The sequence below is a fragment of the Ruegeria intermedia genome, assembly GCF_900129345.1.
Lineage (GTDB): Bacteria > Pseudomonadota > Alphaproteobacteria > Rhodobacterales > Rhodobacteraceae > Ruegeria > Ruegeria intermedia.
On record NZ_FQVK01000003.1, the window covers coordinates 109,906 to 164,696 of the forward strand.

At 63.4% G+C, this 54,791-nt stretch carries 57 protein-coding genes and 3 tRNA genes (2 of these 60 only partly in view); 34 read left to right on the plus strand and 26 right to left on the minus strand.

Annotation, left to right across the window (positions count from 1 at the left end):
* On the plus strand, positions 1-53 hold the 3' end of the coding sequence (locus F3H26_RS03440; protein ID WP_149774678.1) for an acetyl-CoA carboxylase biotin carboxylase subunit. 1,993 nt of this gene lie to the left of the window's left edge; 53 of the gene's 2,046 nt are visible here — the last part of the coding sequence; its start codon lies off the left edge, out of view; it ends in the stop codon at positions 51-53.
* Between the two features lie 109 nt (positions 54-162).
* Here the strand turns inward: F3H26_RS03440 and F3H26_RS03445 are convergent, their stop codons facing one another.
* Positions 163-609 (minus strand): DUF4174 domain-containing protein, encoded by a 447-nt coding sequence (locus F3H26_RS03445; RefSeq protein WP_149774679.1) that lies wholly within the window; start codon positions 607-609, stop codon positions 163-165.
* A gap of 159 nt (positions 610-768) precedes the next feature.
* Between F3H26_RS03445 and F3H26_RS03450 the strand changes: the two genes are divergently transcribed.
* The 7 genes from F3H26_RS03450 to F3H26_RS03480 all read left to right on the plus strand — a co-directional run bounded on the left by F3H26_RS03450 (position 769) and on the right by F3H26_RS03480 (position 7,117).
* A complete protein-coding gene (locus F3H26_RS03450) occupies positions 769-1,584 on the plus strand; it encodes a hypothetical protein (protein WP_149774680.1) in 816 nt (271 codons plus the stop codon).
* On the plus strand, positions 1,581-3,707 hold the full coding sequence (gene scpA / locus F3H26_RS03455; protein ID WP_149774681.1) for a methylmalonyl-CoA mutase: 2,127 nt from the start codon (positions 1,581-1,583) through the stop codon (positions 3,705-3,707). The genes F3H26_RS03450 and scpA overlap by 4 nt, the downstream gene beginning before the upstream one ends.
* Before the next feature lie 156 nt (positions 3,708-3,863).
* The gene (locus tag F3H26_RS03460) at positions 3,864-4,466 is read left to right on the plus strand and encodes a VOC family protein (protein ID WP_149774682.1); all 603 of its coding nucleotides are present in this window, start codon (positions 3,864-3,866) and stop codon (positions 4,464-4,466) included.
* Positions 4,463-4,951, plus strand: a complete 489-nt coding sequence (locus F3H26_RS03465) for a GNAT family N-acetyltransferase (protein ID WP_149774683.1) — start codon at positions 4,463-4,465, stop codon at positions 4,949-4,951. Before F3H26_RS03460 ends, F3H26_RS03465 begins: the two co-directional genes overlap by 4 nt.
* Before the next feature lie 45 nt (positions 4,952-4,996).
* Positions 4,997-5,677 carry a molecular chaperone DjiA gene (locus F3H26_RS03470; protein WP_149774684.1) on the plus strand — a complete coding sequence of 227 codons (681 nt, stop codon included), beginning with the start codon at positions 4,997-4,999 and terminating at the stop codon, positions 5,675-5,677.
* Positions 5,678-5,681: 4 nt separating this feature from the next.
* Positions 5,682-6,695 carry an endonuclease/exonuclease/phosphatase family protein gene (locus F3H26_RS03475; protein ID WP_149774685.1) on the plus strand — a complete coding sequence of 338 codons (1,014 nt, stop codon included), beginning with the start codon at positions 5,682-5,684 and terminating at the stop codon, positions 6,693-6,695.
* Positions 6,696-6,733: 38 nt separating this feature from the next.
* Positions 6,734-7,117: a hypothetical protein gene (locus F3H26_RS03480; RefSeq protein WP_149774686.1), complete on the plus strand. Its 384-nt coding sequence runs from the start codon at positions 6,734-6,736 to the stop codon at positions 7,115-7,117.
* 9 nt (positions 7,118-7,126) lie between these two features.
* On the opposite strand, the gene F3H26_RS03485 is transcribed toward F3H26_RS03480, so the two are convergent.
* Genes F3H26_RS03485 through F3H26_RS03495 form a run of 3 tightly spaced genes read right to left on the minus strand, consistent with a single transcriptional unit; the run spans position 7,127 to position 10,483 of the window.
* The gene (locus tag F3H26_RS03485; protein WP_149774687.1) at positions 7,127-8,668 is read right to left on the minus strand and encodes a Ppx/GppA family phosphatase; all 1,542 of its coding nucleotides are present in this window, start codon (positions 8,666-8,668) and stop codon (positions 7,127-7,129) included.
* A 51-nt stretch (positions 8,669-8,719) separates the two neighbouring features.
* Positions 8,720-9,409 (minus strand): HdaA/DnaA family protein, encoded by a 690-nt coding sequence (locus F3H26_RS03490; protein ID WP_149774688.1) that lies wholly within the window; start codon positions 9,407-9,409, stop codon positions 8,720-8,722.
* Entirely contained in the window at positions 9,410-10,483 is a 1,074-nt protein-coding gene (locus F3H26_RS03495) for an AI-2E family transporter (RefSeq protein WP_149774689.1), read from the minus strand.
* Between the two features lie 236 nt (positions 10,484-10,719).
* On the opposite strand from F3H26_RS03495, the gene proS reads away from it, so the two are divergent.
* Both proS and F3H26_RS03505 read left to right on the plus strand, forming a co-directional pair.
* Positions 10,720-12,060, plus strand: coding sequence for a proline--tRNA ligase (gene proS / locus F3H26_RS03500; protein ID WP_149774690.1), 1,341 nt, complete (start codon positions 10,720-10,722; stop codon positions 12,058-12,060).
* A complete protein-coding gene (locus F3H26_RS03505) occupies positions 12,044-12,937 on the plus strand; it encodes a glycosyltransferase family 2 protein (protein ID WP_149774691.1) in 894 nt (297 codons plus the stop codon). Before proS ends, F3H26_RS03505 begins: the two co-directional genes overlap by 17 nt.
* Here F3H26_RS03505 and F3H26_RS03510 read toward each other — a convergent pair.
* Positions 12,934-13,395 carry a hypothetical protein gene (locus F3H26_RS03510; RefSeq protein WP_223162419.1) on the minus strand — a complete coding sequence of 154 codons (462 nt, stop codon included), beginning with the start codon at positions 13,393-13,395 and terminating at the stop codon, positions 12,934-12,936. The genes F3H26_RS03505 and F3H26_RS03510 overlap by 4 nt on opposite strands.
* Positions 13,396-13,642: 247 nt before the next feature.
* Here F3H26_RS03510 and F3H26_RS03515 point away from each other — a divergent pair, with 247 nt between their 5' ends.
* From F3H26_RS03515 to F3H26_RS03525, 3 genes are all read left to right on the plus strand, one after another.
* On the plus strand, positions 13,643-14,608 hold the full coding sequence (locus tag F3H26_RS03515; protein WP_188127678.1) for a DUF6492 family protein: 966 nt from the start codon (positions 13,643-13,645) through the stop codon (positions 14,606-14,608).
* Between the two features lie 80 nt (positions 14,609-14,688).
* A complete protein-coding gene (locus F3H26_RS03520; protein ID WP_149774693.1) occupies positions 14,689-15,975 on the plus strand; it encodes a lipoprotein-releasing ABC transporter permease subunit in 1,287 nt (428 codons plus the stop codon).
* Positions 15,968-16,654 carry an ABC transporter ATP-binding protein gene (locus F3H26_RS03525; RefSeq protein WP_149774694.1) on the plus strand — a complete coding sequence of 229 codons (687 nt, stop codon included), beginning with the start codon at positions 15,968-15,970 and terminating at the stop codon, positions 16,652-16,654. Before F3H26_RS03520 ends, F3H26_RS03525 begins: the two co-directional genes overlap by 8 nt.
* Here the strand turns inward: F3H26_RS03525 and F3H26_RS03530 are convergent.
* The gene (locus F3H26_RS03530; protein WP_149774695.1) at positions 16,638-17,075 is read right to left on the minus strand and encodes a DMT family transporter; all 438 of its coding nucleotides are present in this window, start codon (positions 17,073-17,075) and stop codon (positions 16,638-16,640) included. The genes F3H26_RS03525 and F3H26_RS03530 overlap by 17 nt on opposite strands.
* 96 nt (positions 17,076-17,171) lie before the next feature.
* Between F3H26_RS03530 and F3H26_RS03535 the strand changes: the two genes are divergently transcribed.
* Positions 17,172-17,567: a c-type cytochrome gene (locus tag F3H26_RS03535; RefSeq protein WP_149774696.1), complete on the plus strand. Its 396-nt coding sequence runs from the start codon at positions 17,172-17,174 to the stop codon at positions 17,565-17,567.
* 3 nt (positions 17,568-17,570) lie between these two features.
* Here F3H26_RS03535 and F3H26_RS03540 read toward each other — a convergent pair whose 3' ends face one another.
* From F3H26_RS03540 to F3H26_RS19355, 3 genes are read right to left on the minus strand one after another with little or no spacing between them, the layout of a single operon-like run.
* Complete coding sequence (locus tag F3H26_RS03540; RefSeq protein WP_149774697.1) at positions 17,571-18,257, minus strand: hypothetical protein; 687 nt, start codon at positions 18,255-18,257, stop codon at positions 17,571-17,573.
* Between the two features lie 41 nt (positions 18,258-18,298).
* Complete coding sequence (locus F3H26_RS03545; RefSeq protein WP_149774698.1) at positions 18,299-18,961, minus strand: DNA-3-methyladenine glycosylase I; 663 nt, start codon at positions 18,959-18,961, stop codon at positions 18,299-18,301.
* Positions 18,907-19,299 (minus strand): hypothetical protein, encoded by a 393-nt coding sequence (locus F3H26_RS19355; protein WP_188127679.1) that lies wholly within the window; start codon positions 19,297-19,299, stop codon positions 18,907-18,909. The genes F3H26_RS03545 and F3H26_RS19355 overlap by 55 nt, the downstream gene beginning before the upstream one ends.
* Before the next feature lie 60 nt (positions 19,300-19,359).
* On the opposite strand from F3H26_RS19355, the gene F3H26_RS03550 reads away from it, so the two are divergent.
* The 7 genes from F3H26_RS03550 (at position 19,360) to F3H26_RS03580 (ending at position 27,255) form a co-directional block, all read left to right on the plus strand.
* Positions 19,360-20,310: an ABC transporter substrate-binding protein gene (locus F3H26_RS03550; protein WP_149774699.1), complete on the plus strand. Its 951-nt coding sequence runs from the start codon at positions 19,360-19,362 to the stop codon at positions 20,308-20,310.
* Positions 20,311-20,319: 9 nt separating this feature from the next.
* Positions 20,320-21,372, plus strand: coding sequence for a quaternary amine ABC transporter ATP-binding protein (locus tag F3H26_RS03555; RefSeq protein ID WP_149774700.1), 1,053 nt, complete (start codon positions 20,320-20,322; stop codon positions 21,370-21,372).
* Positions 21,369-23,435: an ABC transporter permease gene (locus F3H26_RS03560; RefSeq protein ID WP_149774701.1), complete on the plus strand. Its 2,067-nt coding sequence runs from the start codon at positions 21,369-21,371 to the stop codon at positions 23,433-23,435. The genes F3H26_RS03555 and F3H26_RS03560 overlap by 4 nt, the downstream gene beginning before the upstream one ends.
* Before the next feature lie 105 nt (positions 23,436-23,540).
* Positions 23,541-24,206 carry an NnrU family protein gene (locus tag F3H26_RS03565; protein WP_149774702.1) on the plus strand — a complete coding sequence of 222 codons (666 nt, stop codon included), beginning with the start codon at positions 23,541-23,543 and terminating at the stop codon, positions 24,204-24,206.
* A 71-nt stretch (positions 24,207-24,277) separates the two neighbouring features.
* Positions 24,278-24,799 carry a DUF2478 domain-containing protein gene (locus F3H26_RS03570; RefSeq protein WP_149774776.1) on the plus strand — a complete coding sequence of 174 codons (522 nt, stop codon included), beginning with the start codon at positions 24,278-24,280 and terminating at the stop codon, positions 24,797-24,799.
* Positions 24,800-24,889: 90 nt separating this feature from the next.
* Positions 24,890-26,137, plus strand: coding sequence for a D-arabinono-1,4-lactone oxidase (locus tag F3H26_RS03575; protein WP_149774703.1), 1,248 nt, complete (start codon positions 24,890-24,892; stop codon positions 26,135-26,137).
* Complete coding sequence (locus tag F3H26_RS03580) at positions 26,134-27,255, plus strand: alanine racemase (RefSeq protein WP_149774704.1); 1,122 nt, start codon at positions 26,134-26,136, stop codon at positions 27,253-27,255. The genes F3H26_RS03575 and F3H26_RS03580 overlap by 4 nt, the downstream gene beginning before the upstream one ends.
* Before the next feature lie 6 nt (positions 27,256-27,261).
* Here F3H26_RS03580 and F3H26_RS03585 read toward each other — a convergent pair whose 3' ends face one another.
* The 6 genes from F3H26_RS03585 to F3H26_RS03610 form a co-directional block, all read right to left on the minus strand.
* Positions 27,262-28,017 carry an ABC transporter ATP-binding protein gene (locus F3H26_RS03585; RefSeq protein ID WP_149774705.1) on the minus strand — a complete coding sequence of 252 codons (756 nt, stop codon included), beginning with the start codon at positions 28,015-28,017 and terminating at the stop codon, positions 27,262-27,264.
* Positions 28,018-28,026: 9 nt separating this feature from the next.
* Entirely contained in the window at positions 28,027-28,782 is a 756-nt protein-coding gene (locus F3H26_RS03590) for an ABC transporter ATP-binding protein (RefSeq protein ID WP_093964812.1), read from the minus strand.
* Positions 28,783-28,794: 12 nt separating this feature from the next.
* On the minus strand, positions 28,795-30,000 hold the full coding sequence (locus F3H26_RS03595; RefSeq protein WP_149774706.1) for a branched-chain amino acid ABC transporter permease: 1,206 nt from the start codon (positions 29,998-30,000) through the stop codon (positions 28,795-28,797).
* Between the two features lie 3 nt (positions 30,001-30,003).
* Positions 30,004-31,035: a branched-chain amino acid ABC transporter permease gene (locus F3H26_RS03600; RefSeq protein WP_149774707.1), complete on the minus strand. Its 1,032-nt coding sequence runs from the start codon at positions 31,033-31,035 to the stop codon at positions 30,004-30,006.
* Between the two features lie 104 nt (positions 31,036-31,139).
* Positions 31,140-32,486, minus strand: a complete 1,347-nt coding sequence (locus F3H26_RS03605) for a substrate-binding protein (RefSeq protein ID WP_149774708.1) — start codon at positions 32,484-32,486, stop codon at positions 31,140-31,142.
* Between the two features lie 406 nt (positions 32,487-32,892).
* A tRNA-Tyr gene (locus tag F3H26_RS03610) sits at positions 32,893-32,976 on the minus strand.
* A gap of 116 nt (positions 32,977-33,092) precedes the next feature.
* Here F3H26_RS03610 and rlmB point away from each other — a divergent pair.
* The 4 genes from rlmB to F3H26_RS03630 all read left to right on the plus strand — a co-directional run bounded on the left by rlmB (position 33,093) and on the right by F3H26_RS03630 (position 35,389).
* Complete coding sequence (rlmB, locus tag F3H26_RS03615; protein WP_149774709.1) at positions 33,093-33,866, plus strand: 23S rRNA (guanosine(2251)-2'-O)-methyltransferase RlmB; 774 nt, start codon at positions 33,093-33,095, stop codon at positions 33,864-33,866.
* A 66-nt stretch (positions 33,867-33,932) separates the two neighbouring features.
* Complete coding sequence (locus F3H26_RS03620; protein WP_223162420.1) at positions 33,933-34,169, plus strand: hypothetical protein; 237 nt, start codon at positions 33,933-33,935, stop codon at positions 34,167-34,169.
* Positions 34,170-34,262: 93 nt separating this feature from the next.
* Positions 34,263-34,721 carry a YHS domain-containing (seleno)protein gene (locus tag F3H26_RS03625; RefSeq protein ID WP_149774711.1) on the plus strand — a complete coding sequence of 153 codons (459 nt, stop codon included), beginning with the start codon at positions 34,263-34,265 and terminating at the stop codon, positions 34,719-34,721.
* 197 nt (positions 34,722-34,918) lie between these two features.
* Positions 34,919-35,389, plus strand: coding sequence for a CoA-binding protein (locus F3H26_RS03630; protein WP_149774712.1), 471 nt, complete (start codon positions 34,919-34,921; stop codon positions 35,387-35,389).
* A gap of 4 nt (positions 35,390-35,393) precedes the next feature.
* Here F3H26_RS03630 and F3H26_RS03635 read toward each other — a convergent pair whose 3' ends face one another.
* The 4 genes from F3H26_RS03635 to hisA form a co-directional block, all read right to left on the minus strand.
* Positions 35,394-35,969, minus strand: a complete 576-nt coding sequence (locus F3H26_RS03635; RefSeq protein WP_149774713.1) for a hypothetical protein — start codon at positions 35,967-35,969, stop codon at positions 35,394-35,396.
* An 85-nt stretch (positions 35,970-36,054) separates the two neighbouring features.
* Positions 36,055-36,372, minus strand: coding sequence for a phosphoribosyl-ATP diphosphatase (locus F3H26_RS03640; RefSeq protein ID WP_149774714.1), 318 nt, complete (start codon positions 36,370-36,372; stop codon positions 36,055-36,057).
* Complete coding sequence (gene hisF / locus F3H26_RS03645) at positions 36,369-37,130, minus strand: imidazole glycerol phosphate synthase subunit HisF (protein WP_149774715.1); 762 nt, start codon at positions 37,128-37,130, stop codon at positions 36,369-36,371. The genes F3H26_RS03640 and hisF overlap by 4 nt, the downstream gene beginning before the upstream one ends.
* 123 nt (positions 37,131-37,253) lie before the next feature.
* On the minus strand, positions 37,254-37,976 hold the full coding sequence (gene hisA / locus F3H26_RS03650) for a 1-(5-phosphoribosyl)-5-[(5-phosphoribosylamino)methylideneamino]imidazole-4-carboxamide isomerase (protein WP_149774716.1): 723 nt from the start codon (positions 37,974-37,976) through the stop codon (positions 37,254-37,256).
* A 135-nt stretch (positions 37,977-38,111) separates the two neighbouring features.
* Between hisA and F3H26_RS03655 the strand changes: the two genes are divergently transcribed.
* On the plus strand, positions 38,112-38,519 hold the full coding sequence (locus F3H26_RS03655) for a DUF2147 domain-containing protein (RefSeq protein WP_149774717.1): 408 nt from the start codon (positions 38,112-38,114) through the stop codon (positions 38,517-38,519).
* Between the two features lie 4 nt (positions 38,520-38,523).
* Here the strand turns inward: F3H26_RS03655 and hisH are convergent, their stop codons facing one another.
* Positions 38,524-39,162 carry an imidazole glycerol phosphate synthase subunit HisH gene (gene hisH, locus F3H26_RS03660; protein ID WP_149774718.1) on the minus strand — a complete coding sequence of 213 codons (639 nt, stop codon included), beginning with the start codon at positions 39,160-39,162 and terminating at the stop codon, positions 38,524-38,526.
* Entirely contained in the window at positions 39,163-39,750 is a 588-nt protein-coding gene (gene hisB, locus F3H26_RS03665; protein WP_149774719.1) for an imidazoleglycerol-phosphate dehydratase HisB, read from the minus strand.
* A gap of 155 nt (positions 39,751-39,905) precedes the next feature.
* Between hisB and F3H26_RS03670 the strand changes: the two genes are divergently transcribed.
* On the plus strand, positions 39,906-40,145 hold the full coding sequence (locus F3H26_RS03670) for an Lrp/AsnC ligand binding domain-containing protein (RefSeq protein WP_149774720.1): 240 nt from the start codon (positions 39,906-39,908) through the stop codon (positions 40,143-40,145).
* 70 nt (positions 40,146-40,215) lie between these two features.
* Here the strand turns inward: F3H26_RS03670 and F3H26_RS03675 are convergent.
* Positions 40,216-40,290: transfer RNA gene (locus F3H26_RS03675), tRNA-Gly, on the minus strand.
* 34 nt (positions 40,291-40,324) lie between these two features.
* Positions 40,325-40,399: transfer RNA gene (locus F3H26_RS03680), tRNA-Gly, on the minus strand.
* A gap of 307 nt (positions 40,400-40,706) precedes the next feature.
* Here F3H26_RS03680 and F3H26_RS03685 point away from each other — a divergent pair.
* Complete coding sequence (locus F3H26_RS03685; protein ID WP_223162421.1) at positions 40,707-41,783, plus strand: hypothetical protein; 1,077 nt, start codon at positions 40,707-40,709, stop codon at positions 41,781-41,783.
* Between the two features lie 61 nt (positions 41,784-41,844).
* Here F3H26_RS03685 and F3H26_RS03690 read toward each other — a convergent pair whose 3' ends face one another.
* Together F3H26_RS03690 and F3H26_RS03695 are read right to left on the minus strand one after the other, a co-directional pair.
* Positions 41,845-45,282: a pyruvate carboxylase gene (locus tag F3H26_RS03690; RefSeq protein WP_149774722.1), complete on the minus strand. Its 3,438-nt coding sequence runs from the start codon at positions 45,280-45,282 to the stop codon at positions 41,845-41,847.
* Between the two features lie 120 nt (positions 45,283-45,402).
* Positions 45,403-46,563: an alpha-hydroxy acid oxidase gene (locus tag F3H26_RS03695; RefSeq protein WP_149774723.1), complete on the minus strand. Its 1,161-nt coding sequence runs from the start codon at positions 46,561-46,563 to the stop codon at positions 45,403-45,405.
* 161 nt (positions 46,564-46,724) lie between these two features.
* Between F3H26_RS03695 and F3H26_RS03700 the strand changes: the two genes are divergently transcribed.
* The gene (locus F3H26_RS03700; RefSeq protein ID WP_149774724.1) at positions 46,725-49,127 is read left to right on the plus strand and encodes an ATP-dependent helicase; all 2,403 of its coding nucleotides are present in this window, start codon (positions 46,725-46,727) and stop codon (positions 49,125-49,127) included.
* A 518-nt stretch (positions 49,128-49,645) separates the two neighbouring features.
* On the opposite strand, the gene F3H26_RS03705 is transcribed toward F3H26_RS03700, so the two are convergent.
* The gene (locus F3H26_RS03705) at positions 49,646-49,870 is read right to left on the minus strand and encodes a DUF1127 domain-containing protein (protein WP_149774725.1); all 225 of its coding nucleotides are present in this window, start codon (positions 49,868-49,870) and stop codon (positions 49,646-49,648) included.
* Between the two features lie 950 nt (positions 49,871-50,820).
* On the opposite strand from F3H26_RS03705, the gene mraZ reads away from it, so the two are divergent.
* The 5 genes in view from mraZ to F3H26_RS03730 are tightly spaced (at most 21 nt apart) and all read left to right on the plus strand, a layout consistent with a single transcriptional unit that may run on beyond the window.
* Complete coding sequence (mraZ, locus tag F3H26_RS03710; protein WP_040634211.1) at positions 50,821-51,288, plus strand: division/cell wall cluster transcriptional repressor MraZ; 468 nt, start codon at positions 50,821-50,823, stop codon at positions 51,286-51,288.
* 4 nt (positions 51,289-51,292) lie between these two features.
* Positions 51,293-52,288: a 16S rRNA (cytosine(1402)-N(4))-methyltransferase RsmH gene (gene rsmH / locus F3H26_RS03715; protein ID WP_149774726.1), complete on the plus strand. Its 996-nt coding sequence runs from the start codon at positions 51,293-51,295 to the stop codon at positions 52,286-52,288.
* Positions 52,285-52,653, plus strand: coding sequence for a cell division protein FtsL (ftsL, locus tag F3H26_RS03720; protein ID WP_005977416.1), 369 nt, complete (start codon positions 52,285-52,287; stop codon positions 52,651-52,653). Before rsmH ends, ftsL begins: the two co-directional genes overlap by 4 nt.
* A complete protein-coding gene (locus F3H26_RS03725) occupies positions 52,650-54,437 on the plus strand; it encodes a peptidoglycan D,D-transpeptidase FtsI family protein (protein WP_149774727.1) in 1,788 nt (595 codons plus the stop codon). The genes ftsL and F3H26_RS03725 overlap by 4 nt, the downstream gene beginning before the upstream one ends.
* A gap of 21 nt (positions 54,438-54,458) precedes the next feature.
* Positions 54,459-54,791 carry the 5' portion of a UDP-N-acetylmuramoyl-L-alanyl-D-glutamate--2,6-diaminopimelate ligase gene (locus F3H26_RS03730; protein ID WP_149774728.1) on the plus strand. It continues 1,149 nt past the right edge of the window, so 333 of the gene's 1,482 nt are visible here — the first part of the coding sequence; the start codon lies at positions 54,459-54,461; the stop codon falls past the right edge of the window.

The window sequence follows — 54,791 nt, forward strand, 5'->3', positions numbered from 1 at the left end:
CCGGCCCGGGCGACAGCCTGGCCGTCGATGACGTGATCATGGAGTTCGAATAGAGCCCATGTGTGCCCGCCCGCGAAATAGCTGTTCCGTCACGCTGCCCGGCATCTGTGCTACGCGCGCGGATGCCGTGGCCGAGGGCGGCGAGCGGGCGGTGATTCCGCGTCAGTGCTTCTCGCGCCGTTCTCGGACTTCGCGCTCGCGCAGGGGGGTCTTGTCGATGGACCGGCTGATCTCGCGCACGCTCCATGGCGTGGGTTTGCGCAGCTTCACCACTCCGTCCTTGTCAACGAAGACCATCGCGAACCCGCGCGGGCGCAGTTGCGTCCGGATCGGGGATCGCGCTGAAGGGTCGGTGTCGGTCAGAACGATGACGTCACGCTCTCGCATCATGTCTTCGCCCTCCTTCAACATCTCGATCTGCTGCTGGAAGCGCGGATCGGCCGGGGTGTCGGCAAACACCACGATGGGCCGGTGGGTCCAGAGAAACTCGCTCAGCTCGCTGTCGCCGGCGGGGCGGATGAAGGCGTCTTCTTCCGTGGCAGCACCATCGGCCGCGAACGCGGCCAACGGCACAAGTGCGGAAAAAACCAAGGTAATCAAGCGTGTCATTGCGTCTCCCGTCACGTTGAATATAGCCTTTGTCCCGGCGAATGCGACCGACGAAATGACTTTGGGCTTCAAAAAAGCATGCCCGGCAGCGCAACGTTCGCGTGATCGTGGCAGGCACCAGTCCAACCGGATGGAGTTGCTCGGCGGCAGGGTGTTGGGATGGAACTGATTCTGCACTGCGGTGCGCATCGATGCGCCACGACGAGTTTCCAGGGGTTCATGGCTGCAAATGCCCAGGCACTGGAGAGCCAGGGGCTTGTGTACTGGGGGCCTGAGCGCACGCAGTCCAATGGTCTCAACAGTCTCGACAAACTGACGCCAAAGATCCGCGCGGGTTTGCACCAGGAACTGGATGCGTACATGCGCCAGGGCGTTCGGCAGGTGCTGATCAGTCAAGAGAACTTTGTCGGTTCCATGGTTCGGAACTTCGCCTACGCATCGCTGTACTCAAATGTACAGGAGCGGGGGCAGCTTCTGGCCCGGGCCTTTGGCGGACGGGTTTCGAAGATTGCGCTGAACATCAGGTCGCTGGACATGTACTGGGCGTCGGCGGCGGACTATTTGCGCACCCGCAAGAACGAATCGACAGAACCCGAACGCTGGCAGCGCATCGCAAACGGCAAGCGGAGTTGGCGCAATGTCATCACGGATCTGGGCCGGGCGTTCCCGGGCATTCCTTTTCTGGTTTTGCCCTTCGAAGAGTTCTGCGGGCAACAGCGCGCCCAGCTTGAGGTTCTGACCGGTCTGACCGTGCCGGACAAGGGCCGGCGCTTTGCGCTCAACGGCACATCCCGGCCGGCCGGGCATGGGCTGAACGCCCAGCAAGCCATGAAGCTGTGCATCGACTATGCCGACGATCTCGACTGGCTGGCCGCGGGCGCCGACGGCCTTGCCGAATTGATAACCCACACGGGGACACATGATCGCGGGACCGCGCCCGCGCAAACAGAATTGGAAAAGAGGATATCGACATGACCGATATGAAGGACTGGCGCGCGCTGGCCGAAAAGGAACTGCGAGGGCGCCCCGTCGAGGATCTGACCAAGACAACGCTGGAAGGGATTGCGGTCAAGCCGCTGTACACGCAGGACGACACCGCCGACCTGCCGCACATGCATTCCCTGCCGGGGTTCGCGCCCTTCACCCGAGGGGTGCGGGCCACGATGTATGCAGGCCGTCCGTGGACCATCCGCCAGTATGCGGGGTTTTCCACGGCCGAGGAATCGAACGCCTTCTACCGCCGCAACCTCGCGGCCGGTCAGCAGGGCGTTTCGGTTGCCTTCGACCTGGCCACGCACCGCGGCTATGACAGCGACCACCCGCGCGTGGTGGGCGATGTGGGCAAGGCCGGGGTGGCCATCGACAGCGTCGAGGACATGAAGATCCTGTTTGACGGCATCCCGCTGGATCAGGTTTCGGTCTCGATGACGATGAACGGCGCGGTGATCCCGATTCTGGCCAATTTCATCGTCACCGGCGAAGAGCAGGGCCACGACAAATCGGTTCTGGCGGGCACCATTCAGAACGACATTCTGAAGGAATTCATGGTGCGCAACACCTATATCTATCCGCCCGAGCCTTCGATGCGGATCATCTCGGACATCATCGAATACACCTCGAACGAGATGCCCAAGTTCAACTCGATCTCGATCTCGGGTTACCACATGCAAGAGGCTGGCGCGAACCTGGTGCAGGAACTGGCCTATACCCTGGCCGACGGGCGCGAATACGTCCGCGCGGCCATCGACGCGGGCATGGACGTGGACAAATTCGCGGGGCGCCTGTCGTTCTTTTTTGCCATCGGCATGGATTTCTTCATGGAGATCGCCAAGCTGCGCGCCGCGCGCACCCTATGGCACCGGGTGATGACCGAGTTCGGGGCCAAGTCGGAGCGCTCGAAAATGCTGCGCACCCATTGCCAGACCTCGGGCGTGTCGCTGCAGGAGCAGGATCCTTACAACAACGTGATCCGCACGGCCTATGAGGCGCTGAGCGCGGTTCTGGGCGGCACCCAGTCGCTGCACACCAACGCGCTGGACGAGGCGATCGCGCTGCCCACCGATTTCTCGGCCCGGATCGCGCGCAACACCCAGCTGATCCTGCAGGAAGAGACAGGCATCACCAACGTGGTCGATCCGCTGGCGGGCTCCTACTACGTTGAAAGCCTGACCAACGAGTTGATCGAAAAGGCCTGGGCCCTGATGGAAGAGGTCGAGGAGATGGGCGGCATGACCAAGGCCGTGGCAAGCGGCATGCCCAAGCTGAGGATCGAGGAAAGCGCCGCGCGCCGCCAGGCCATGATCGACCGAGGCGAAGAGGTGATCGTCGGCGTCAACAAGTACCGCAAGGAAAAGGAAGACCCGATCGAGATCCTCGAGGTCGACAACCAGGCCGTCCGCGAGGCGCAGATCGCCCGGCTGGAACGCATCCGCGCGACCCGGGACGAGGCCGCCTGTCAGGCCGCGCTGGACGAACTGACCCGGCGCGCGAAAGAGGGCGGCAACCTGCTGGAAGCCGCGGTCGAGGCCGCGCGTGCCCGCGCAACCGTAGGAGAGATCAGCATGGCAATGGAAAAGGAATTCGGCCGTCATCGGGCCGAAGTGAAAACGCTGGCTGGTGTCTATGGCGCAGCGTACGAAGGTGATGAGGGCTTTGCCGCCATCCAGAAATCGATCGAGGAATTTGCCGAGGAAGAGGGCCGCCGCCCGCGTCTTCTGGTGGTCAAGATGGGCCAGGACGGTCACGACCGCGGGGCCAAGGTGATCGCCACCGCGTTCGCCGATATCGGTTTCGACGTGGACGTCGGTCCGCTGTTCCAGACCCCGGCCGAGGCCGCGCAGGACGCGATCGACAACGACGTGCATGTGGTCGGTATTTCCAGCCAGGCGGCGGGTCACAAGACACTGGCGCCGCAATTGGTGGAAGAGCTGAAGAAGGCTGGTGCCGAGGACATCATCGTTATCTGCGGTGGTGTCATCCCCCAGCAGGATTATCAGTTCCTGTATGATCATGGGGTCAAGGCGATATTCGGGCCGGGGACCAACATTCCCGAGGCGGCGCAGGACATTCTGCGCCTGATCCGCGAGGCGCGCCGCTGAACTGGGACTTGGGGGGCTGTCTGCCCCCTCTGCACGAAGCCTGCGGCTTCGTGCATTCACCCCCGAGGATATTTGGGGCCAGATGAAGTGTCGGGGTCTGGCGGTTCGTGGTATCGAGTGGGGATGAGGTCAGGGCTGGAAGGTGGAGGCTCGGTCATGGAACTGGATCATCTTGCGGTGGCCGCCGCGACGCTGGAAGAGGCCGTGGCCCATGTGGAGCAAGCGCTGGGCGTGAAGATGGCGCCGGGCGGCAAGCACGCGGCGTTCGGTACGCACAACTATCTGCTTGGATTGGACGAAGGCCTTTATCTTGAGGCGATTGCGACAGACCCGCAAGCCCCCGATCCCGGGCGGCCGCGTTGGTTTGATCTGGATCGGTTCGCAGGGCCGCCCAAGCTGAGCAACTGGATCTGTCGGGTTTCCGATTTGTTGGCCGATCTGGATGCGTTTCCGGTTGATGTGGGGCAGGTCCATGACCTTGAACGGGGCGCCTTGCGGTGGAAGATGGCCGTTCCAGAATCGGGCCGGTTGCCTTTTGACAATCTGTTTCCGGCGCTGATCCAGTGGCAGGGCGATCTGCATCCGGCGGGGATGCTGCAAGCCAGCGGGTGCCGTCTTCGACGGTTGGTCGTCTTTCACCCCGACGCGCTGACGATGGCGCGGTTGCTGGGCCAGATGGATCGGGTTGTTTTCGACACGGGGCCGGCTGCGTTGCGGGCCGAGTTCGATACGCCCCATGGTGTGCGGGTTCTGGAATGATCATCCGACCGGCGCGGACCCGTGACGCGGTGGAAATCGCGGGGATCTTCAATCGGGTGGTTCGGGATACCTTGGTGACCTTTACGACCCAAGAGCGCAGCCCCGCCAGTATTGCCGAGGACATCGCCGCGCGAGGGCCCGCGTTCCAGGTTGCCGAATGGCAGAACCGGGTGGTCGGGTTTGCCACTTATGGTCAGTTTCGCACCGGTCCCGGCTATGACGCCACGCGCGAACATACGATCATGTTGGACCCGCAGGCGCAGGGGCAGGGGGGCGGCCGAAGATTGATGGAGGCCTTGGAACAGGTCGCGCGGGCGGACGGGGCTCATGTTCTGGTTGCCGGGATCTCGGCCGAGAATCCCGCGGCGGTTTCCTTTCATTCGGCTTTGGGGTTCACGCAGGTCGGGCGTATGCCCGAGGTGGGGTACAAATGGGGCCGATGGCTGGATCTTGTTCTTATGCAGAAAATTCTTGGTCCGGAATGATTGGTCGCACCTGACAGTCCGGTTCGGGCGCGCTAGGGTGCGCCCATGTCGATCTGGTCCCGCATCTCCGAGGCGCTGAGCGCGCTGGCCAAGGGCGAAAGCCTGGCAACGGTTTTCGAAAGGCTGCGCACGCCGCTCGAAAAGTCCGTGGCCTTCGCCATCGCGGTGATCGCGCTGGGGGCGAAGATGGCCAAGGCCGACGGGCAAGTGACCCGCGACGAAGTCGCGGCCTTTCGCGAGGTATTCCGCATTCCGCCCGAAGAGGAGGCAGGCGCCGCCCGCGTCTTCAACCTGGCCCGTCAGGACGTGGCCGGTTATCAGGAATATGCCCGCAAGATCGCGCGGATGTTCTCCGAGGACAGCACGACCCTGTGCGACCTGATGGAAGGGTTGTTCCATATCGCCATGGCCGACGGGTTCTATCACCCCAACGAAAACCGGTTTCTCGAGGATGTGGCCCGGATCTTCGGTCAGTCCGAGGCGCAGTTCAAGGCACTGCGCGCCCGGTTCGTGCCCGATGCGCCCAAGGATCCCTATACGATTCTGGGGGTCACCCCGGACACGCCCTTGCCCGAGATCCGCAAGGTCTGGCGCAAGCTGGTGCGGGACACCCATCCCGACGCCATGATGGCGCGCGGGGTGCCCGAAGAAGCGATTCGTCTGGCCGAAAAGAAGATGATCGACATCAACCGCGCCTGGGACGAAATCAACGGCGCGCGGGCCTGAGGCAATGCGGCTGGCGACCTACAACATCGAATGGTTCGCCAAACTGTTCGACCGCGACGACAAGCTGGTCGTCGATGACAGCTGGTCGGGGCGGCGCAACGTCACCAAGGCACAGCAGGTCGAGGCCATCGCGACGGTTTTGACGGCGATCGACGCGGATGCCATGCTGATCGTCGAGGCGCCCAATACCGGCAGCAGCCAGAACACCGTGCGCGCCCTGCAGGAATTTGCCGAGGTGTTCGACCTGCGCATCTCGCGGGCGGTGATGGGTTTCCCGAATGACACCCATCAGGAACTGGCCCTGATGTACGATCCAGACAAGCTGAGCGCCCGCCACGACCCGATCGGAGACCGCGAGACCGACGGGTTTGCCGGCGACGCGCCTCGGTTCGACGGTGAATTCCGCATCGACCTGGACATCGACGCGACCGAGGACATCGTCCGGTTTTCGAAACCGCCGGTGGAACTGGCTGTCAAGACGGCGGGCGGGTTCGAGTTTCGGATGATCGGCGCGCATCTGAAATCCAAGGCGCCGCATGGGGCGGACACGGCTGAGCAGGCGATGCGGATTTCGATTGCCAATCGTCGCAAGCAGTTGGCCCAGGCGGTGTGGCTGTCGCATCGCGTCCGGGCGCATCTGGCCGCGCATGAACCGGTAATTCTGCTGGGTGATCTGAATGATGGGCCCGGGCTGGACGAGTTCGAAAACCTGTTCGGGCGATCCTCGGTCGAGATTCTGTTGCAGACCGGTCTGTACGACCCCCACGCGGCCCAGGCCTGCCGGCGCCGGCCGGGGTGGATTCCGTCGACCGCCCGCTTTCCGCGGCCCGAAGAGGGCCAATATCTTGAGGCGCTGCTGGACTACATCATGGTCAGCCCCGATCTGAAGGCACGCGGTCCGGTCTGGCGCATCTGGCATCCGATGCGGGACGAGCATTGCTGGAGCGTTCCCGAATTGCGCGACGCCCTGGTCACCGCGTCCGACCATCTTCCGGTCACTCTGGATATCGACCTCTAGCCCTTTCAACCTGATCGTCCGCCCCTTATCTTTGACGCATGAAGCATCTTGTTCTGACCGTTTCGCTTGCGCTGGCTGCCCTGCCTGCCGCCGCGCAGGAGCCGCAAGGCAAATCCCTGATGGAGCAGGGGGCCGAATTGTTTTTTGAGGGGTTGCGCCAGGAACTGGAGCCGGCGCTGGAGGATCTGCGCGACCTGGCCGACCAGTTCGGCCCGGCGATGCAGTCCTTCCTGCAGGAAATGGGCCCGGCGCTGGCCGAACTGGCGGCACAGGTTCAGGATTGGAGCGCCTATGAAGCGCCCGAGATGCTGCCCAATGGCGACATCATCATCCGCAAGAAGCCCCAGCCGTCTGTGCCGGACAGTCCCGCACCCAAGGCCGAGGAAGACCGACCCGAGGGCGAAGACGTCACGGATATCTGACCGCCCGGGTCATTTCTGGATGATGACGCGCGGTTCGGATTTCAACGCATCGGCCAGCGAGTTGAACCGCGCCTCGGCGACCTCGTTGAACAGCGGGCTGAGCGAACCGGGCAGATACAGTTCAAGCTCGCGTTTCTTTGGGTAGAACCGCAGCTTGCCGATGGCCGCGTCATTCTGCATCCACAGCATTGCCCCGAACCGCATGGCCTTGCCCAGGATTTCGGCCTGTTTCTGGTCTTTCTCGTCCAGCAGGTCATAGAGAGGTGCGAACCGGTTGCCGTGGCGTTTGTTGCGGTATCTGTGCTGCAAGGCCAGGCCGATGAACACACGTTCCGAATGTTTCAGCCCGCCAAGATTGGCGCGGGTCACGTTGTCAAAGCAGACCTCGGCCCGATAATCGGGGTGCGCGCGCCAACTGACGTCATGCAGCAGACAGGCGGCTTTGACCAACCGGATCCGGGATTCCGGCGCCGAACGAAACAGCGGCATCACGAAATCGAACAGGTGGCGGCCGAACCCCGGGAGTCGGGCGTCCTTCTGTTCGGAAAACCGGCAGGCCTCGATCAGCGGGTCCCGGTCGCGCAGGATCTGGGGCATCTGTTCATACAGCAGCCCTTCGCGGATGCCATAGCTGGATATGGCGATATCCTTGGGTTTGAAGGTGCGGATCAGGCGCGACAGCACATCCATCGCATAGGGAACCAGCGCCATGCGCGAGGCCGACACCCCGGCCCGCGACCGCAGCTTTTCGGCATCGTTTCTTTCGATGAACTTGATCGTCTCGCGGACCTGCTTGGTGGTCATGCGGTATTCGTGCAGCACGTTCAGCGGATAGCCGCGGCGCAGCATGTCCAGTCGCGCAAAGGCCCGCCAACTGCCCCCCACCAGGAACAGCCGGTCGCGCTGCGGCCCCAGCTTGTCGCGCAGTGCTTCCATGGTTTCCTTGATATGTGCCTTGCGTGCCCGCCGCCCGCCCTTGATCTCGCGCAGCTTCAGCGGCCCCAGGGGCGAGGTCACGCAGCGCCCGACCGAGTTGCCGCCGATCTCGGCCAGTTCCATCGAGGCGCCGCCGATGTCGCAGATCAGCCCGTAGGCGCCGGGCCAGCCCAGCAGGACGCCCTGGGCGGACAGCCGGGCCTCTTCCTCGCCGTCGATGACCGACACGTGCAGCCCGGTCTCGGCCCGGACCTGGTCGCAGAATTCGGGGCCGTCCTTTGCCTCGCGCACGGCGGCGGTGGCCACCACATGAAGACCGGGCAGGTTCAGATCGCGCGACAGGTGTTCGAACCGGCGCAGGGCGGCCAGCGCACGTTCGCGCCCGCGCGGGTTCAAACGCCCGGTTTCCGCAAGTCCGGCGCCCAGTTCGCACATCACCTTTTCGTTGTAGAAATAGGCCGGAGAGCGCGCCGCGCCGTCAAAGATCACCATCCGAACCGAGTTCGACCCGACATCGACCACCCCGACCCGCGAAAGGTCGCGAATCCCCGGGTCGTCGAACAATGGTCTTCCGAATGATCCCCAATCCGGAATCGTGGCTGTGATCTGTTCCATGCCCTTCCCCAGGCCCCTTTCTGCGCAGGATGCGAAATCAGACCCAAGCGGTCAATCGCCGGTGACGGTTTCGTCGACGTCCTTGTTCAACACGCGGACGGCTAGCGCCCGTGTGATCTCGCGCTTTTCCATCAGGGCGACGTGATCCAATTGGGCCACGACCTCGGCGGCGGTCTCGAACCGGCGGTCCATGTGCTTGACCAGATAGGCGATCACCTCGGGGCCGGGGTTCAGTTGACGGTCCACGAACAGCTTGGCCAGAACCGCGCACAGCAGTGCATCGTCGGGCGGGTCCAGGGCCACGTGATGCGCGCCCTCGACCCGGCTTTGCAGATCGGCCAGCGGCAGTTCCCAGAACTTGGGCGCCAACCGTCCGGTCATCAGCAGCGCGTGCCCCTCTGCCAGCACGAGGTTGTGCAGGTGAAACAAGGTTTTCTGCTGTTCGATGTCGCCCGCGATCATCGGCACGTCCTCAACCGCGACCGGTGCCTGCGCCAGGGCGGGCACCAAATCGTGGCGCAGGTCTGCCGCTGACACGATCCGCCCACCGGTTTCCGCCGCCCAGACATGGGCCAGATGGGTCTTGCCGGACCCGGCCGGGCCGGACAGGACCAGCTTGTTGCCTGGCCATGAATTGGCCGAGATCATCGCCACCGCCAGCGCATTGGCGGGTGACACAAAGAAATCCTCGCGCCCCAGCGCGGTCTTGGCTGGAAGATCGAAACTCAGTTGTCTGGCCATTTACTCGCTTTCCCGGTCCAGCTCGTCGTGCCCCCGGTAGAGGCGGCCTGCCAGATATTGCGAAGTGGCGAAACGTGCAAGCACGCCCAGCGATGCTGCGACCGGAACCGCGATCAGCATGCCGACGAATCCGAACAGCGAGCCGAAGACCGACAGGGCCAGCAGCAGCCACACCGGATGCAGCCCGACCGAACTTCCCACCAGCTTGGGGGTCAGGAAGTTGCCCTCGACCACCTGGCCGACGGCGAAGATCCCGGCCACCAGCCCGATCGAGGCCCAGTCGCCCCAAAACTGGAACAGCGCCAGGCCGATGGCCAGCGTTCCGCCGATCAGTGCGCCCAGATAGGGGATGAAGGTGACCAGCCCCGCGATGAAGCCCACGATCAGGCCGAACTGCAGGCCGACGATCATCAGTGCCACCGCATAGTAGGTGCCCAGGATCAGGCAGACCGAGCCCATTCCGCGCACGAACGAGGCCAGCACCGCGTCGATGTCCGAGGCCAGACGGCGGATGGTCGGCGCATGGTCACGGGGCAGCAGTTCATTGATGCGGGCAATCATGTGATCCCAGTCCAGCAGCAGATACACCGCCACCACGGGCACGATCACCAACAACAGCACCACGTTTACCGCCGAACCCACCGAGGAGACGACCGTTTCGAGAATGTCGCCGGACTTGGCCTTGAGGGTTTCGCTCAGCGACATCAGGAATTGATGTGTGTTCGATTTACTGTCCAGAAGCGCTGGAAACCGCTGTTCGACGAAGGTGCGCAGTTGCTGGAAAAGGGTGGGCAGGGTTTCGACCAGATCGGCCAGCTGCGTGATCAGCGCCGGAACCACCATCAGGACCATCAGAAGAAAGGTCAGCACTCCGACGATCGTGATCGTCGCGGTCGCCGCGACGCGCGACAGGCCAAGTCGTTCCAGCCGGTCGGCCACGGGGTCGAGGAAATAGGCGATCGCGCCGCCGATGACGAAAGGCAGCAGGACATCTCCCAGCAGCCAAAGCACCAACACGAAAACGGCCGCGGCCACGCCCCAATATTTCAACTGGTCCCGAACGGGCAACGCCATCGTGGTCTCCTGTCTGCAGGCCTGTGGTTGTTCTTGGACGATGCAACCCGGTGATGCAAGCGCTTCATGAGTCTGGATTTTCGCGTGGCGGCCAAGCGTGCCCCGGTTTCCACGTGGTTTGATCAAAGGCACGGCCGCCCGGCCACGAACCGGCGAATGGGTCATTGTCCGATTGCCCCCGGCGGGGCTTTGGCATAATCACGTGTCCGTGGAATTCTCACCTGCAAGGTAAAAACATGCGCCTCAGCCGTTATTTTCTGCCCGTTCTCAAAGAGAACCCTGCCGAAGCCCAGATCGTCAGCCACCGGCTGATGCTGCGCGCCGGGATGATCAAGCAAGCCGCCGCCGGGATCTATTCGTGGTTGCCGCTTGGCTTCAAGGTGCTGCGCAAGCTGGAAAACATCGTGCACGAGGAACAGATCCGCGCAGGGCACATCCCGATCCAGATGCCGATCCTGCAATCGGCCGATCTGTGGCGCGAATCCGGGCGTTATGATGATTACGGTCAAGAAATGCTGCGCATGAAGGACCGCCACGGTCGCGACATGCTGTATACCCCCACCGCCGAGGAACTGGTCACCGACATTTTCCGCGGGCACGTCAGCAGCTACAAGGATCTGCCGCTGACGCTCTACCAGATCCAGTGGAAGTTCCGCGACGAGATCCGCCCGCGTTTCGGCGTGATGCGGGGGCGCGAATTCTACATGAAGGACGGCTACAATTTCGACCTGACCAAAGAGGACGCGTTGCACGCCTACAACCGCCATTTGGTCAGCTATCTGCGCACGTATGAGCGCATGGGCCTGCAGGCGATCCCGATGCGCGCCGACAGCGGCCCGATCGGCGGCGACGACACGCATGAATTCCTTGTGCTGGCCGATACCGGCGAGTCCGAGGTGTTCTATGACAGCGCGGTCACTGATATCCGTCTGGGTCAGCGCGACATCGACTATGACGACAAGGCCCAGTGCCAGGCGATCATGGAGGAGTTCACCTCGCTCTACGCACGCACCGACGAAACCCACGACGAAGCCCTGTTCCAACAGGTGCCCGAGGAACGCCGCCGCAGCGCGCGTGGCATCGAAGTGGGTCAGATCTTCTATTTCGGCACCAAGTATTCCGAGCCGATGGGCGCCACCGTGCAAGGCCCCGACGGCAAGCAGGTTCCGGTGCACATGGGCAGCCACGGCATCGGCGTCAGCCGCCTGATCGGCGCGATTATCGAGGCCAGCCACGACGACAAGGGCATCATCTGGCCCGAGGGTGTGACCCCGTTCCACTGCGGCATCGTCAACCTGAAACAGGGCGATGACGAGGCCGACGCGGCCTGCGAGAAGATCTACGAGGCGCTGACCGCGCTGGGGCTCGAGCCGCTCTATGACGACCGCAACGAGCGGGCAGGGGGCAAATTCGCCACGATGGACCTGATCGGCCTGCCCTGGCGTATCACCGTCGGCCCGCGCGGGTTGAAGAACGGGGTGGTCGAGCTGACCAGCCGCCGCACCGGCGAAAGCGAAGAGCTGAGCCCCGAAGCCGCCGTAACCCGCATTGCCGAGATCTATGAGCGCACCGCCTGAAACCGGTGGCGCGCCACTGATCTCGGTGATCACGGCGACCTGGAACCTGCTGTCGCAGGGGCGTCAGGACACATTTCGCCGCGTCATCGAATGCATGGCGCGGCAGAACTGCGACCGTTCCGAGCACATCATTCAGGACGGAGCATCGACGGACGGGACGGTCGAATTCATTCAGGATTTGATCGCTGACGCGCCGCGCACGCGGCTGATCAGTGAACCGGACCAAGGCCTGTACGACGCGATGAATCGCGGCGTCGAAGCCGCACGCGGCGAATACGTCCTGTTCCTCAATTCCGACGACTCGTTGGCCGCGGACGATGTTCTGAACCGGGCGGCCGAGCGATTGACCGCGACCCGCCCCGACTATCTTTTTGGGTCAACCCTGCACCGGTCCGCTGACGGTGGCGAAAAGATGGAAAAACGGATGTCGGTCAAAGCCATCCTTCAGCGGATGCCGTTTTGCCATAACTCTGTTTTCCTGCGGCGCGACGTTTTTCTGCAGTTGGGTGGCCATGACACCCAGTTTCGCATCGCCGCAGACTACGACCTGATGCTGCGGCTGGTTGCCGGTGGTTATCGCGGCGAAAGGATGGATGATCCTATTTCGCTGTTCTGGGACCGCGGAGAGACCAGCGACCAGCAAGCAACAGGACAGGACTATGCCCGTGTCTGGCAAAAGTACTTTGCTGACTACCGCGTCGCCCGGAACTTCGGCCTCGAAGAATTTGCAGAATTCTACCGCCGTGGCCACATGCCCGTCAGACTACTGATCGAGGTACTGAAACGTCCGGACACGCCGGCGCCGATCCGCAAGGCGGCACGGCACAGTCTGGCAAAATCTCTTCGCCGGTCCGTTCAGTTCTGGCGGCGCTTCTAGGAGCCGTCGGCAGACGGGCGCGCGCGAAGAAGCTCGCCATCGGCGCTGTCCCCTCGAGCGACAACCACCGGACGCCCGAGGCGCCGGACCAAATCCAACAGTTCGATATCCAGAAACCGCAATCCACAAAGTCGCGCACCGGTTGCCAGGTCCATGAGGCACATACGCCCGCTCTGGAATGCCAGGCGATATCCTTTTTCTCGAAGGCTGTCGGCAAGACCTGCCCAGGTGACCGCACTGGCAAACAGCGGGCGGATCACGGCACGCAGCAACGCTGCGGTTTCGCAATCCATGTTCTGAGATGTGACCATCAAGGTTGGCGCGGCAACCTTTTCAATTTCCTTTTCAAAATTCATGAGCGACCCCCGCCCTTCAAATAATGTTCCCCCAATGAAAGCGTGCCAAAATTTCATCAAATAGGCAAAATACGAAACAATATTGCCATGAAAGCGTTGCAATTCTGGATCAGTAGCAAGGCATGGCCTGGTATTGAATTGATATGCGAAACAATGAAGCCCAGTCTGTGACCAGCTTCACAACCAGCGGTTTAGAGTGCCCTTTCAAATCACCCAATGCCGGCCCATAGGGCGTTCGACTGATTCCCCAGCGGCCGAAAAACCCGGTTTGGCGGCGGCCCAAGAAGCTGCTACAGCGCGCCAAACGAACTGAAAGGGCGACCGGACCGTGCTGAACTTTGTCACGATTGTGTATTCCAAAGATTACCCCCTGCTCGAGTTGCAGGCGCGATCCTTCGCGCGTTTTGTGGATCCGGAACAAGTTGCGTCCATTCATGTGGTTCTGAACGACGTGGACGAGGCCGGGTTGCGGGCGCGGCTGGCCCCAATCTTGCCTGCCTACGGAGCGCTTCAGTCCAAGGTTCGGATCGTCGGGGGTGACGAGTTGTTGCTGGGGCCTGACAGGTCCTCACGGCGTTCGTTGGCCGACCGAGTGTTGATAGAAGGGCGTCACCGGATCCCCTTCGTCCGCAAGGGGGGGTGGCGTGGCAACAACGGTTACCGCACCCAGCAGGTGCTGAAACTAGGCGCCGCGCGCATTGCCGAGTCCGAGCAGATGGTCATACTGGACACCAAGAACCTTTTCCTGCGGTCTTTCGACAGGGCCGAGTTCTTTTCCGAGGGCGGCGCGGCCAGACTCCCATTCATACCGGTCCGCAGCGAATATCACCGAAACTGGCTGCTTGAGAGCCTGAACGCCCTGCAGGTCAAGGCTCCCGATCTGGATACACTGAAGACCACGACTTTTTCAACACCCTTCCCGGTGCGCAGGTCATTGGTATTGGGGTTGCTGGACGAGATCAACGAACGCTTCGGTTCGGTGCAGTCACTCTTCGGGTCGCGCCGGAGACCCTCGGAATTCATGCTGCTGAATGCGTTTTGCCTCCGCGCTGATCCGACCCTTCGCCCATGGTTCGAGGACGCACCCAGCACCGCATTGGGGCTGTGGCCGACCTATTCGCAGCAGAAAATGAAGGACCTGATCGCGCGGATCGACGATCCCGAATTGCTGAGCCTCGGCCTGCACAATCGGGCGGTTTCCATGCTGACCGCTGACACCCGAGATCGCTTGTTCAAGGCCATCGCACGGCGAGGGATCAGCGATCGTGCGACCACCCAGTCGGTGTTGGATGCAACTTCGGCTCTGGCTGGTTGAACGGGCGCGCAATTTCGGAACCGGGTTGACCATCCAACCAAATGTCTGAAATGTCCCCCGACAGATTTGCCGGAGCGAAAATGGCCAGAACACCCCCTCCTTTCGCCGCCTTCGAATGGATGATCGCGTGGCGCTATTTGCGTGCCCGTCGTGCCGAGGGCGGCGTGAGCGTGATGACCTGGATCTCGTTGATCGGAATCACGCTGGCCGTGTTCGCCCTGATCGCGACGTTGGCGGTCCGCTCGGGGTTCCGGTCCGAATTCGTGGGGACCATCCTTGGCGCCAATGCGCATGTCACGGTGTATTCCGCCGGCAACATCGACGCGCAGGGCCGGGTGGACCGCACCATCTCCGACTATGACGCCATGGCCGAACGCATCGCGCAGGTGCCGGGCGTTCAACGCGCCGCGCCGCTGGTCAAGGGGCAGGTCCTGATCACAAACCGCGACCGCAGCAGCGGCGCCGAGGTGTTCGGCATCCGCCTCGATGATCTGCTCAGCCTGCCCGGAATTGCTGAAAGCGATCAAGCCTATGGCGATCTGTCCCGGTTCGAGGAAGGAATCGCCATCGGTTCGGGCGTGGCCCGCGCCATTGGCGCCACGGTTGGGGATCGGGTCAAGCTGACCTCGCCCAACGGGGTCAAGACCGCCTTTGGCACATCGCCCCGCGTGAATGCCTATGAGGTCGTCTATGTGTTTTCGGCCGGGCGCTATGATATTGACCGCACCCGCGTCTACATGCCGTTTTCCGAAGCGCAGAGCTTTTTCAACCGCGAAGGCGTCGCCGACGAGATCGAAGTGATGGTCGACCGCCCCGAGGACCTGAACCCGATTCTGATCCCGATCCTCGAGGCGGCGGGCGAGCGGGTACAGATCTGGACTTGGCTGGACGCGTCGGGTGGTTTCCTGCGCGCGCTGGAAGTCGAGGACAACGTGATGTTCATCATCCTGTCGATCCTCGTGCTGATCGCGGCGATGAACATCGTGTCGGGGCTGATCATGCTGGTCAAGAACAAGGGCCGCGACATCGGCATCCTGCGCACCATCGGGCTGAGCGAAGGCTCGGTGCTGCGGGTGTTCTTCATCTGTGGCGCCTTCACCGGGATCATCGGCACCGCGATGGGCGTCATCCTGGGCTGCCTGTTCGCGCTCTATATCGACCCGATCTTCTCCTTCGTGAACTACGTGATGGGCGGCGGTGTCTGGGATCCGGCGATCCGCGGCATCTATGCCCTGCCGGCCGAGCTGCACCTGTCGGACGTGCTCAAGGCGGTTGGGCTGTCGCTGGGCCTGTCCTTCTTCGTCACCTATTTCCCGGCCCGCCGCGCGGCGCGGCTGAACCCTGTCGAGGCGCTGCGCTATGAATGATGTCACCTTGCGTCTGACCGGCCTGACCAAGACCTATCTGAAAGGCACGCCCGCCGAGGTGCAGGTGCTGCGCGGTGCCGATCTGGAACTGCGCGCGGGTGAGGCGGTGGCGCTTGTGGCGCCCTCGGGGGCGGGCAAATCCACGCTGCTGCATATCGCGGGCCTGCTGGATACGCCGGATTCCGGGACGGTCGAAATCGGCGGGCAGGACGCGACCGGCAAGGGCGACCGCACCCGCACCGCGATGCGGCGGCGCGATGTGGGCTTTGTATACCAGTTCCACCACCTGTTGCCGGAATTCACGGCGTTGGAAAACGTCGTGCTTCCGCAATTGGCCAACGGCGTGTCCGACCGAGCAGCCAAGGCCCGCGCAATGGATCTGCTGGGCCGTGTCGGTGTCGCCGAACGAGCCGACCACCGCCCGGCGGCCCTGTCGGGGGGCGAGCAGCAGCGGGTGGCCTTCTGCCGGGCCCTGGCGAATGAACCGCGTGTCCTGCTGGCGGACGAGCCGACGGGAAACCTGGACCCGGAGACCTCGGATCAGGTTTTTGCCGCGCTGATGGATCTGGTGCGCGAGTCCGGCCTGTCGGCGTTGATCGCGACGCACAACCTTGACCTGGCGGCACGGATGGACCGGATGCTGCGGCTGGACGGGGGTGTGCTCAGGCCAGTTGAGTGATCGCCACGCCCACGGCCATCACCGCGATCCCGCCGGCGCGCATCAGGGTCAGCGGGGTGACCTGCGCACCGAACAGGCCAAAGTGGTCGATGGCCGCGGTGCTGATCAACTGGCCCAACAGCACGAAGAACACCGCGTTGCCCACACCGAAATGCGGCGCGACATGGGTGATCGACAGGACATAGAAGGCAATCAGAACCCCGGCCAGCATCAGGTGCTTTGGTGTGTGCGCCAACTTGGCCATGGCCTGCGTGCCCGGCCCCAGCAGCATCACCAGTGCCGAGGCGGCAAAGGCCACGGCAAACAGGATCACCGCCGCCACGGTCGGCGACCCGATCAACTTGCCCAGGGCCGCGTTCAGCGCCGCAAGGATGGGCACGCCGATCCCGGCGGCCAGCATGATGGCTGCGTATTGTGTCATTGCCCGGTCCTTGTCGCCTGTTTCGTTGATCTGGATCATTGCGGCTTGCACCGGTCCGGGCAACCCTGCAAATGCCGGACTGGATGGAGGAACGCGATGAAACTGCTGGTATTTGCAACGCTGGCCCTGCTGGCCGCCCCGGGCGCTTGGGCGCAGGACGCCGAAGCGGGTGAAGAGCTGTACCTGCATCACTGCGCCACCTGTCACGGGCTGGATGCAACCGGCCACGGCCCGATGGCCGGCGTGCTGATCATTCAACCCTCGGATCTGACGGCGCTGAGTGGTGAAGATGGCGTTTTCCCCACCGAACGGGTGGTCAAACGCATCGACGGGCGCGATCCGCTGGTCAGCCATGGCAGTCCGATGCCGGTCTATGGCCCCTATTTCGAAGGGCAGGATACGGCGATCAAGGCGCCGACAGGCCAGCCGATCCTGACCAGCAAGCCCATTGCCGACCTCGTGGCCTATCTGAAGACCCTGCAGGGCGGATGACCCTCAGCGGCAGATGCCCTGAACCTTTGCGCCACTCCAGGGAAGGACCACGTCGCTTTCGCGCCGGCCGCCGGGCAGGGCGGCGAGGTCGAGATACTTGCTCAACATTTCGTGCAGGCGTTTGGTGCGCGGCGCGTCAGGCTCCAGCGCGCGGCAGCAGACATATTCCTCGACGATGGCCCCCTGCTGCTCGAAACCGTAGTCCAGAAAGTCCGCCGAGTTGTCCAGGTCGAACAGGTACGGGTCCTTGCGTCCGCCATGCTCGGCTGCGGCGCGCAGGGGGTGATAGCCCGTCACCGCCCGGTTCTGCCACTGCCAGACATGGGTCAGTTCATGCGCCAGCAGCATCGCGGCCACCAGGTTGATCCGCTCGGGATAGCTGGCCATGTAGTCCCTTAGATACCAGTCCCGCGTGAAATACACCCGGTTGAACAGGGCCACGGCCGCGGGCTTGCCGGTGACGGTCTCGGTCTTGATGGGGGGCAGGATGCGTTCGCGGCAGGCCAGCCGAGGGCGGGCCTTGCGTTCATAGGTGATGGCGGCCACCGGTGCGCCCCGGACCAGCCGCACCCGATCCAGGTCCAGCGTGTCGCCCTGCACCTGTGCGGCAAAGGCCTTTTCCCGCTCGGTCAGCGGACGACCGCAGGACAGGAGCGTCAGCGCGACGAGGATCAGAGCCAGCCGGATCATGGCTCAAGCCTAGCCCGGCAGGACAGGGCCGCAAGCGGTTTTCACAGGCTCATGGCCAGAACCCGGCTGATTTCCGTCAGCGACCGGCCCGATTGATCCATCCAGGTGTTGAACGCCTGCTGTACGGCCGCCATCGCCTTTTTCGAGGTGGCGGGCTTGTCGATCACCCCTTCGGCGATCAGGCGGGCGGTGACGTCGCGCGACAGAATGAAGCTGTCGCGCCCGGCGAACCGCATCGCGTATTGGGCCGAGGCCCCGCCCAGCCGAGACCCGCGCCGGGCCAGCATGTCGAGCAATCCGACATAGTCGGTCGAAGGCCAGCCGCCCAGAACCTTGCCCGCGCCGCCCTCGGCGCGCAGGTCCAGCAGAAAGGCGGCGTTGTCGCGCACCGTGGCGATCTTGGTTCCGTTGCGGACGATTCGCTTGTCCTGCAGCAGAGCGTCGAATTTCTCGTCATCCATGAAGGCGCAGCGCCCCACGTCGAACCCATCGAAGGCGGCTTCGAACCCATCCCACTTGGCCTCGATGACCTTCCAGTTGAACCCGGCCTGAAAGATGCATTTGGTCAGGATCGACAACCAGCGGTCATCGGGCATCCGGGCCAGTTCGTCCGTGGATTTGGGGCGGGTCAGCTTCTGTTCGAGCGCGTCTATCCCGCCGTGCCGATCAGCCGCCAGGCCATAGATTTCGTCGAAATGGTGCATGTGCTGATCCTCCGGCCTGAATGTTGCCTTTTTGTTCCTATTTGTGCAACCCCAGCCCAAAGAGAGCGGATGTTCAAACGGGCAGAATCCCGAAAAAACCGGCAATTTTTCACGTTCGGCGAAAGAAATGCTCGACAAATGACGGGAATCGGGTTTGTGATTGACTGGTCAATCAAAAAACTGCCGCGCCGAAACCGGATGTGTGCGGTCGGGTCTTGGTGTTCGGACCGGAACGAAGGGGAGGCGGGACCGGCAAATGTTTCCAGCCAGTCCAAGTGTTCACTTTTCTTTTCCGGCCAAATTTGTGCATGTTGCGACATGGTCATGTCACCAGGCATGTCTGCCGGCAGGACAATCCTGCCGGGGTGGGCAAAACAAGGAAGACAGGGAGCAAATCCATGAAAAAACTCAGTGTTAGTCTGCTGGCGGTGGTTGCCGCAGGCGCGGTTCACGCGGCCGAGATGGGCGCGGTGGACGAGCCGATCAAGCTGGCCATCAACGAATGGACCGGCCAGCACGTGACCACGCATGTCGCGGGCGAGATGCTCGAGGCCGCCGGTTACAAGGTCGAATACGTGACCGCCGGCATGATGAATCAGTTCCAGGCGCTGGCCGATGGCGACATCGACGCGACGCTGGAAATCTGGTCGTCGAACGTGTCGGACGAATACGCCAAGAAGATCGCTGAGGGCACCGTGGTCGAGATCGGCGACCTGGGCCTGGATGCCAAGGAAGGCATCGCCTATCCGGCGCATGTGGCCGACCTGTGCCCGGGCCTGCCCGCGTGGGAGGCGCTGAAGGACTGTGCGCAGGTCTTCGCCACCGCTGAAACCCTGCCGATGGGTCGTCTGGTCGACTACCCGGCCGACTGGGGCACCCCGGGTGCCGATCGCATGGCCGGTCTGGACCTGCCGTTCAAGGCCGTGCCCGCCGGGTCCGAAGGGGCCTTGATCGCCGAGCTTCGCGCCTCGACCGAGCGCAAGTCGCCGCTGCTGATCACCTTCTGGCAGCCGCATTGGGCGATGTCGGCCTATGACGTGAAATTCGTCGATCTGCCGCCGGGCGAAGAGGCCTGTTTCACCGACCCGGCCTGGGGCCCGAACCCCAATGCCGTCAATGACTGCGACTTTGCGCCCTCGCGCATCTTCAAGGCCGCTTGGAGCGGCATGGCCGACAAATGGCCGGCGGCCTATGAGATCCTGTCGAACTATCAACTGAGCGTCGAGGATCAACAGCCGATGATGGGCGCGATCGATGTTGACGGCGGCAAGGTCGAAGAGGTCGTGGCCGACTGGATGGCCCAGAACGAAGACAAATGGCGTCCGGTCGTGGACGCGGCAACCAAGTGAGCCGCCTAAGTGACTGACGCGAATACGCCAGCCATTGCCTGCCGGAATCTCTGGCAGGTCTTTGGCCAAGGTGCAGAGAAGGCCCTGACCGACGCGCTGGCTCGGTCAGGGGATGACGCCGAAAAGGCCGCCGCCGAGCTGCGCGAACACGGGTTCATTCCCGCCGTGCAGAATGCCAATTTCGACGTTCGCGACGGCGAACTGTTCGTCATCATGGGGCTGTCGGGGTCGGGCAAGTCGACGCTGATCCGCTGCATCTCGCAGCTGTTGCCGGGAACGGGCGGTGAAATCCGCATTGACGGCGACAACGTGCGGGGGGCGCCCAAGAAGAAACTGACCGAGCTGCGCCGCAAGAAGATGGGCATGGTGTTCCAGCATTTCGGCCTGTTCCCGCACATGACGGTGGCCGAAAACGTGGCCTATCCGCTGCGCGTGCAGGGGGTGGGGCGCAAGGAACGTCTGGCCCGCGCGCAAGAGGTCATCTCGCTGGTCGGTCTCGAAGGGCGCGAAGACAGCTTCCCGCGTCAACTGTCGGGCGGTCAGCGTCAGCGCGTGGGCATCGCCCGGTCCCTGGCGGTGAACCCCGACATCTGGTTCCTGGACGAGCCGTTCTCGGCGCTCGACCCGTTGATCCGGCGGCAGTTGCAGGACGAATTCCTGCGCATTCAGGCGACGCTGAAGAAATCGATCGTGTTCATCACCCACGACATTGCCGAGGCGCTGAAGCTGGCCGACCGCATCGCGATCATGCGCGACGGCAAGATCGTGCAGATCGGCACGCCTTCGGACATCGTGCTGCGCCCGGTGGACGATTACGTGCGCGAGTTTTCCAAGGACGTGGCCAAGGGCCAGCATGCCAAGGTTGCCTCGGTCATGCGTCCGGGCGATGCCGAGCGCGGCCCCGACGACCCGGGCCTGACCGTCAACATGACACTGGACGCGGCGTTGGCGCGTTGCATGGCCTTGTACGAGCCGGTGCCGGTGCATGACGAAACCGGTGCGATCGTGGGCACGGTGAACCCGTCGGATCTGGCCGCCGCTTTGCAGGTGGATGACGCATGACCGTTGCAGCTGATGTTCCCACACCCGCGCGGGCGCACCTGACGGCGGGGGCGCAGGCGGCGCTGATCACGCTGATCGTCGGTGCGCTGTGCCTGGCGCTCGAGCCGCATGTGCCCTGGCTGGTCAAGTGGCCCGCGTCATGGGAGGTGCCGGCCACGCAATGGGTGGGCGCCTTCCTCGACTGGTTTCTGAACGCGATCAAACCCGCGGCCCGGCTGTTTTCCGATCTGATGGCCTATCCGATGAACTGGGCCAATTTCGTGCTGGGCAATACGCCTTGGCCGATCCTGATCGGGCTGGTGACGGCGCTTGGCTGGTATCTGGGCGGGTTGCCCATGGCGGCACTGGGCTTTCTGGGCCTCGGCTTCGTGCTGGCCTCGGGTTATTGGGCCGAGAGCATGAACACCTTGGCGCTGGTGGCCGTTTCGGTTCCGGTCGCGCTGATCGTCGGCAGTGCAATTGGCATTCTGGCCAACGAAGTGCCGCGGGTGAAATCGGTGGTTCAGGCGGTGTTGGACATCATGCAGACGGTGCCGACCTTTGCCTATCTGACGCCGTTGCTGTTGTTGTTCGGGTTTGGCCCCGTGGTGGGGCTGATCGCCTCGGCCATCTACGCCGCGCCGCCGATGGCGCGCAACGTGATGTTGGGGTTGGAGCGCGTCGAGCCCGAGATCAAGGAGGCCGCCATCATGTCGGGCGGCACCCGGTTCCAGCAGCTGTTCCAGGTGGAAATCCCGGCGGCGGCGACGCAGATCATGGTGGGTGTGAACCAGTGTCTGATGGCGGCCCTGTCGATGGTGATCATCGCTGCGGTCATCGGTGGATTCAACGACATCGGCTGGGAGGTCCTGCTGACCATGCGCAAGGCGCAGTTCGGTGAATCTCTGCTGGCCGGCATGGTGATCGTTGTCTTTGCCGTGGTGATCGACCGCATGAGCGGCACTTTGGCGACCGAGCGCCAACGCTACGACAACCGCGTCGTCTGGGCGGTTCTCGGCTTTGCGGTGCTGTTCACGCTGCTGTTCTGGGCGCGGCTGCCCAACCCGTCCGAACTGACGCTGCTGGATCCGGTCGCGCAGGCGGTGGACAGCGGCCTGACGGCCTTTACCCAGGACAACGGCCCGTGGCTGGATGCGCTCAAGAACAACTCGATGTTCTACGTGCTGCTGCCGCTGCGGATCGGTCTGGATCAGGCGGTTCTGCCCTTTACCTGGGGGTTCCAGTGGACCCCGGCCATGAGCTTTGGCCTGTTCGCGGTAGGTGCGGCGATCGCCTTGCTGATGGCGTGGCGTGGACACCTGACCGGCGGTCTGGTCACGCTGATCCTGATCGGCATGCTCGAGACCGGCATCGCGAACCTGCCATGGCCGTTCGTGCTGACCGGCGCGGCGGCGCTGGGCTGGGTGGCGGGCGGTTGGCGCCTGGCGGCGTTGTCGGTGGCGCTGCTGAGCACGATCCTGATCTCGGGCCTGTGGGAGAGGGCGCTGCTGTCGCTCTATCTCAGCGGTGCGGCGGTGTTCTTCTGCGCCGTTGTCGGCGGGCTGATCGGCCTCGCCAGCGCGGTCTGGTCGCCGGTCTGGAAGATCGTGCGCCCGATCTGCGACATGCTGCAGACGATCCCGTTGTTCGTGTTCCTGATCCCGGTGCTGATGGTGTTCCAGATCGGCGAGTTCTCGGCCTTTCTGGCGATCTGCGCCTATGCGATCGTGCCGATGATCCGTTACACCCGTCACGGGCTGGTCAACACCCCGGACGAGATGATGGAGGCCGCGATCGCCAGCGGAGCGACCGAGTGGCAGATCATGCGCGACGTGCGTGCGCCCTATGCTGCGCCCACGATCCTGCTGGGGCTGAACCAGACGATCCTCTATGCCTTTGCGATGCTGGTGATCGCGGCGCTGATCGGCACGACCGGTCTGGGCCAGTCGATCTATCTGGCGCTGGGGCAGGCGGATGTGGGCCTGGGCATTTCGGCCGGGGCGGCGATGGCCATTCTGGCACTGATCGCTGACCGCATGGTTCAGGGCTTTGCCGAAGAACGCCGCAAGGCGTTGGGCCTGTAACTCTGGATCGGGGGCGGTGCAGCTGCCCCCGGCCACACTTGATTTCGGACAAGGACCGGGGCCGTTTCCCCCGGTATCTCGGGTGCAAAACAGGCGGAGATGACCATGGCCGGTTGGGGCGCTTTTGTTGCTGCACTTCTGATCTTTCTGCTCAGCCACGCCATTCCGGCGCGTCCGGCAGTGCGCGGGCGGTTGATCGGGTTGATGGGGCGCGGGCCCTATTTCGCGGTCTATTCAGCACTGTCGCTGGCGGTTCTGGCCTGGCTGATCGTGGCCGCGGCCAACGCGCCCTATGTCGAGGCCATCCCGCCGCTGGCGATCCTGCGCTGGGTGCCGCTGCTGGTGATGCCCGTCGTCTGCTGGCTGGCGGTGGCCGGGCTGGCGGCGACCAACCCCTTTTCCTTCGGCGGCCTGGGGCGCCGCCCGTTCAACCCCGAGCAGCCCGGCATCCTGCGCACCACCCGCCACCCGATCCTGCTGGCGATGATGCTGTGGGCGCTGGCGCATCTGCTGGCCAATGGCAGCCTGGCGCATGTGGTTTTGTTCGGACTGTTCGCGGGTTTTGCCTGGATGGGCATGGCCCTGATCGACAGGCGCAAGGCGCGCGAGATGGGGGCCGATTGGCCGCACCTGTCGCGCAACACCGCACGCCTGTCGTTGCGGCTGCCGCGCCCCTGGCCGAGGCCCTGGGTCTGGTTGGTGGCGGCGCTGGCCTATGTCGCTTTGTTGCACCTGCACGCGCCGGTGATCGGAGTGCCTCCGTTGCCTTGATGCGGGTGCTGGAAGGGGCGCCCCATGCGTGCTAATTGAAACAACAAGATGAAACCCAGAAAGGTCTGCCGATGCACCTGGCCTATGTCACCACTACCGATCGCGGCGCAACCGACCGCCTGCTGAGCGCGGTAGCCGAACGTCTGCTGGCCAAGGGCGCCCGTCTGGCCGGTGTGGTTCAGACCAACACCGAATGCGCCGACAGCAGCAAATGCGACATGGACCTGCGCGTGCTGCCGGATGGCGAAACCATCCGCATCTCGCAATCGCTGGGCAGCCAGTCGCGCGGGTGCCGGCTGGACCCGGCGGCGTTGGAGCAGGCGGTGGGCCATGTGACGGCGTCTTTGGCCGACCGTCCGCAATTGCTGATCGTCAACAAGTTCGGCAAGCACGAGGCCGATGGCCGTGGGTTCCGCCACGTCATCGGCGAGGCGCTGGCGCTGGATATCCCGGTGCTGGTCGGGGTCAACGGCCTGAACCGCGACAAGTTCGTGGATTTCACCGATGGCGCGGCGCAGGCGCTTGAGCCCGATCTGGAGGCCATCGAGGCCTGGTTCGACAGCGTCGCCAAACTGCGGCCTGCCGCCGAATAGCAGCTTTCCCGACGTAACGTCCTGAAAACCGGGCTTGTTCGGTTTCGTGCTGGCTGCAATCCTCTGCCCCGGATGGGAGGAGGATCAGCCATGTGGCAGAACTGGGCAGGCAACCAGACCAGCCAAATACGGCCCAAGCGGCCGACCACGACCGAAGAGTTGCAGCAACTGATCGCCTCGGCCGAAACCCTGCGTCCGGTCGGGGCAGGGCATTCCTTCACCCCGCTGGTTCCGGGGGCGCATCATATCATTGATCTGACAGCCTTGAACCTGCCCGCCGTGACGCGGGTCGATGGCGAGCAGGCCTGGGTCAACGCCAATGCCCGTCTGCGGGATCTGTCACCGGCGTTGGCCCGGCACGGCATGGCCTTCCGCAATCTGGGTGATATCAACGTGCAGACACTGGCCGGCGCGGCGGCCACGGCGACTCATGGCACCGGGCGTACCCTGCCGTGCCTGTCTGCCGAGATCACCGCGGCCCGGCTGATCGGCGCCGACGGACAGACCCTGACCACCGACGACATTCCGCTGAACATGGTGCAGGTCTCGCTGGGTCTGCTGGGCATCGTGACCGAGGCGCAGATCAACGTCGTGCCGAAATACAACCTGTGCCGCCGGGTGCGTCTGTCAGACCTGCAGGACACATTGGAGCGCATGCACCAGCATTGGGACGAGAACCGGAATTTCGAGTTCTTCTACATCCCCTTCACCGGCAAGACCGTTGAAATCCGGCATGAAATCACCGACGCGCCCGAGACCCGTGCGCCGCGCGATCTGGACATGATCGCCGTCAAGGTTCTGAAGCTGGCGCGCAATGCGGGTCGCCTCAGCCCTGGCCTGCGGCGCGCCCTGCTGCGTCTGCTGACGCTGGCCCAGTCCGACGAGGACTATGTCGGCGAAAGCTGGCGTGTTCTGTGCAGCGACCGGCAGATCCGGTTCAAGGAAATGGAATACCACCTGCCGCCGGAAAACGCCCGGGACGTGCTGTCCGAACTGATCCGGCGGTTGGAGCGTGACCATGCCGGCATCTATCTCCCCATCGAGGTGCGGCAGACCGCAGGCGACGACGCCAGCCTGTCACCATTCCAAGGTGGCCCACGGGTATCGGTTGCCATCCACACCGATGCGAAGGAAGGCCATCTGCGCTATTTCGAGGCGATAGAGCCGCTGTTCCTGCAGGCCAGCGGCCGCCCCCATTGGGGCAAGTTGCATAGCCTGACCTATTCCGAGCTGTCGCGCCTCTATCCCGATTTCGATGCCTTCTGCGCATTGCGCGAAAAGCTGGACCCAAAGGGCAAGTTCCTGACGCCCGCGCTGGCCCGGATGTTTCGCCCATGACCGCAGAGTATCTTGAACTTCTCGCTCAAGCGCTGCACGATCATGGCGTCGATCGGCCGGTTGCCGTCGTCGATCTGGACCGGGTCGAGGCGAATTGCGACGCCGCCCGCGCGGGGCTGGGCCACGGTCTGCAGGCCCGGTTGGTGGCCAAATCGCTGCCGTGCCTGTCTCTGCTGGACCATATCCGCACCCGGATTCCGACATCGGGCCTGATGAGCTTTTCCGAACCCATGCTGTCGGCCCTGCTGGCCGCCGAGCCGGACACCGACCATCTGCTGGGCAAGCCGCTGCCGGTGACGGCCGCCCGGCGGATTCTTGAGACGCATCCCGACGCCGCCCGACGGGTGCAGTGGCTGATCGACACGCCTCAGAGGCTGGATGCGTATCTGTCGCTGGCCACTGACACGGGCCAAACCCTGCGCTTGTCGCTCGAGATCGACGTGGGCCTGCACCGCGGCGGGTTGACCCCCGATCAGGTCGCAGGCGTCGCGGCACGGATCGCGGATCACGCCCATGCCGCTCTGTCGGGGGTGATGGGGTACGAAGTGCATCTGGCCAAACTGCCTGCGCCGCTTCGGCGCCGCGCGCGGCGCGCCAGTGCGAAAGCATATGAACGGGCGGTCGCTGCACTGGGGCAGGGGGCGCAGGGGCTGTGCCTGAACACCGGTGGCAGCCTGACCTTTCAGGATCCGGCCACGCAGAGCCTGGCGACCGAGGTCGCCTTTGGGTCGGTTCTGGTGAAACCCTCGGATTTCGACCACGCATCGACCGGGGCGTATCTGCCCGCCCTGTTCCTGGCCACGCCGATCCTCAAGGTGATGCCGCGCAACCCGGTGCCGGGGATCGACCTGCCCGGACTGCGCCGGACGAACCTCGCCATTTCCGGCGGACATTACCTGGCCAGCCCCGTCTGGCCCGAGGGGTTCGGCTATTCCGGCGTGTTCGGGCGTTCAAGCAATCAAGAGGTCTGGGTTGGTCCCAAAACGACAAAGGCGCAGCCCGACGATATCGCCTTGCTGCGCCCCAGTCAGAGTGAAGCGGTTTTGAACCAGTTCGGCACGGTTCTGGCCCTGCGGCAGGGGCGGGTCGTGGCCGAATGGGCCTGCCTGCCCAACTGACGCCGGTCAGATCGCCAAGTATTCCTCGCGCAGCTGGGTGTTTTCCAGCACTTCGTCAGCAGTGCCGTCAAACACGATGCAGCCGGTGTCCAGAATGATCGCGCGGTCGGCCAGTTGCAGCGCGCGTACCGCGTTCTGCTCGACGATGATGGTGGTCATGCCCTGCTGCTTGATGTGGATCAGAGTCTTTTCGATCTCGTCCACGATCACCGGGGCCAGCCCCTCGTAGGGTTCGTCCAGCAGCAGCACCTTGATGTCCCGGGCCAACGCACGGGCGATGGACAGCATCTGCTGTTCGCCGCCCGAAAGGGTCACGCCCTCCTGCTTGCGCCTTTCGCCCAGACGCGGGAACAGCTCGTAGATCCGTTCCAGCGACCAGCCGATCGGGGGGGCGATCTGGGCCAGTTGCAGGTTCTCCTCGACCGTCAGGCCGGGGATGATCCGCCGATCCTCGGGGACAAGGCCCAGCCCTGCTGCCGCGGCCTCGTAGCTGGTCATATTGTGCAGCGGCTTGTGGTCCAGCCAGATCTCGCCGTGGCGCACCTCGGGCTCGTTTACCCGCGCGATCGAGCGTAGGGTCGAAGTCTTGCCGGCCCCGTTGCGACCCAGCAGGGCCAGGATCTCGCCCTCGTGGACGTTGAAGCTGACGCCTTGGACGATGTAGCTTTCGCCATAGTACGAATGCATGTCCCACACCGACAGGAACGAAGGCGCGGTGCTGGCCATGTTGGCGTTTCTCGAAAAGTCAGGTTTCTCGTTCATAGCTTTTCCTCACGCCGCCTCGCCCAGATAGGCTTCTCGGACCTTGGGGTTTCCGCGGATGTTTTCGGGGGTGTCCTCGACCAGCGGCGTGCCCTGCGCCAGAACGGTGATCCGCTCGGCCAGGCTGAACACCACATGCATGTCGTGCTCGATGATCGCGATGGTGATGTCACGCTCGTCCTTGATCTGTTTCAGCAGGTCGATGGTGTTGTTGGTGTCGGCCCGTGCCATCCCGGCCGTGGGCTCGTCCAACAACAGCAGGCGCGGCTTCTGGCTGAGGCACATGCCGATCTCGAGCCGCCGTTTGTCGCCGCGCGACAGCGAGGCTGAATGCATGTGCCGCTTGTCGGCCATGTTCATCTCTTCCAGCATGGCCTCGGCCTGTTCGACCACCTCTTTTTCGTTGGCGATGGTCTCGTAGGCGTGCATGCGGAATGCCCCGTCGCGCATCGCGAAGATCGGGATCAGCATATTTTCCATCACGGTCAGTTCGCCAAAGATCTCGGGTGTCTGGAACACCCGGCTGATGCCCATCTGGTTGATCTGGTACGGCTCGCGCCCCAGCACCGACTGGTTGTCGAACAAGACCGAACCGGTATCCGGGATCAGCTTGCCCACCAGGCAGTTCAGCAGGGTGGACTTGCCCGCCCCGTTGGGGCCGATGATCGCATGGACCGAGTTTTCCTCGACGCTCAGGTTCACGTCCGTCAGGGCCTTGAGGCCGCCGAAGCGCTTGCTGACATCTTTTACTTTCAGAATTGCCATTGACGCGTTCCCTTATTCTGCCGGCTCGGTTTTGCCCTCGCGGGTGTCATCCCCGCCAACGCTTTTGCGGCGGATCCAGTTCAGCAACCGCTGACCGCCCTCGACCAGCCCGCCGGGCAGGTAGATCACCACCAGCATGAACAGGATGCCCAGGGTCAGGTGCCAGCCCTTGCCGATGAACGGGTGGATGATGAAGACCACCGCGTCCTCGAGCCCGTCGGGCAGGAAGGCGAACCAGCTGTGCAGCACGTTGTCGTTGATCTTCGAGAAGATGTTCTCGAAATACTTGATGAAGCCCGCGCCCAGAACCGGTCCGATCAGGGTGCCGGTGCCGCCCAGGATGGTCATCAGAACGACCTCGCCCGAGGCGGTCCATTGCATCCGTTCTGCGCCGGCCAGCGGGTCCATCGCCGCCATCAGGCCACCGGCCAGGCCGGCATACATGCCCGAGATCACGAAAGCGGCCAGAGTGTAGGGCTTGGAGTTTAGGCCGGTATAGTTCATCCGCTGCTGGTTCGACTTCACCGCTCGCAGCATCATGCCGAAGGGCGAACGGAAGATGCGGATCGCCAGATAGAACACCACCATCATGATCACCGCGCACAGATAGTAGCCCGCGTTGAAGTCAAAGCTCCACGCGCCCACATCCATCGTGTAGGTCGCGCGCATCGGCAGTCCGAACAGATGCGGCAGATCGGGCGCATTGGCCCCCTGCAGGATCTGCGGGTCATCGGCATAGACCTGCAGGCCGGTTTCGCCGTTGGTCAGGTTGAACTTGGGGTTCGACAGCACCGAATAGGCCAGCGCAAAGCTCATCTGCGCGAAGGCCAGCGTCAGGATCGAGAAGTAGATCCCCGACCGTCGCAGGCTGACATAGCCGATCAGAACCGAGAACAGCCCGGCGACCACGACGCTCAGCGCGATGGCCGGGATGACGTTGTAGCTGAGCAGCTTGAACATCCAGACGGCCGAGTAGGAACCCACCCCCAGAAAGGCCGCGTGGCCAAAGGACAGGTATCCGGTCAGGCCGAACAGGATGTTGAACCCGATGGCAAAGATGCCGAAGATCACGAACCGCTGCATCAGGTCCGGATAGCCCGCGTTAAACTGCGCCATGGCGCTGTCAGTGGGGAAGGGGTTCAGGATGAAGGGGGCCAGCAGCGTCAGGATTGCGACGATGATCAGCAGGCTTGTGTCTTTTTTGTTCAGTCCCAGCATGGGTTATTCCTCCATCACGCCTTTGCGGCCCATCAGACCCCGCGGACGGGTCAGAAGAACGATGATGGCGACAAGGTAGATGATGATCTGGTTGATGCCCGGGATCGTGGTGGTCGCCCAGGTGGTCGAGGCAAAGCTTTCAAGGATGCCCAGAAGGAACCCGGCCAGAACCGCGCCGGGCAGCGAGCCCATGCCGCCGACCACGACGACCACGAAGCTGAGCACAAGGAAATCCATGCCCATGTGATAGTTGGGCGGGTTCAGCGGGCCGTACATCACGCCCGCCAGGCCAGCCACGGCGGCGGCGATGCCGAACATGATGGTGAACCGCCGGTCGATGTTGATGCCCAGGAGGCCCACGGTCTCGCGATCGGCCATGCCGGCGCGCACGACCATGCCGAAGGTGGTGAACTGCAGGAACGAGAACACGCCCCCGATGATCACCACCGCGAACAGGAAATAGACCAGACGCCAGATCGGATAGATGATCGCGTTGGGATCGAACCCAAGCGCCACGCCCAGATCGACCGACCCGCTCAACGCAGCGGGCGGCGGGGTCTGGATGGGGTTGGCGCCGAAGAAATACTTGATGATCTCCTGCAGGACGATGGCAAGGCCGAAGGTGACCAGGATCTGGTCGGCATGCGGACGCTTGTAGAAATGCTTGATCAGGCCGCGTTCCATCACGTAGCCGACCATCAGCATGATCGGGATGGCGAACAGGATGGCCAGTGGCACGGACCAGTCGATGATGGTCGCGCCCAGCTCGGGGCCGAACCAGCTTTCGACATAAGGGGTCTTCACCTTCAGCGGGTTGCCCAGAAAGTCTGTCTGGGTTTCGTCGATGACCTCGTAGCTGAGGTTGAAGATCTTCTGAAGCGTGACGGCACAGAAGGCGCCGATCATGAACAGGGCCCCGTGGGCAAAGTTCACCACGCCGAGCGTGCCGAAGATCAGCGTCAGCCCCAGCGCAATCAGCGCATAGGCCGAGCCCTTGTCCAGCCCGTTCAGAATTTGCAGTAGGATTGCGTCCATTGTCCTTACCTTTGACTGGTCCCGGCAGCGCTCCCCGGTTGTCTGACCGGAGAGAGCCGTTTTGAGGACTCAGGGGTTTTCTTGCGAAAAACCGAGTGCCGGGATTACGCGCCCGGGTTGCACTTGCCCAGTTCGCCGCCGGCGAACATCGGGTGGTCGGGTGCGTATTCCACCTGCGCGCGCGGCGTGATCTCGACGATCTCGAGCGTGTCATAGGCGTTGGTCGGGTTCATGTTGCCGCGCACGACCAGCACGTCCTTGAAGCACTGGTGGTCGTCGGCGCGGTACAGGGTCGGACCATTGCCCAGCCCGTCGAACTCGAAGCCTTCCAGGGCCTCGACGACGCCGCAGGGGTTGAAGGTGCCGGCGCGTTCGCACGCATCCGCATACAGCAGAACCTGGGCATAGCAGGTCTGGGCCGAGTTCGACGGCGGCTTGCCGTATTTCTCGCCGAACGACTTCACGAAAGCCTTGGTGCCCTCATCCTGCAACTGCCAGTTCCAGTTCATCGAACCCAGCACGCCCTTGATGTTCTCGCCCGCACCGGCGGCCATCAGTTCCGAATACAGCGGAACGACGATCTTGAAGTCCTTGCCGTTCACGACCTTGTCCAGCAGGCCGAACTGGATCGCGTTGGTCAGCGAGTTGACCATGTTGCCGCCGTAGTGGTTCAGAACCAGCACGTCCGCGCCCGAGTTCAGAATCGGCGCGATGTAGGACGAGAAGTCGGTCGATGCCAGCGGGGTCTTGACGGTGTTGACCGTTTCCCAGCCCATCGCCTCGGTCGAGGCGACGATCGACTCTTCCTGGGTCCAGCCCCAGTTGTAGTCGGCGGTCAGGTGATAGGCCCGGCGGTCGGTGCCCATTTCCTTGGCCAGCACCGGCGCCAGCGCCGCGCCCGACATGTAGGCGTTGAAGAAGTGACGGAAGCCGTTTGCCTTCTTGTCCTTGCCGGTGGTGTCGTTGGCGTGGGTCAGGCCGGCCATGAAGATCACGCCCGCCTCCTGGCAGAGGCCCTGAACCGCCACGGCCACGCCCGAGGACGAGCCGCCGTTGATCATGATCGCGCCATCCTTTTCGATCATCGACTTGGCCGATGCGCGCGCCGCGTCCGACTTGGTCTGCGTGTCGCCGGTGACGAACTCGACCTTCTTGCCCAGGATGCCGTTGCCTTTCAGCGCCTTCGACGTGAAGGTGTTCAGGCAGCCGCCGTCGCCTTCGCCGTTCAGGTGCTCGACCGCCAGCTGCTGCGCCAGCAGTTCGTCATTGCCTTCTTCGGCATAGGGGCCGGTCTGCGGCACGTTGAAGCCCAGCGTGACCGTGCCGCCCGTGGGTTCGTTGGTATAGGCCGCGGCCGACGAGGCCGTGAAGATCGTCGGCAGAGCCAGGCCGGCGCTTGTGACGGCACCGGACTTCAGCACGCCGCGACGCGTGACAGATTTGTTTGACATGAATTCCTCCCATTCAGCGGGTTGCGCCCTCGGGCTCCTCTTCCGTCGGGTAAAACACAACCTCGCAAGGCAAGTATGGGGGGCAGATGGAAAATTCCCCAACAAGTGGCTGGAAAGGAAATATTATTTTGTAAAAAAATGTACTACGCTTCGAGGAAGCCTGTAAACATCCGCGAGTGGATCCGGATTATCCCGCTGTTGCAAAGCGGTTTCCTCGAAAACTTTTTCGCCGTTCGGCGACAGAGCCGTCGGTGCCGCCATGCAAGCTTGGCGGGTATTTTGCGGTGTACCCCCGTATGCATTGCCACGGCGCGTCGATTTTCCCGATCTGCCGCGCAATGTCGGGCGGATTCGCGCCGTCCAAGCGTGCGCGCCGGATACCGTTTCCAACAAGATCGAGTGGAGATGGTGGGCGACCCTGGAATCGAACCAGGCGTGCGTCTCCGCGAGGGAGTTACAGTCCCCTGCCACACCTTGCGGCCTGTCGCCCACTGTCAGGCGTTGCACCTGACGTGGAGGCGTGATTACTAGCGCTCAAAAGCAGCGTCAACAGGAAAATTCCGCTTTGGCGCAGGAAACATCTCTTCCGGCCCGGAGGCCAGCAAAATGAAGAAACCGAAGTGGGTGATCGAGAAGGAACAGGCGCGCAAGGCGGCGGGTTCCGAAACCGTCTGGCTGTTCGGATTGCACGCCGTGCGCGACGCGCTGATGAACCCCAAGCGGCAGAAATTGCGCCTGATCGTGACCCGCAACGCGCAGGGCAAGCTGGCCGAGGCCATCGCCGCAGCCGGTATCCAGCCAGAGGTCGTTGATGCGCGCAAGTTCACCGCCCCGATCGACCCGGGCTCGGTGCATCAGGGCGCGGCGCTTGAGGTCAAGCCGCTGGAATGGGGCGGGCTTGCCGAGAACTGCATCGGGCGCGAAAATCCGCGGGTGCTGCTTTTGGATCGCGTCACCGATCCGCACAATGTGGGGGCGATTCTGCGCTCGGCCGAGGTTCTGGGCGCCAGCGCGGTGATCGGCACACGCCATCACTCGGCGCCGGAAACCGGTGCTCTGGCCAAGACCGCGAGCGGGGCGCTTGAACGCCAGCCTTATCTGCGGGTGCGCAACCTGGCCGACGCCATCGTCGAATTGCAGAACATGGGGTTCCTGGTTCTGGGCCTGGACGGCGAGGCCGACCAGACTATCGAGGCGGCTCTGGACGGTCGGCGCGATCAACCCGTGGCCCTGGTTCTGGGTGCCGAGGGGCCGGGGCTGCGTCAGAAGACCAAGGAAACCGTGGATCAGCTTGTCAAAATTGACGCGGCGGGCGGTTTTGGATCGCTGAACGTCTCAAATGCCGCGGCGATTGCCCTATATGCGTCTCAGTCGCATTGAAAGGAGAAAGCCATTCCCGCCCCGTCCAAGATTGCCACATGCTGCTATTGCGGCACCCGCGCCGCGTTGGTTCTGAGGGGCCGCGAGCGGCATGAGTTGAGCTGCTCCAGTTGCGGCGCTCCGCTGCATGAGCTCAAAATGCTGCCCCGCAAGAGGGCGGCGGACCCTGCGGCGCGCAAGACGGCCAACGTGGCGGTGCCGCGCAACGCGCCGATTAAAAGCAAGCGCCGAAAAAAGAAAAAGAGCCTGCTGTCTCGGGTGCTGGATGAGGCCTGGGACGTCATCGAAGATGTTTTCGACTGAACGCAGCGTGACACGCGGCTTCACAACTGCGTCAAGGGGGTTTCGTCGCGCGGCAAAAGTTGCATCTTAGGGGTCTGTTGATTTTGAAATGTGATGCTGATGCTGACCCGACGTTCCGTTCTTGCTGGTGTGGGCCTGTCCGCCCTCGCTCCGTCCGTGCTTTGGGCGCAAAAGCGGGCGGTGTTCTTTGCGACCGAAAATGGGGCGATGTCCGGCTTTGACGCCGTGGCCTATTTCCGGGGCGGCCGGCCGATGCGCGGAAGGCCCGACGTCATGGTGATGTGGAAGGGGGCCGCCTGGCATTTCGTGTCGCAGGAACACCGCGAGGCGTTCGAGCGCAATCCGCGGGCCTTTGCGCCGCGATTCGGCGGGTATTGCGCCTTTGCCATGGCGCATGGTCAGCTCAGCAGTGCGGATCCGACGGCCTGGAAAATCGTGGATGGGCGCCTGTACCTGACCCACTCGCCGGTGGTCGAAAAGATCTGGGAGGCCAACATGGCAGACTATATCCGCAAGGCCGAGGTGAACTGGCCGGACGTCCTGTATCGCTGACAGGCTGAGCGAAATTGGCGGATGTCATCAAAAAAATCAGCGCTACCTCTTTTTTTTACGAAACTCGTGCTTAAATGTCACAGTGACCGCGGATTGGAACTGCCGCGGGTCATTTCACTGTCCCTCGTTCCAAAACTCGGCGCCCAAGGTTTCTTGGGCGCTTTTTTCTTGCCGGAACTGCAGCTAGGCTGGCACGCATGAGCAGCTATTCCGATGAATACCTGAAATCCATCTTGCAGCGGACCAAGGTCATCGCGGTCGTGGGTGTGTCGATGAATCCGGTGCGGCCCAGTTATTATGTGGCGCGCTACCTTTCGCTGAAAGGATACAACGTGATACCGGTCAATCCGGGTCATGCGGGGGCGAGCCTGTTCGGGCAGACCGTGCGCGCTTCGCTGTCCGAAATCTCGGAACCGGTTGATCTGGTGGACATTTTCCGCAGATCCGAGGCCGTTCCCCCGATCGTGGACGAGGCATTGGCCGCGTTTCCCGAGTTGCGCACGATCTGGATGCAGATCGGTGTCGAGAATGCCCAGGCCGCGGCGGTGGCGCAGGCGCGCGGGGTTGATGTGGTGATGAACCGCTGCCCCAAGATCGAATATCAACGCCTGTTCGGAGAGTTGCGCATGGGCGGGTTCGCCACGGGGATCATCTCGTCAAAGCTCTAGCTGCTCAGTTGGCCGTCTCCGGTTTCAGCCGGGCTGCCTGCTCTTGCCGTCTTTTCTCCAGCACGATGTCGCGCGGGACCCAGTCATAGCGCGTGTCCTTGCGCAAGGGGCTCCAATATAGGACCCCACCATAGCGCCACGGGTCCAGAACGACACCGTCGTACATCGAATCGCCGCGTCGGCTGATGATGGCCGTGCTGTGATCGATTCGGAAGGGGTTGTCGGCGTTGGCGATCGCGCGGTGCAGGGTCAGCGTGCGAAACTTCTCCTGCTTCAGGCGCCGCTCGATGTCCTCGGCCCAGTGCCAGCACAGCCCGCGCGGCCGCAGTCCCTTGTTGACCTTGGCGTTGTGGATCAGAGGGAGATCGGTGATCTGGTATTCCTGCGCCAGCTGCGCGGTATAGGCATGGGCGATGCGGGCCGCGCGCTGGGCCTCTTCCGGGTCCACTTCGGGCCCCAGCGCCCGGATCTGGGCGGCCAGCCGCGCGACATCGTCGCTGCGGGCGGGCGGCGCGGATGTGCAGGCGCCAAGCCCCAGAATGGCCAGCATCGTCAGTGCCCAGATCATGGGTTTGTACATGCCTGCGTCCCTTGTCGCCCCTGCGCCCGGCAGGCGCTTCGGTCAACCAGTATAGGGCGCGGACGCCGTCGGTGAAAGCCAGGTCTCAGCCCCGGTCGCGTGCGGCCTTTTCGGCGATGCCGCTGGTGCCCTGCCGCCTGGCAAGCTCGGCCAGAACGTCATCCAGCGCCACGTCGCGCGCGGCCAGCATGACCAGCAGGTGATACAGCACGTCGGCGGCCTCGGATGTCAGCCGGGCGCGGTCGCCCTTCACGGCTTCGATGATCGCCTCCACGGCCTCTTCGCCGAACTTTTCTGCACATTTCTCGGGGCCTTTGGACAGTAGCTTGGCGGTCCAGCTTGATTCGGGGTCGGCGCCCTTTCGGGCTGCGATCGTGGCGGCCAGATCGTCCAGTATGCTCATGTCAGCCTCATGGGGATACCCGCGGATGCCATGTGCTCTTTGGCCTCGCGGATCGTGTATTCGCCGAAGTGAAAGATCGAGGCCGCAAGCACCGCGCTGGCACCGCCGTCGGTCACGCCTTCGACCAAGTGGTCCAGATTGCCCACGCCGCCCGAGGCGATCACTGGCACGTCGACCGCGTCCGAGATCGCGCGGGTGAGCGGAATGTTGAACCCCGCCTTTGTGCCGTCGCGGTCCATCGAGGTCAGCAGAATTTCGCCCGCGCCCTTGGCAACGACGGTTTTGGCAAATTCGACGGCGTTGATGCCGGTTGGTTTGCGGCCGCCGTGGGTGAAGATCTGCCATTTGCCGGGGCTGACGGTTTTGGCGTCGATGGCGCAGACGATGCACTGGCTGCCGAATTGGTCGGCAGCTTCGGCGATCACGTCGGGGTTGGCCACGGCGGCCGAGTTGAAGCTGACCTTGTCGGCCCCGGCCAGCAGAAGCGCGCGCACGTCTTCCTTGGTGCGCACGCCGCCACCCACCGTCAGCGGTACGAAGCACTGCTCGGCCGTGCGCTGAACCACGTCGAACATGGTGCCGCGGTTTTCGTGGGTGGCGTGGATGTCGAGAAAGCAGATCTCGTCCGCGCCGGCGGCGTCATAGGCCTTGGCCGATTCCACCGGATCGCCGGCGTCGCGCAGGCCCACGAAGTTCACGCCCTTGACCACGCGGCCATCGGCGACATCCAGACAGGGAATGATACGGGTTTTCAGCATGAGGTGGTTATAGTCCCGGGGATTTTGTCGGCGCAATTTGTTTTGGCGGGGCAGGGGGCTGTCTGCCCCCTCTTGGCCTGCGGCCAATTCACCCCCGAGGATATTTCGGGCCAGATGAAGCAATCAGTCGCGCAATGCTTTCAGCGCTTGGAGCAGATCCAGCGCCCCGTCATAAAGCGCGCGGCCCGAGATGGCTCCGTTCAGGTTTGCGCCGCAGTCGCGCAGGGCGATCAGGTCGTCGAGCGAGCTGACCCCGCCGCTGGCGATCACCGGGACCGAGACCGCGCGGGCCAGTTCGGCCGTGGCCTCGACATTGGGGCCTTGCATCGCGCCGTCGCGGTTGATGTCGGTGTAGATGATCGCCGCCACGCCCGCGTCTTCGAAGCTGCGCGCCAGGTCGCCCACCATCACGTCGGTTTCCTCGGCCCAGCCCTTGGTGGCGACCCGTCCGTTGCGCGCGTCGATGCCGACGGCGACCTGGCCGGGAAAGGCCTTGGCCGCCTGACGGACCAGATCGGGGTTCTCCACCGCCACCGTGCCCAGAATCACTCGGGCCAGCCCTTTGTCCAGCCAGGTCTCGATCGTGGCCATGTCGCGGATGCCGCCGCCCAGCTGGGCCGGCACGTTGCAGGATTTCAGGATCGCCTCGACCGGGGCGGCATTCACGGGTTCTCCGGCGAAGGCGCCGTTCAAGTCCACCAGATGCAGCCATTCGCAGCCGGCCTCGACAAAGGCGCGGGCCTGGGCGGCGGGGTCTTCGTTGAAGACCGTGGCCTTGTCCATCTCGCCGCGCAGAAGGCGTACGGCCTGGCCGTCTTTCAGGTCGATTGCGGGGTAGAGGATCATGTCGGGCGGCCTTTTCGTGACTGGTACTGGCGCGGGATATGGCACAGGCGGGGCAGGGGATGCAACGCGACGCAAAGTCAATCTTGCCCGAACGGGTGCCGGCGGTCAGACTGCCTGCAAAACAGGGAGGATACCATGAACAAACTTGCTTGGGCCGCTGCTGCGGTACTGGTCACCTTGGCCACCGGCGCACGGGCGGATGACCCGGTCGACGGGCTTTGGAAAACCCAGCCGGGGGATACCGGCGGATATCTGCACGTCTCGATCGGGCCTTGCGGCAGCGCCGTTTGCGGCACCATAGACAGTGCCTTCGACAAGGACGGAAACCAGCAGCTGGATTACGAGAACCTTGGCAAGAACATCATCTGGGACATGGTCGCGGATGGCGGCGGCAGCTATAGCGGCGGCAAGATCTGGGCGCCGGACCGGGACAAGACCTACAACTCCAAGATGTCGCTGGACGGTCAGAACAAGCTGACGGTCAAGGGTTGCGTCGCGGGCGGCCTGATCTGTCGCGGTCAGACCTGGACCCGCGTGCAGTAACCGGTCAGGGGGCCCAGGTCAGAAAGTTCCCGATCATCCGCAGGCCCACATCCTGGCTTTTTTCAGGGTGAAACTGCATCCCGATCATCGTGTCGCGGCCGATCACGGCCGTGACCGGCCCGCCATAGTCCACATGGGCCAGACGTTGCGCCGGATCGGCGACGCGGAAATGGTAGGAGTGGACGAAATAGACGTGATCGCCCGAGGTGACGCCGTTGAACACCGGGTGCTCGCTCTCGATCACCAGATCGTTCCACCCCATATGCGGAACCTTCAGCGCGCGGTCTTCGGGCTCGATCCGCACCACGTCCCCGGTCACCCAATTCAGGCCCGGCGTGTCGGTATATTCGCGGCCCGTGGTCGCCATCAGCTGCATGCCGACGCAGATGCCCAGGAATGGGCGGCCCTTCTGCTCGACCGCCTCGACCATCGCATCGTGGATGCCCTTGTGCCCGCGCAGCTCGGCCGCGCAGGCGGGAAAGGCGCCGTCGCCGGGCAGCACCAGCCGGTCGGCGCGCGCGACGACATCGGCATCCGAGGTCACGACGACCTCGCCCGCGTCCATCTCACGCGCCATGCGTTGAAACGCCTTTTCCGCCGAATGCAGGTTGCCGCTTTCGTAGTCGATGATCGCGGTCAGCATCTAGAGCGCGCCCTTGGTGGATGGGATTGCATCCCCCTTGCGCGGGTCGGTCTCGACCGCCTGGCGCAGGGCGCGGGCGACGGCCTTGAAGGCGGCCTCGGCGATGTGGTGACTGTTGAAGCCGTGCAACTGGTCGATATGCAGGGTGATGCCGCCATGGGTGGCCAGCGCCTGAAAGAACTCGCGCACCAACTCGGTGTCGAAACTGCCGATCTTGGGCGTCGGCAGGTCCACGTTCCACACCAGAAACGGTCGGCCGGACAGGTCCAGCGCGCAGCGCACCTGTGCGTCATCCATCGGCAGATGGCACTCGCCATACCGCCGGATGCCTTTCTTGTCTCCCAGCGCCTGCGTCAGCGCCTGACCCAACGCGATTCCGGTGTCTTCGACCGTGTGGTGATCGTCGATGTGATAATCGCCTTCGGCCCGGATCGTCATGTCGATCAGCGAATGGCGCGCCAGCTGGTCCAGCATGTGATCGAAGAACCCCACGCCGGTCCGGTTGTCATAGGTGCCGGTGCCGTCGAGATTGATCTCGACCGCGATCTCGGTCTCGGCGGTCTTGCGGCTGATCGAAGCTGTGCGCATTGGCGAAATCCTCTTGCTACAGGGGCGCTTATAGACGGGGACGGGCAGGGGATTCCAGTCAGATCGTTTCGGTCGCGGCCAACTGTTGCAGGGGATTGCGCCCGGCTGCCCGGCGTGCCAGCCTGCGCGCAAGGAAACAAACAAGGTCATTGAAAATGTCCACCTGCGTCTTCATCCAGATCCGCTGCAAACCCGGCACCACCTACAAGGTCGCCGAAGAAATCGCCCTGCGAGAGATCCATTCGGAGCTGTATTCGACCAGCGGAGAATGGGACCTGCTGCTCAAGCTCTATATCCCCAAGGATCAGGACGTGGGGCATTTCATCAACGAACGGCTGCTGGACATTCCCAACATCGAACGGTCGCTGACCACGATGACGTTCAAGGCGTTCTGAAAGCGCACACCGATCCGGCCGACATGCGGCTGGGTCGGACCCGACTTTGTGTTCGGAGAAAGTTGACATCTGGAGCGGGCGATGAGATTCGAACTCACGACCCTTACCTTGGCAAGGTAATGCTCTACCCCTGAGCTACGCCCGCAAACAGATATCTTGTATGACCTTTCGGTCCTCGTTGGAGCGGGCGATGAGATTCGAACTCACGACCCTTACCTTGGCAAGGTAATGCTCTACCCCTGAGCTACGCCCGCGCCGTCGAGTGAGGCGTGAACTATAAATTCTCGCGGAAAGCTGCAAGAGGAAAAACGCACGAAAGCCGAAAAAAATTTTTTCGACGGAACGGCGTCGAGCGGCCGTTCAAAACCTGAAACACCCGACTGAGACGTTGGTGGAGGTGAAATGAGGGGAAGGGTCGAAAATTTGAAGCTTGTGGCCTTGGCAGGCGCAATCCTGCTGGCGCTGATGGCCGGTCAGCCGGACAAGCACATGGAGTCAAAGGTTGTGATGCAAGTCCGGACGCCGGCGTCCAACAGCTGACAGGGTTTCGTCGTCAGGTTTTTGCCACTTTCGAAATTTAGTGTACTCAATAACCTATATTTGTCCGCAATCCGTGTCGTGATGCGTTCGTCCCGGATAGCTTGGAAGGAGTTGGTGAGGCATTGGATTTCTTCAATTTCGCGGGTCGTGGCGACATCGATGTTGCTGGCCGGGGCGGTCGGCTTCGTTGCGGTTGTGGCCGCGCCGGATGTTGCGGTTGCCAAGAACGGAAATGGCAACGGCAACGGCGGGGGCAAAGGCGGCGGCAACGATGGCGGCAAGGGCAAAGGGGCCGACAAGGCCGGCGACCGCGGAGGTGCTAAGAGCGGCAATTCCGGGCGCGGCAATGCCAGCAAAGGCAAGTCGGGTCAGGGCAAAGGTTTCTTGTCCGGATTGGGGCTGTCCAAGCCCAAAGCCGAGCGCAAGTCAGCCAAATCGAATAACCGCGCGACGCGGCAGAACGGGTTTGTGGCGAAACTGGACAACCTGTTCAAAGGGAAAAAGAAAGCCGGGACACCGGTCCGCAAGGCAAGGGTCGCACCCGTGACTGTGGTGGTGGAGGAACCCTATGCCAAACCCAACAAACACGGCAAGATCGCGTCCGAACTCAAGGGATTGAATGCTGCGCACGCCAGCCAGACGGCTTTGATGAACGCGGCTCCAAACAGCATGCCGGGCAAGCTTTACAGCTATCAGCAAAGCATATTAGGTTTTTCCGGCGCCGCCGAGGATCTTGAACAACGCGAACGGGAATTGGCCGACCTGCAAGGCCTGAGCGACTCCGAGATCGAAGACCAGTTCGCACCGACCGAGGAAGAAGCCGCCGACGGCATCACCGCGCAGGACAAGTATGAAGCCGCCGTGGCCGAGGCCGAACAGGCCGTGACCGAGGCCGAAGACGCGCTGGCCGAAGCTGACGATCCGCAAGAGGCGCTGGACACGCTGACCGGCGGCCGCGAGCTGTCGGATCCGGCGTTGCATGAACTGCACGACCTGTTGGGCCTGCCAGTGCCGATCGAGCAGGACGACGAGGTTTCGATCGACGACTCGCCGGACCAGTTGCCGCAACAACCCGTCGCGGCAACCAGCGACGGCTGACCGGGCCGAAACGAAAAAAGGCGCGCCGTGGGGCGCGCCTTCTATCTCGGGACGATACCGGTCACTCCAGTTCGATCAGTAGGTCCTTGGCGTCGATCTGGCCGCCGGGCTGGACATGCACCGCCTTCACGGTGGCGTCGCGCTCGGCATGGATGCCGGTTTCCATCTTCATCGCCTCGATGGTCAGCAGAAGGTCGCCTTCTTTGACCTCCTGGCCGGCGGTCACGGCAACGGTCGACACCACGCCCGGCATCGGCGCGCCGACATGGTTGGCGTTGCCCGGCTCGGCCTTGGGCCGCTGAATGGTCGAGGCCTGAACCATCCGGTTGGGCACCCGGATCACGCGGGGCTGACCATTCAGTTCGAAGAACACCTTCACCTCGCCCTTCTCGTCGGTTTCGCTGATCGCCTGGCACCGGATTTCCAGCGTCTTGCCGGGGTCGATCTCGGCCGAGATCTCCTCGCCCGGCTCCATGCCGTAGAAGAAGGTCTTGGTCGGCAGGGTGCGCACCGGGCCATAGATTCGGTGACGGCCCATGTAGTCCAGGAACACCTTGGGATACATCAGGTATCCGTTCAGGTCTTCGTCATCGACCTCCTTGCCCTCCAGCAGTTTCGACAGCTCGGCGCGGGTGGCCTCCAGATCGGTCGGCGGCAGATGCTTGCCGGGGCGTTCGGTGTTGGGCTTTTCGCCCTTCAACACCTTCTTGACGATCTTCTCCGGGAAGCCGCCCGGGGGCTGGCCCAGATTGCCGCGCATCATGTCGATGACCGAGTCCGGGAAGGCGACATCGACATCGGGGTCTTCGACCTGCTCGCGCGTCAGGCCCTGGCTGACCATCATCAGCGCCATGTCGCCCACCACTTTCGACGACGGCGTCACCTTGACGATGTCACCGAACATCTGGTTCACGTCCGCATACATCTGCGCCACCTCGTGCCAGCGTTCCTCCAGCCCCATCGAGCGCGCCTGCGCCTTGAGGTTGGTGAACTGGCCGCCCGGCATCTCGTGCAGATAGACCTCGGAGGCGGGGGCCTGCAGCCCGGATTCGAAGGCGGCGTATTGGGCGCGCACGGCCTCGAAATAATCGCTGATCTCGCGGATCGCCTTGATGTCCAGGCCGGTGTCGCGGTCGGTGTGGCGCAGGGCCTCGACCACGGTGCCCAGCGTCGCCTGGCTGGTATTGCCCGAGAAGCTGTCCATCGCGCAATCCACCACGTCCACGCCCGCCTCGCTGGCGGCCAGGATGGTGGCGCTGGCGATGCCGGCGGTGTCGTGGGTGTGGAAGTGGATCGGCAGGCCGACCTCTTCCTTCAGGGCGCGGATCAGCACCCGCGCGGCGGCAGGTTTCAGCAGGCCGGCCATGTCCTTGAGGCCCAGAACATGGGCGCCGGCGTCGCGCAGCTCCTTCGCCATGCCGACATAGTATTTCAGGTCATACTTGGCGCGGTTCGGGTCTAGGATATCGCCGGTATAGCAGACGGTGCCTTCGCAGATCTTGCCGTTCTCGATCACCGCATCCATCGCCACGCGCATGTTCTCGACCCAGTTCAGCGAGTCGAAGACGCGGAACACGTCGATGTTCTGCGCGGCCTGGCGCACGAATTCCTGCACCACGTTGTCGGGATAGTTGGTATAGCCCACACCATTGGCGCCGCGCAGCAGCATCTGGGTCATCAGGTTCGGCATGGCCTCGCGCAGGTCGCGCAGGCGCTGCCAGGGGCATTCCTGCAGGAAACGATAGGCCACGTCGAAGGTCGCCCCGCCCCAGCATTCGACGCTGAACAGCTGCGGCAGGTTCGCGGCATAGCTGGGTGCGACGCGGATCATGTCGATCGAGCGCATGCGGGTGGCCAGCAGCGACTGGTGCCCGTCGCGCATGGTGGTGTCAGTGATCAGCAACTGGCGCTGGGCCTTCATCCAGTCGGCCACGGCCTGCGGGCCTTTCTGTTCCAGCAGATTGCGCGTGCCCATCAGCGGTTCGGCCTTGGGCGCGGGGGGCTTGGGTTCCTTGAGGTCGGCACGCGGGCGCGGGCGATCCTTGGTCTCGGGGTGCCCGTTGACCGTGATGTCGGCGATATAGGTCAGAACCTTGGTGCCCCGGTCGCGGCGCTTCTTGAACTGGAACAGCTCGGGCGTCTCGTCGATGAATTTGGTGGTGTATTCGTTCGACAGAAAGGTCGGATGCTTCAGCAGGTTCTCGACGAAGGCGATGTTGGTGGAAACGCCGCGCACGCGGAACTCGCGCAGGGCGCGGTCCATCCGGGCGATCGCCTTTTCCGGCGTCGGCGCCCAGGCGGTGACCTTGGTCAGCAGCGAGTCGTAATACCGCGTGATCACCCCGCCGGCATAGGCCGTGCCGCCATCCAGCCGGATGCCCATGCCCGTGGCCGAGCGATAGGCCGTGATGCGCCCATAGTCGGGGATGAAGTTGTTGAGCGGGTCTTCGGTGGTGACGCGCGTCTGCAGCGCGTGGCCGTTCAGGCGGATTTCGTCCTGGCTGGCCTTGCCGGTGGCCTCGGCCAGGGTCTTGCCCTCGGCGATCAGGATCTGCGCCTGCACGATGTCGATGCCGGTAACCTCTTCGGTCACGGTGTGTTCGACCTGGACGCGCGGGTTCACCTCGATGAAGTAGAACTTGCCGGTTTCCATATCCATCAGGAATTCGACCGTACCGGCGCATTCATAGTTCACATGCGCGCAGATGCGGCGGCCCAGATCGCACAGCTCGGCGCGTTGCTCGTCGGTCAGATAGGGGGCAGGGGCGCGTTCCACGACTTTCTGATTGCGGCGCTGGACCGAGCAGTCGCGTTCATACAGGTGATAGATCTGCCCGTGCTTGTCGCCCAGGATCTGCACCTCGACATGGCGGGCGCGGGTGATCATCTTTTCCAGATAGCCTTCCCCATTGCCGAACGCGGCCTCGGCCTCTCGGCGGCCCTCCAGAACTTTTTCTTCCAGTTCGTCTTCGGAATGGATCGGGCGCATTCCGCGGCCGCCGCCGCCCCACGACGCCTTGAGCATCAGCGGATAGCCGATCTCGGCCGCTTCCTTGCGGATCGCGTCCATGTCGTCGCCCAGCACCTCGGTCGCGGGGATCACCGGCACGCCGGCGGCAATCGCCACCTTGCGGGCGCTGGCCTTGTCGCCCAGGGCGCGCATGGTTTCGGCCTTGGGGCCGATGAAAGTGATACCGTTCTGCACGCAGGCATCCACGAAATCGGGGTTTTCCGACAGCAGGCCATAGCCCGGGTGGATGGCGTCTGCGCCGCTTTCCTTGGCGACGCGGATGATCTCGTCGATCGACAGATAGGCCGCGACCGGGCCCAGGCCCTCGCCGATGCGATACGCCTCGTCCGCCTTGAACCGGTGCAGGCCCAGCTTGTCCTCCTCGGCATAAACGGCAACGGTGCGTTTGCCCATCTCGTTCGCGGCGCGCATCACGCGAATGGCAATCTCACCCCTGTTGGCGATCAGGATTTTCTTGAAGTCAGTCATGGCAAGTCCCGGTCTTTTGCATTTGGCCGTGTTAATAGACCGAGTTTGCACGCAGATATATCTGTAGTTCTGGGTAGAACCGGCATGTTATCGCTCGCAAACGCCGCCTATTGCGGCGTTTTATGGCACATGCTGCATCGCGGCATCAATGTTTGCGTTAACATCCGGCAGATCTTTTAGCGTTGCGGCACCCAATTGTCCCATATTTGCAAGCATGTCCTGCCGCAAAATGTCGATGACATGGGCCGGCCCATGCGCGCCCAATGCTGCAACGCCATAGAGGAACGCTCGCCCCAGCATGACCAGATCGGCGCCCAAGGCGCGCGCCCGCAGAATGTCCAGCCCGCCCGAAACGCCGCTGTCGAAGATCAGCGGCAGGTCGGTGGCGGCGCGGATGGCGGGCAGCATGTCGATGCTGGCCGGGGCGCCATCGAACTGGCGGCCGCCGTGATTCGACACCCACAGCGCGTCGATCCCGGCCTGTTTCAACCGCTCGGCATCCTCGGGGCGTAGCACGCCCTTGATGATGAACGGCCCCCGCCAGTGGTCGCGCAGCCACTTGACGTAATCCATGCCCGGAGAGGTCCTGAGCAGGTACCCGATATGTGCCGTGGGCGGCAGGTTGGCGGTGCCGTCGATATATTTGTCCAGCGTGCGCATCCGGGGCTTGCCGTGACGGGCCATGCCCCAGGCCCAGGCGGGCCGGGCGGCGATCTGCGCCAGCAGGCGTGGCGTCAGGCGCGGCGGATGGGTCAGGCCCGAGCGGGTCTGCCGTTCCCGGCGCGAGGCCACGGGCACATCGACGGTCAGCACCAGCGTTCCGAACCCGGCGGACCGGGCGCGGTTCAGCAGGTCGGCGCGAATCTCGGGGTCCTTGGGCGGGTACAGCTGGAACCAGGCGTCGGGTCCGATATGCGGGGCCATGTCCTCGGGGCTTTGGCTGGCGACGGTGGACAGAACATAGGGAATGCCCGCCTGCGCGGCGGCGCGCGCCATCAGCGCCTCGGCCCCCGGCCAGATCAGTCCGCACATCCCGATCGGAGCCATGCCGAAGGGCAGCGGATGGTCGCGCGCCAGAAAGCGGGTGCCGGTGTCGAATTCCAGCGGGCCTTTCAGGATGGCGGGCAGAAACCCGATGCGGTCCAGCGCCGCCCGGTTGCGTTTCAGCGCGGTCTCGGCCCCGGTGCCGCTGTCGACATAATCCCAGACAAAACGCGGCAGCCGACGGCGTGCGCGGCGCTTCAGATGCTCGATGCCCGGATAGGTGCTGTGCAGGTCCATGCAGATTGATCCGACCTGCCGCGCGATTCGGCAAGGGTTTCAGCCGGATGCAGCCCGCGCCCGACGGCTCCACCGGCGCTGCGAAAGAAATTCGCATAACCGTGCGAACAAGCCGTGAACAAACCCTTTCCCTCGGCGCGCTTCCGGCTTAGTTTGGGCGCATGAGCAGTTTCGATGAAAATGACGCCTTCGAAGGCGCCTCGCTGTCGGCCCGCGCCATGGCCGCGCTTCGGCCCGAGGCGGACTACTTGAATGAATTGAACCCGGCGCAGCGGGAAGCGGTCGAGCTGTTGGATGGTCCGATCCTGATGCTGGCCGGGGCAGGCACCGGCAAGACCAAGGCCCTGACCACCCGAATTGCGCATCTGCTGAATACCGGCCGGGCCCGTCCGAACGAGATTCTGGCCGTGACCTTCACCAACAAGGCCGCGCGCGAGATGAAGGAACGGGTGGGTCGCCTGCTGGGCCAGCCCGCCGAGGGGATGCCGTGGCTGGGCACCTTTCACTCGATCTGCGTCAAGCTGCTGCGCCGCCATGCGGAACTGGTGGACCTCAAGTCGAACTTCACCATTCTGGACACCGACGACCAGTTGCGATTGCTCAAGCAACTGGTGCAGGCCGCCAATATCGACGACAAGCGCTGGCCTGCGCGGATGCTGGCCGGCATCATCGACGACTGGAAGAACCGCGCCCTGACGCCCGACAAGGTGCCCGCCGCCGATGCCGGGGCCTACAACGCCAAGGGCGTCGAGCTTTACGCTCAATACCAGACCCGCCTGCGCGAGCTGAACGCGGTGGATTTCGGCGACCTGCTGTTGCACATGGTCACCATCTTCCAGACCCACCCGGACGTGCTGGAGCAATACCAGCGCTGGTTCCGCTACATCCTTGTGGACGAATATCAGGACACCAACATCGCCCAATACCTGTGGCTGCGGCTGTTGGCGGGCGGGCACAAGAACATCTGCTGCGTGGGCGACGACGACCAGTCGATCTATGGCTGGCGCGGGGCCGAGGTGGGCAACATCCTGCGTTTTGAGAAAGACTTTCCCGGGGCCCATGTGGTGCGGCTGGAGCAGAACTATCGCTCGACCCCGCATATCCTCGCCGCCGCCTCGAACGTCATCCGTGGCAATGAAAGCCGTCTGGGCAAGGAGTTGTGGACCGACAAGCCCGAGGGCGAAAAGGTCCGCCTGATCGGCCATTGGGATGGCGAGGAAGAGGCCCGCTGGATCGGCGAAGAGATCGACGCCATGCAGGGCGGCACCCGTGGCGTGCGGCCCATGTCCTTGGATGAAATCGCCATCCTCGTGCGCGCCAGCCATCAGATGCGCGCCTTCGAGGACCGGTTCCTGACCATCGGCCTGCCCTACAAGGTGATCGGCGGCCCGCGTTTCTATGAACGGATGGAGATCCGCGATGCCATGGCCTATTTCCGGCTGGTGGTTTCGCCCGAGGATGATCTGGCCTTCGAGCGGATCGTGAACACCCCCAAGCGCGGCCTTGGCGACAAGGCGCAGCAGACGATCCAGCGCACCGCGCGTGAACATGGCGTGTCACTGGTTCAGGGCGCGCGGATCGCTTTGGAGCAAGGGCTGATCAAGGGCAAAGGCGGCGCGGCTCTGCGCGAACTGGTCGAAGGGCTGGCGCGTTGGAACGCGATGACCCGCGGCCCCCGGATCGAGTTCGAGGACGATTCGGTCATCGACGACGGCACCGCGCCCGTGCGCTATGGCCTGCCCGAGGTGTCGCATATCGAACTGGCGCAGATCGTGCTGGACGAATCCGGCTATACCGCCCACTGGCAGAACGACAAGACGCCCGAGGCGCCGGGCCGCCTGGAAAACCTTAAAGAACTGGTGAACCAACTGGACAATTTCGAGAACCTGCAAGGGTTCCTGGAGCATGTCAGCCTGGTGATGGACAACGAACAGGACAGCGGCGGGCCCAAGGTCTCGATCATGACCCTGCACGCGGCCAAGGGGCTGGAGTTTCCCGCCGTGTTCCTGCCGGGCTGGGAGGACGGGCTATTCCCCTCGCAACGGTCGATGGACGAATCCGGGCTCAAGGGGCTCGAGGAAGAACGGCGGCTGGCCTATGTGGGCATCACCCGCGCCGAAGAGGTCTGCACCATTTCCTTCGCCGCCAACCGGCGCGTGTTCGGGCAATGGCAGAACGCGATGCCTTCGCGTTTCATAGACGAATTGCCCGAGGATCATGTCGAGGTTCTGACGCCTCCGGGCCTCTATGGCGGCGGCCAGATGTCGGCTGGCATCGAGAGCCGCGCGGCGCAGGCCAATGTCTACAACTCGCCGGGCTGGAAGCGGATGCAGGCGCGGCAGGGGCAATACGGCATGTCGCAGCCCCGCGAATCCCGCAACACCGTGATCGACGCGACCGCCGTGGCCAGCTTTACCCTGGGCGAGCGGGTGTTCCACCAGAAGTTCGGCTATGGCGGCGTGGTCGGGATCGAAGGGGACAAGGTCGAGGTCGAGTTCGACAAGGCCGGGACCAAGAAGGTCGTCGCCCGGTTCCTGTCTGCCAAGGACGACGTGCCGTTCTGATCCGGCGGAATGTGCCTTGCGGCACATGCTCGACTGTTTTGGTTGGCGCCCGGGCCTGCCCGTGGCGCCTTTTTCATGCCTGAAAGAAAGAAACGGCGGTTCCCAGGGAGGAGGAGGGGGAACCGCCGTTCTTGGCAACATCAGAGCAGGGAGGAGGAGGGCCCTGATGTATCCGAACCCGGGTTTTCCCCGGTATTTGAAGTGCGCGGTGACACCAGGGAGGAGGAGGGGTACCACCGCGCTCTTTTCACATCGGGAAGGGAGGAGGAGAACCCGATGCATCCGTTCCCGGGGGCTGCCCCGGTATCTCGAAGTGCGCGGCGACGTCAGGGAGGAGGAGGACGCCGCCGCGCGCTTTCAACATCAGGGCAGGGAGGAGGAGAGCCCCGATGTATCGGCTTCCGGCAGGTTGGGGCCGGTATAGGGTGCGGCAGCATCAGGGAGGAGGAGAGATGCTGCCGCTGAAATACAGGTCCTGTGGGAGGAGGAGTGGACCTGATCTCGGTATTTCGATGCGCTCAGCGCGCGTATTGTTCCTCGGCGGCCTGCATGGCCAGGCGGCGGATCATCGAGCGGTGCAGGCCCAGATCGGCCAGTTCGCGATCCGACAGCTCGGACAGTTCGTTCACGGTCTGGCGGTACAGGCGGTACCGTGCGAAACGGGTTTTTGCAGCTTCGATCAGCGACGCGAAGCGGAATGCCGAGGCGCTTTTGACTGCGCTGTTGGTGGATGCGACTGCCATGTTCGTTACCTAATCCGTTTGAGTGACTGCCGCGTGTCCACGGCGTTTGCTTGAGACTGAAAATAGTCGAATGCTGCAGGCGCACAATACCGAACGCCCTCAATGCCGCTATGCAGCAAATGCATAGATTGACGGGGAAATCCCGTTGCGGCCCAAAGATGCCAATAAAATATGGGTTTTCCGCAGATGCCCTGTAGTTGTCACGGCATCGGGCAAAACTCGCCTTGCCAATCTTGCCGAAAATTTCCGCGCGTAAAGCTGAGATTTCAGCGTTTCTGAGATGCCTTGAACTCGGGCAGGTCGCGTCAACGGGTGTGCATGGGATCAGATGGGAGATGCGGGATTTCGTGGGATAGGCCTGGAAAACGCCTTGGTTCGCCGGGCTGAGAGGCGCAGTGATTCGCATCGATCAGAGTGATTTCGCCAAAGAATTCGGTTTCGGTGATGGGCGCCTGAAAAAAGTTGGGAATTCATGGGAAAAAGTCTTCAGTGAAGAATTGAACTATATATTGTGTGCTAATAGGAACAACCTACAACTAGAGGTGTAAGTGAGCTGTTTGAAGATTTGCAGAATGAGTGCTATCCCAGTGTGGATTCGGATTCGGGGAAAATTTCTCATTGATTTCCATGAATTCCCATGGCATCCCTTATTCATCCGATGAGGACGAGGCACATGGGGCGCCAAACGACCCCGAACCAACGATAATCAGGTTTCATACAGGCATCTCGCTTTCATCACTCAACAGATCCGGCGCGCGGGCGAGCAGACATCCCCCCCCCAGGTGGCGCGCGCAGCTGGACATCCCGCAAAGCGGGTCAATGCGGCGGGTTGATCGGTGGCAGCAGATCAACCCGCCGTTTTTCATCCGGGGGACGCGATTTTTGGTGGGGCGCAAGCGAAAGGGACAGTCGTCTTGGCGCGCAGGTTCAGAGGTGAAAGCCACCACAAGGTGGATGCGAAGGGCAGGGTGTCGATCCCGGCCTCGTTTCGCCGCGTGCTCGAGGCCTCGGACCCCAACTGGCAGCCCGGCGGCAACCCCGAACTGGTGATCGTCTATGGCGACCATCGCCGTAAATACCTTGAATGCTATACGATGGAGGCGATCGACGAGGTCGATGCCAAGATCGACGCGCTGCCGCGCGGTTCGATGCAGCGAAAGATGCTGCAGCGCCTGTTCCATGGCCAGTCCTTCCCGACCACTGTCGATGAAACCGGACGCCTTGTCCTTCCGGCCAAGCTGCGCAACAAGATCGGGCTGGAGGGCGAGGCGTTCTTCATCGCCGCGGGCGACACGTTCCAGATCTGGAAGCCCGAGACCTACGAGGCCGAGGAGCTGGCCGCCACCGAGGAATGGCTGGACGAACTGCCCGAGGATTTCGATCCGATGCAGTTCCTCGACGGCATCGAAGGTGCGTGACGGCATGGCCGGCGCGGATCACACTCCAAGCGACAAGCCCCATATTCCCGTTCTGCTGCGCCCGTTGCTGGACGCAGTCCAGCCGGTTTCCGGCGTCTGGCTGGATGGTACCTTTGGTGCGGGTGGATACACGCGAGGGCTGCTCGAGGCCGGCGCCGACAAGGTGATCGGTGTCGATCGGGACCCATTGGCGTTTGCAATGGCTGCAGATTGGGCGGCGGAATATGGCGACCGGCTGGTGATGCAGCCGGGGGTTTTTTCGCGCATGGATGAATATGCCAGCGACCTCGACGGCGTGGTGCTGGACCTTGGTGTCTCGTCCATGCAACTTGACCAGGCCGAGCGTGGCTTTTCCTTCATGAAAGACGGCCCGCTGGACATGCGCATGAGCCAGGAGGGCGAAAGCGCTGCCGATCTGGTCAACTCGGCCACCGAGGCGCAACTGGCCGACATCCTGTTCCACTATGGTGAGGAACGGGCCAGCCGCCGCATCGCGCGCGCCATCGTCAAGGCCCGTACCGAGGCGCCCATCACCACCACCCTGCGTCTGGCCGAGATCGTAGAATCCTGCCTGCCGCGCGCCAAGCCTGGGCAGTCTCATCCGGCCACGCGGTCGTTCCAGGCGCTGCGCATTGCGGTGAATGCCGAATACGAGGAACTGTTCCAGGGCCTGATGGCCGCCGAGCGCGCGTTGAAGCCGGGCGGACAGCTGGCGGTGGTCACTTTCCACTCGGTCGAGGACCGGATGGTCAAACGCTTTCTGCAGTCGCGCGCGGGCAAGACCGGCCGTGCCAACCGCTATGCGCCCGAGATCCAGCAGGATCAGCCGCAATTCACATTGAAGACCCGCAAGGCCATCGGCCCCGACGCGCAGGAGTTGCAGGACAACCCGCGCGCGCGCTCGGCCAAGTTGCGGGTTGCTGTTCGTACCGATGCTCCGGCGGGGGAAATTGATGCCCGCGCCATCGGCATGCCCATGATTGGGGGAAAGGCAAGATGAAGAGTATTCTGTTTGTATTGACCGCCTTGGGTGTTTTCGGGCTGGCCCTGTGGGCCTATCAGGAAAACTACCGCACCCAACAGGTATTGAAGGAAACCCAATCCTTGCAGCGCCAGATCGGCGCGGCGCAGGCGCGGCTGGCGATATTGCAGGCCGAATGGGCCTATCTGAACCGCCCCGACCGACTACGTGAACTGGCCGACCTGAATTTCGAGCGTCTGGGCCTGCTGCCGCTGCGCGCCGAGCAATTCGGGCGCGCCGACCAGATCGCCTATGCCGAGGATCCCGACCTGCCTATCGCCGACCCGATCGAATTGCAGGCGATCACCGACACTCAGGCCCTGGGCGAGGTGCAGATCCCATGATCCGAACGCCGCTCCGCCCGCTTGCCCGCGTGCTCGAAGCCCGCGCCCGTGGCGAAAACCCCAAGGTGATCGAGCGCGAGAACATCCGCCGCCGCCATGAGGAAATGAAGGACCGCGCCCGCGCCCGCGCCGAGGGGCGGTTGTTGGTGCTGGGCGTGTTCTTCTTTCTGGCCTTCGGCGTGGTGGGATTCCGCATGGGTGTTCTGGCCACGTCCGAGGCGCAAGAGCCCGTCGCCAGCGCCCCCGGCGCCTCGATCGCCATGCAGCGGGCCAATATCGTCGACCGGCACGGGCGGATCCTGGCCACCAATCTGGATACCTATTCGGTCTATGCCCAGCCGCCGTTGATGATCGACCCGATCGGCGCCGCGGAAAAGCTGGCCGCGATCTTCCCCGATCTGGACAAGGAGCGCCTGATCAAGGACTTCACCGGCAAGCGCAAATTCCTGTGGATCAAGAAACGTATCTCTCCCGAGCAGAAGCAGGCGGTGCATGACATCGGCGATCCGGGCATCCTGTTCGGCCCCCGCGAGATGCGGCTCTATCCCAACGGCCGGCTGGCCGCGCATATTCTGGGCGGGTCGGGCTTTGGGCGCGAAGGCGTCTCGGCCGCCGAGGTGATCGGCGTGGCCGGGGTGGAAAAGCAGTTTGACGACTATCTGCGCGACCCGGCCAACGGCAACAAGCCGCTGCAGCTGTCGCTGGACCTGACGGTCCAGGCGGCGGTGGAACAGGTGCTGGACGGCGGCATGAAGATCATGAACGCCAAGGGCGCCTCGGCCGTGCTGATGAACGCCCATACCGGCGAAGTGATTGCTGCGGCGTCGCTGCCCTCGTTCGACCCGAACGACCGTCCGCGCCCGCCGACCTCGGGGTTTGATCCCTCGGACAGCCCGCTGTTCAACCGCTATGTGCAGGGCGTGTACGAACTGGGCTCGGTCTTCAAGATCTTCACCGCCGCGCAGGCGGTCGATCTGGGGCTGGTCAATGCCGACACGATCATCGACACCTCGGGCCCGATGAAAATCGGGCGGTTTCCGATCGGCGAATTCAACGGCAAGGATTACGGCAAGATCAGCGTGACCGATGTGATCGTGCACAGTTCGAACCGCGGCACGGGGCGGCTGGCGCTGCAGATCGGCGCCGAGCGCCAGCAACAGTTCTTGGATGCGCTGGGCATGTTCGACCCCACCCCGTTCGAGATCGTCGAGGCCAAGGGCGGGGTGCCGCTCAAGCCCAGGAAATGGGGTGAATTGAGCACCGTCACCATTTCCTACGGCCACGGCCTGTCGACCAGCCCGATGCATCTGGCGGCGGGCTATGCGGCCATTGCCAATGGCGGCCATTATGTCAGCCCCACGATCCTGCGCCGCAACGGGCCGCATTACGGGCCGCGCGTGATGTCGGAAAATGCCGCACGGCAATCGCTGATGATGCTGCGCAAGGTGGTGACGGACGGAACCGCCAGCTTTGGTGACGTGCCGGGCTATGCCGTGGCCGGCAAGACCGGCACCGCCGACAAGCCCAAACCACGCGGCGGATACTATGATGACAAGGTGATCGCCACTTTTGCCTCGGTCTTTCCGGCCTATGATCCGAAATACGTTCTGGTCGTGGCGCTGGACGAACCGTCGATCCTGGCCTACGGCGAAAAGCGCCGCACGGCAGGCTGGACGGCGGTGCCCGTGGCGGCCGAGCTGATCGGCCGCATCGCGCCGCTGCTGGGCCTGCGTCCGCGGCTTGAGCCTGAGGATCGCGCTGCTATAACGCTGACCTCGAATTAGGCAGTCCGACAGAGGTGGGTCATGGGCGCAAGGTCAAAGAAACTCAGCCAGCTGGCCCTGACCGCGCGCGGCGGTGCCGACCCCGAGATTGCCGGGCTGGCCGTGGACAGCCGTCAGGTCAAGGACGGCTTTCTGTTCGCGGCACTGCCGGGGACGCGCGTGCATGGGGGCGAATTCATTCAATACGCCCTGCGCATGGGGGCTGCGGCCATCCTGACCGATGCCGAAGGCGCGCGGATCGCCGCCGATGAACTGGCCGCCTCGGACGCCGCCCTGGTGGTGGTGCAGGACCCACGCCAGTCGCTGGCATATACCGCCGCGTTGTGGTTCGGGGCGCAGCCGCGCACCATGGTG

What these genes read in the sequence shown, in the direction of transcription:
- F3H26_RS03700 (WP_149774724.1), top strand. Translation starts at nt 46,725, where the DNA reads ATGAGCAGTTTCGATGAAAATGACGCCTTCGAAGGCGCCTCGCTGTCG.
- F3H26_RS03640 (WP_149774714.1), bottom strand. Translation starts at nt 36,372, where the DNA reads ATGAGCATACTGGACGATCTGGCCGCCACGATCGCAGCCCGAAAGGGC.
- F3H26_RS03535 (WP_149774696.1), top strand. Translation starts at nt 17,172, where the DNA reads ATGAAACTGCTGGTATTTGCAACGCTGGCCCTGCTGGCCGCCCCGGGC.
- F3H26_RS03495 (WP_149774689.1), bottom strand. Translation starts at nt 10,483, where the DNA reads ATGGCGTTGCCCGTTCGGGACCAGTTGAAATATTGGGGCGTGGCCGCG.
- F3H26_RS03450 (WP_149774680.1), top strand. Translation starts at nt 769, where the DNA reads ATGGAACTGATTCTGCACTGCGGTGCGCATCGATGCGCCACGACGAGT.
- F3H26_RS03550 (WP_149774699.1), top strand. Translation starts at nt 19,360, where the DNA reads ATGAAAAAACTCAGTGTTAGTCTGCTGGCGGTGGTTGCCGCAGGCGCG.
- F3H26_RS03590 (WP_093964812.1), bottom strand. Translation starts at nt 28,782, where the DNA reads ATGGCAATTCTGAAAGTAAAAGATGTCAGCAAGCGCTTCGGCGGCCTC.
- F3H26_RS03655 (WP_149774717.1), top strand. Translation starts at nt 38,112, where the DNA reads ATGAACAAACTTGCTTGGGCCGCTGCTGCGGTACTGGTCACCTTGGCC.
- F3H26_RS03560 (WP_149774701.1), top strand. Translation starts at nt 21,369, where the DNA reads ATGACCGTTGCAGCTGATGTTCCCACACCCGCGCGGGCGCACCTGACG.
- F3H26_RS03630 (WP_149774712.1), top strand. Translation starts at nt 34,919, where the DNA reads ATGAGCAGCTATTCCGATGAATACCTGAAATCCATCTTGCAGCGGACC.
- scpA (WP_149774681.1), top strand. Translation starts at nt 1,581, where the DNA reads ATGACCGATATGAAGGACTGGCGCGCGCTGGCCGAAAAGGAACTGCGA.
- F3H26_RS03690 (WP_149774722.1), bottom strand. Translation starts at nt 45,282, where the DNA reads ATGACTGACTTCAAGAAAATCCTGATCGCCAACAGGGGTGAGATTGCC.
- hisA (WP_149774716.1), bottom strand. Translation starts at nt 37,976, where the DNA reads ATGATCCTCTACCCCGCAATCGACCTGAAAGACGGCCAGGCCGTACGC.
- F3H26_RS03490 (WP_149774688.1), bottom strand. Translation starts at nt 9,409, where the DNA reads ATGGCCAGACAACTGAGTTTCGATCTTCCAGCCAAGACCGCGCTGGGG.
- F3H26_RS03480 (WP_149774686.1), top strand. Translation starts at nt 6,734, where the DNA reads ATGAAGCATCTTGTTCTGACCGTTTCGCTTGCGCTGGCTGCCCTGCCT.
- F3H26_RS03625 (WP_149774711.1), top strand. Translation starts at nt 34,263, where the DNA reads ATGCTGATGCTGACCCGACGTTCCGTTCTTGCTGGTGTGGGCCTGTCC.
- F3H26_RS03520 (WP_149774693.1), top strand. Translation starts at nt 14,689, where the DNA reads ATGGCCAGAACACCCCCTCCTTTCGCCGCCTTCGAATGGATGATCGCG.
- hisH (WP_149774718.1), bottom strand. Translation starts at nt 39,162, where the DNA reads ATGCTGACCGCGATCATCGACTACGAAAGCGGCAACCTGCATTCGGCG.
- F3H26_RS03670 (WP_149774720.1), top strand. Translation starts at nt 39,906, where the DNA reads ATGTCCACCTGCGTCTTCATCCAGATCCGCTGCAAACCCGGCACCACC.
- F3H26_RS03475 (WP_149774685.1), top strand. Translation starts at nt 5,682, where the DNA reads ATGCGGCTGGCGACCTACAACATCGAATGGTTCGCCAAACTGTTCGAC.
- F3H26_RS03445 (WP_149774679.1), bottom strand. Translation starts at nt 609, where the DNA reads ATGACACGCTTGATTACCTTGGTTTTTTCCGCACTTGTGCCGTTGGCC.
- rlmB (WP_149774709.1), top strand. Translation starts at nt 33,093, where the DNA reads ATGAAGAAACCGAAGTGGGTGATCGAGAAGGAACAGGCGCGCAAGGCG.
- proS (WP_149774690.1), top strand. Translation starts at nt 10,720, where the DNA reads ATGCGCCTCAGCCGTTATTTTCTGCCCGTTCTCAAAGAGAACCCTGCC.
- F3H26_RS03695 (WP_149774723.1), bottom strand. Translation starts at nt 46,563, where the DNA reads ATGGACCTGCACAGCACCTATCCGGGCATCGAGCATCTGAAGCGCCGC.
- F3H26_RS03470 (WP_149774684.1), top strand. Translation starts at nt 4,997, where the DNA reads ATGTCGATCTGGTCCCGCATCTCCGAGGCGCTGAGCGCGCTGGCCAAG.
- hisB (WP_149774719.1), bottom strand. Translation starts at nt 39,750, where the DNA reads ATGCGCACAGCTTCGATCAGCCGCAAGACCGCCGAGACCGAGATCGCG.
- F3H26_RS03595 (WP_149774706.1), bottom strand. Translation starts at nt 30,000, where the DNA reads ATGCTGGGACTGAACAAAAAAGACACAAGCCTGCTGATCATCGTCGCA.
- F3H26_RS03635 (WP_149774713.1), bottom strand. Translation starts at nt 35,969, where the DNA reads ATGTACAAACCCATGATCTGGGCACTGACGATGCTGGCCATTCTGGGG.
- F3H26_RS03460 (WP_149774682.1), top strand. Translation starts at nt 3,864, where the DNA reads ATGGAACTGGATCATCTTGCGGTGGCCGCCGCGACGCTGGAAGAGGCC.
- F3H26_RS03570 (WP_149774776.1), top strand. Translation starts at nt 24,278, where the DNA reads ATGCACCTGGCCTATGTCACCACTACCGATCGCGGCGCAACCGACCGC.
- F3H26_RS03540 (WP_149774697.1), bottom strand. Translation starts at nt 18,257, where the DNA reads ATGATCCGGCTGGCTCTGATCCTCGTCGCGCTGACGCTCCTGTCCTGC.
- F3H26_RS03530 (WP_149774695.1), bottom strand. Translation starts at nt 17,075, where the DNA reads ATGACACAATACGCAGCCATCATGCTGGCCGCCGGGATCGGCGTGCCC.
- F3H26_RS03585 (WP_149774705.1), bottom strand. Translation starts at nt 28,017, where the DNA reads ATGAACGAGAAACCTGACTTTTCGAGAAACGCCAACATGGCCAGCACC.
- F3H26_RS03545 (WP_149774698.1), bottom strand. Translation starts at nt 18,961, where the DNA reads ATGCACCATTTCGACGAAATCTATGGCCTGGCGGCTGATCGGCACGGC.
- F3H26_RS03580 (WP_149774704.1), top strand. Translation starts at nt 26,134, where the DNA reads ATGACCGCAGAGTATCTTGAACTTCTCGCTCAAGCGCTGCACGATCAT.
- F3H26_RS19355 (WP_188127679.1), bottom strand. Translation starts at nt 19,299, where the DNA reads ATGCCTGGTGACATGACCATGTCGCAACATGCACAAATTTGGCCGGAA.
- F3H26_RS03725 (WP_149774727.1), top strand. Translation starts at nt 52,650, where the DNA reads ATGATCCGAACGCCGCTCCGCCCGCTTGCCCGCGTGCTCGAAGCCCGC.
- F3H26_RS03575 (WP_149774703.1), top strand. Translation starts at nt 24,890, where the DNA reads ATGTGGCAGAACTGGGCAGGCAACCAGACCAGCCAAATACGGCCCAAG.
- F3H26_RS03485 (WP_149774687.1), bottom strand. Translation starts at nt 8,668, where the DNA reads ATGGAACAGATCACAGCCACGATTCCGGATTGGGGATCATTCGGAAGA.
- F3H26_RS03525 (WP_149774694.1), top strand. Translation starts at nt 15,968, where the DNA reads ATGAATGATGTCACCTTGCGTCTGACCGGCCTGACCAAGACCTATCTG.
- F3H26_RS03605 (WP_149774708.1), bottom strand. Translation starts at nt 32,486, where the DNA reads ATGTCAAACAAATCTGTCACGCGTCGCGGCGTGCTGAAGTCCGGTGCC.
- hisF (WP_149774715.1), bottom strand. Translation starts at nt 37,130, where the DNA reads ATGCTGAAAACCCGTATCATTCCCTGTCTGGATGTCGCCGATGGCCGC.
- F3H26_RS03565 (WP_149774702.1), top strand. Translation starts at nt 23,541, where the DNA reads ATGGCCGGTTGGGGCGCTTTTGTTGCTGCACTTCTGATCTTTCTGCTC.
- rsmH (WP_149774726.1), top strand. Translation starts at nt 51,293, where the DNA reads ATGGCCGGCGCGGATCACACTCCAAGCGACAAGCCCCATATTCCCGTT.
- F3H26_RS03600 (WP_149774707.1), bottom strand. Translation starts at nt 31,035, where the DNA reads ATGGACGCAATCCTACTGCAAATTCTGAACGGGCTGGACAAGGGCTCG.
- F3H26_RS03465 (WP_149774683.1), top strand. Translation starts at nt 4,463, where the DNA reads ATGATCATCCGACCGGCGCGGACCCGTGACGCGGTGGAAATCGCGGGG.
- ftsL (WP_005977416.1), top strand. Translation starts at nt 52,285, where the DNA reads ATGAAGAGTATTCTGTTTGTATTGACCGCCTTGGGTGTTTTCGGGCTG.
- F3H26_RS03705 (WP_149774725.1), bottom strand. Translation starts at nt 49,870, where the DNA reads ATGGCAGTCGCATCCACCAACAGCGCAGTCAAAAGCGCCTCGGCATTC.
- F3H26_RS03505 (WP_149774691.1), top strand. Translation starts at nt 12,044, where the DNA reads ATGAGCGCACCGCCTGAAACCGGTGGCGCGCCACTGATCTCGGTGATC.